The sequence below is a fragment of the Rhizobium sp. Root483D2 genome (assembly GCF_001426685.1).
GTDB classification, from domain to species: Bacteria; Pseudomonadota; Alphaproteobacteria; order Rhizobiales; family Rhizobiaceae; genus Pararhizobium; species Pararhizobium qamdonense.
On the sequence record NZ_LMFB01000010.1, the window covers coordinates 244 to 47,877 of the forward strand.

At 61.2% G+C, this 47,634-nt stretch carries 48 protein-coding genes and 1 tRNA gene; 24 read left to right on the forward strand and 25 right to left on the reverse strand.

The window, feature by feature from the left end; translation table 11 throughout:
- The first annotated feature begins 218 nt into the window (after positions 1-218).
- The gene (gene greA, locus ASD32_RS08800; protein WP_060637664.1) at positions 219-701 is read left to right on the forward strand and encodes a transcription elongation factor GreA; all 483 of its coding nucleotides are present in this window, start codon (positions 219-221) and stop codon (positions 699-701) included.
- A gap of 125 nt (positions 702-826) precedes the next feature.
- Positions 827-1,300: a VOC family protein gene (locus ASD32_RS08805; RefSeq protein ID WP_060637665.1), complete on the forward strand. Its 474-nt coding sequence runs from the start codon at positions 827-829 to the stop codon at positions 1,298-1,300.
- Between the two features lie 65 nt (positions 1,301-1,365).
- On the opposite strand, the gene ASD32_RS08810 is transcribed toward ASD32_RS08805, so the two are convergent.
- Positions 1,366-2,106 carry an SDR family NAD(P)-dependent oxidoreductase gene (locus tag ASD32_RS08810; protein ID WP_060637666.1) on the reverse strand — a complete coding sequence of 247 codons (741 nt, stop codon included), beginning with the start codon at positions 2,104-2,106 and terminating at the stop codon, positions 1,366-1,368.
- Positions 2,107-2,294: 188 nt separating this feature from the next.
- Here ASD32_RS08810 and ASD32_RS08815 point away from each other — a divergent pair, with 188 nt between their 5' ends.
- The 3 genes from ASD32_RS08815 (at position 2,295) to ASD32_RS08825 (ending at position 5,662) form a co-directional block, all read left to right on the forward strand.
- Entirely contained in the window at positions 2,295-3,203 is a 909-nt protein-coding gene (locus ASD32_RS08815) for an AraC family transcriptional regulator (RefSeq protein ID WP_060637667.1), read from the forward strand.
- A 144-nt stretch (positions 3,204-3,347) separates the two neighbouring features.
- A complete protein-coding gene (locus ASD32_RS08820) occupies positions 3,348-4,394 on the forward strand; it encodes an aldo/keto reductase (protein WP_060637701.1) in 1,047 nt (348 codons plus the stop codon).
- A gap of 116 nt (positions 4,395-4,510) precedes the next feature.
- Positions 4,511-5,662: a GAF domain-containing sensor histidine kinase gene (locus ASD32_RS08825; protein ID WP_060637668.1), complete on the forward strand. Its 1,152-nt coding sequence runs from the start codon at positions 4,511-4,513 to the stop codon at positions 5,660-5,662.
- Between the two features lie 32 nt (positions 5,663-5,694).
- On the opposite strand, the gene ASD32_RS08830 is transcribed toward ASD32_RS08825, so the two are convergent.
- Together ASD32_RS08830 and dapD are read right to left on the reverse strand one after the other, a co-directional pair.
- Positions 5,695-6,054 carry a DUF805 domain-containing protein gene (locus ASD32_RS08830; RefSeq protein WP_060637669.1) on the reverse strand — a complete coding sequence of 120 codons (360 nt, stop codon included), beginning with the start codon at positions 6,052-6,054 and terminating at the stop codon, positions 5,695-5,697.
- A 5-nt stretch (positions 6,055-6,059) separates the two neighbouring features.
- Positions 6,060-6,917: a 2,3,4,5-tetrahydropyridine-2,6-dicarboxylate N-succinyltransferase gene (dapD, locus tag ASD32_RS08835; RefSeq protein ID WP_060637670.1), complete on the reverse strand. Its 858-nt coding sequence runs from the start codon at positions 6,915-6,917 to the stop codon at positions 6,060-6,062.
- 206 nt (positions 6,918-7,123) lie between these two features.
- Here dapD and ASD32_RS08840 point away from each other — a divergent pair, with 206 nt between their 5' ends.
- The 4 genes from ASD32_RS08840 (at position 7,124) to ASD32_RS08855 (ending at position 10,466) form a co-directional block, all read left to right on the forward strand.
- Positions 7,124-8,023 carry an LOG family protein gene (locus tag ASD32_RS08840; protein WP_060637671.1) on the forward strand — a complete coding sequence of 300 codons (900 nt, stop codon included), beginning with the start codon at positions 7,124-7,126 and terminating at the stop codon, positions 8,021-8,023.
- Between the two features lie 88 nt (positions 8,024-8,111).
- Positions 8,112-8,549: a pyridoxamine 5'-phosphate oxidase family protein gene (locus ASD32_RS08845; RefSeq protein ID WP_060637672.1), complete on the forward strand. Its 438-nt coding sequence runs from the start codon at positions 8,112-8,114 to the stop codon at positions 8,547-8,549.
- An 81-nt stretch (positions 8,550-8,630) separates the two neighbouring features.
- Positions 8,631-9,032 (forward strand): DUF2946 family protein, encoded by a 402-nt coding sequence (locus ASD32_RS08850; RefSeq protein WP_156383110.1) that lies wholly within the window; start codon positions 8,631-8,633, stop codon positions 9,030-9,032.
- A 63-nt stretch (positions 9,033-9,095) separates the two neighbouring features.
- Positions 9,096-10,466 carry a PepSY domain-containing protein gene (locus ASD32_RS08855; protein WP_060637674.1) on the forward strand — a complete coding sequence of 457 codons (1,371 nt, stop codon included), beginning with the start codon at positions 9,096-9,098 and terminating at the stop codon, positions 10,464-10,466.
- Positions 10,467-10,762: 296 nt separating this feature from the next.
- Here the strand turns inward: ASD32_RS08855 and ASD32_RS08860 are convergent, their stop codons facing one another.
- Together ASD32_RS08860 and ASD32_RS08865 are read right to left on the reverse strand one after the other, a co-directional pair.
- The gene (locus tag ASD32_RS08860) at positions 10,763-11,281 is read right to left on the reverse strand and encodes an EF-hand domain-containing protein (RefSeq protein ID WP_060637675.1); all 519 of its coding nucleotides are present in this window, start codon (positions 11,279-11,281) and stop codon (positions 10,763-10,765) included.
- A gap of 148 nt (positions 11,282-11,429) precedes the next feature.
- A complete protein-coding gene (locus ASD32_RS08865; RefSeq protein WP_082546709.1) occupies positions 11,430-12,143 on the reverse strand; it encodes a pyrimidine 5'-nucleotidase in 714 nt (237 codons plus the stop codon).
- A 129-nt stretch (positions 12,144-12,272) separates the two neighbouring features.
- Here ASD32_RS08865 and ASD32_RS08870 point away from each other — a divergent pair, with 129 nt between their 5' ends.
- Entirely contained in the window at positions 12,273-13,064 is a 792-nt protein-coding gene (locus ASD32_RS08870; protein WP_060637677.1) for a sterol desaturase family protein, read from the forward strand.
- A 10-nt stretch (positions 13,065-13,074) separates the two neighbouring features.
- On the opposite strand, the gene ASD32_RS08875 is transcribed toward ASD32_RS08870, so the two are convergent.
- Complete coding sequence (locus tag ASD32_RS08875; protein WP_060637678.1) at positions 13,075-13,800, reverse strand: class I SAM-dependent methyltransferase; 726 nt, start codon at positions 13,798-13,800, stop codon at positions 13,075-13,077.
- Positions 13,801-13,986: 186 nt separating this feature from the next.
- Here ASD32_RS08875 and ASD32_RS08880 point away from each other — a divergent pair, with 186 nt between their 5' ends.
- The gene (locus tag ASD32_RS08880) at positions 13,987-14,892 is read left to right on the forward strand and encodes a DMT family transporter (RefSeq protein WP_060637679.1); all 906 of its coding nucleotides are present in this window, start codon (positions 13,987-13,989) and stop codon (positions 14,890-14,892) included.
- Positions 14,893-14,966: 74 nt separating this feature from the next.
- Entirely contained in the window at positions 14,967-15,734 is a 768-nt protein-coding gene (locus ASD32_RS08885) for an isocitrate lyase/phosphoenolpyruvate mutase family protein (RefSeq protein WP_060637680.1), read from the forward strand.
- Between the two features lie 235 nt (positions 15,735-15,969).
- On the opposite strand, the gene argB is transcribed toward ASD32_RS08885, so the two are convergent.
- Positions 15,970-16,857: an acetylglutamate kinase gene (gene argB / locus ASD32_RS08890; protein ID WP_060637681.1), complete on the reverse strand. Its 888-nt coding sequence runs from the start codon at positions 16,855-16,857 to the stop codon at positions 15,970-15,972.
- Positions 16,858-17,041: 184 nt separating this feature from the next.
- Between argB and ASD32_RS08895 the strand changes: the two genes are divergently transcribed.
- From ASD32_RS08895 to msrB, 4 genes are all read left to right on the forward strand, one after another.
- Complete coding sequence (locus ASD32_RS08895; RefSeq protein ID WP_060637682.1) at positions 17,042-17,581, forward strand: sigma-70 family RNA polymerase sigma factor; 540 nt, start codon at positions 17,042-17,044, stop codon at positions 17,579-17,581.
- Complete coding sequence (locus tag ASD32_RS08900) at positions 17,578-18,300, forward strand: anti-sigma factor (protein WP_060637683.1); 723 nt, start codon at positions 17,578-17,580, stop codon at positions 18,298-18,300. The genes ASD32_RS08895 and ASD32_RS08900 overlap by 4 nt, the downstream gene beginning before the upstream one ends.
- A 253-nt stretch (positions 18,301-18,553) precedes the next feature.
- Positions 18,554-19,111: a fasciclin domain-containing protein gene (locus tag ASD32_RS08905; RefSeq protein ID WP_060637684.1), complete on the forward strand. Its 558-nt coding sequence runs from the start codon at positions 18,554-18,556 to the stop codon at positions 19,109-19,111.
- Between the two features lie 236 nt (positions 19,112-19,347).
- Positions 19,348-19,839, forward strand: coding sequence for a peptide-methionine (R)-S-oxide reductase MsrB (msrB, locus tag ASD32_RS08910; protein WP_060637685.1), 492 nt, complete (start codon positions 19,348-19,350; stop codon positions 19,837-19,839).
- A gap of 7 nt (positions 19,840-19,846) precedes the next feature.
- On the opposite strand, the gene ASD32_RS08915 is transcribed toward msrB, so the two are convergent.
- The 4 genes from ASD32_RS08915 to ASD32_RS08930 all read right to left on the reverse strand — a co-directional run bounded on the left by ASD32_RS08915 (position 19,847) and on the right by ASD32_RS08930 (position 23,176).
- Complete coding sequence (locus tag ASD32_RS08915) at positions 19,847-20,386, reverse strand: DUF1269 domain-containing protein (protein WP_060637686.1); 540 nt, start codon at positions 20,384-20,386, stop codon at positions 19,847-19,849.
- A 156-nt stretch (positions 20,387-20,542) separates the two neighbouring features.
- Positions 20,543-21,196 carry a ribosome biogenesis GTP-binding protein YihA/YsxC gene (gene yihA / locus ASD32_RS08920; protein ID WP_060637687.1) on the reverse strand — a complete coding sequence of 218 codons (654 nt, stop codon included), beginning with the start codon at positions 21,194-21,196 and terminating at the stop codon, positions 20,543-20,545.
- Between the two features lie 70 nt (positions 21,197-21,266).
- Positions 21,267-22,190 carry a DMT family transporter gene (locus ASD32_RS08925; protein WP_060637702.1) on the reverse strand — a complete coding sequence of 308 codons (924 nt, stop codon included), beginning with the start codon at positions 22,188-22,190 and terminating at the stop codon, positions 21,267-21,269.
- 116 nt (positions 22,191-22,306) lie between these two features.
- On the reverse strand, positions 22,307-23,176 hold the full coding sequence (locus ASD32_RS08930; protein WP_060637688.1) for a LysR substrate-binding domain-containing protein: 870 nt from the start codon (positions 23,174-23,176) through the stop codon (positions 22,307-22,309).
- Between the two features lie 101 nt (positions 23,177-23,277).
- Here ASD32_RS08930 and ASD32_RS08935 point away from each other — a divergent pair, with 101 nt between their 5' ends.
- Positions 23,278-23,700 carry a tautomerase family protein gene (locus ASD32_RS08935; protein WP_060637689.1) on the forward strand — a complete coding sequence of 141 codons (423 nt, stop codon included), beginning with the start codon at positions 23,278-23,280 and terminating at the stop codon, positions 23,698-23,700.
- A gap of 43 nt (positions 23,701-23,743) precedes the next feature.
- Here ASD32_RS08935 and ASD32_RS08940 read toward each other — a convergent pair whose 3' ends face one another.
- Positions 23,744-24,649 (reverse strand): DMT family transporter, encoded by a 906-nt coding sequence (locus tag ASD32_RS08940; protein ID WP_060637690.1) that lies wholly within the window; start codon positions 24,647-24,649, stop codon positions 23,744-23,746.
- Between the two features lie 108 nt (positions 24,650-24,757).
- Between ASD32_RS08940 and ASD32_RS08945 the strand changes: the two genes are divergently transcribed.
- Positions 24,758-25,636 (forward strand): LysR substrate-binding domain-containing protein, encoded by an 879-nt coding sequence (locus ASD32_RS08945; protein WP_060637691.1) that lies wholly within the window; start codon positions 24,758-24,760, stop codon positions 25,634-25,636.
- Positions 25,637-25,716: 80 nt separating this feature from the next.
- Here the strand turns inward: ASD32_RS08945 and yidC are convergent, their stop codons facing one another.
- The 3 genes from yidC to rpmH all read right to left on the reverse strand — a co-directional run bounded on the left by yidC (position 25,717) and on the right by rpmH (position 28,160).
- Positions 25,717-27,501: a membrane protein insertase YidC gene (yidC, locus tag ASD32_RS08950; protein ID WP_060637692.1), complete on the reverse strand. Its 1,785-nt coding sequence runs from the start codon at positions 27,499-27,501 to the stop codon at positions 25,717-25,719.
- On the reverse strand, positions 27,501-27,887 hold the full coding sequence (gene rnpA, locus ASD32_RS08955; RefSeq protein WP_060637703.1) for a ribonuclease P protein component: 387 nt from the start codon (positions 27,885-27,887) through the stop codon (positions 27,501-27,503). Before rnpA ends, yidC begins: the two co-directional genes overlap by 1 nt.
- Positions 27,888-28,022: 135 nt before the next feature.
- Entirely contained in the window at positions 28,023-28,160 is a 138-nt protein-coding gene (rpmH, locus tag ASD32_RS08960) for a 50S ribosomal protein L34 (RefSeq protein ID WP_037104763.1), read from the reverse strand.
- A 427-nt stretch (positions 28,161-28,587) separates the two neighbouring features.
- On the opposite strand from rpmH, the gene ASD32_RS08965 reads away from it, so the two are divergent.
- From ASD32_RS08965 to ASD32_RS08985, 5 genes are all read left to right on the forward strand, one after another.
- Positions 28,588-30,597: a methyl-accepting chemotaxis protein gene (locus ASD32_RS08965; RefSeq protein WP_060637693.1), complete on the forward strand. Its 2,010-nt coding sequence runs from the start codon at positions 28,588-28,590 to the stop codon at positions 30,595-30,597.
- Positions 30,598-30,771: 174 nt separating this feature from the next.
- Entirely contained in the window at positions 30,772-31,554 is a 783-nt protein-coding gene (locus ASD32_RS08970; protein ID WP_244490142.1) for a TVP38/TMEM64 family protein, read from the forward strand.
- Between the two features lie 4 nt (positions 31,555-31,558).
- On the forward strand, positions 31,559-32,983 hold the full coding sequence (locus tag ASD32_RS08975) for an FAD-dependent oxidoreductase (protein ID WP_060637705.1): 1,425 nt from the start codon (positions 31,559-31,561) through the stop codon (positions 32,981-32,983).
- A 19-nt stretch (positions 32,984-33,002) separates the two neighbouring features.
- The gene (locus ASD32_RS08980; protein ID WP_060637706.1) at positions 33,003-34,484 is read left to right on the forward strand and encodes a HAMP domain-containing sensor histidine kinase; all 1,482 of its coding nucleotides are present in this window, start codon (positions 33,003-33,005) and stop codon (positions 34,482-34,484) included.
- 200 nt (positions 34,485-34,684) lie between these two features.
- Positions 34,685-34,761 (forward strand) — tRNA-Arg (locus ASD32_RS08985).
- A 169-nt stretch (positions 34,762-34,930) separates the two neighbouring features.
- Here ASD32_RS08985 and ASD32_RS08990 read toward each other — a convergent pair.
- The 8 genes from ASD32_RS08990 to dapF all read right to left on the reverse strand — a co-directional run bounded on the left by ASD32_RS08990 (position 34,931) and on the right by dapF (position 42,458).
- Positions 34,931-35,173: a hypothetical protein gene (locus ASD32_RS08990; protein WP_060637694.1), complete on the reverse strand. Its 243-nt coding sequence runs from the start codon at positions 35,171-35,173 to the stop codon at positions 34,931-34,933.
- Between the two features lie 193 nt (positions 35,174-35,366).
- Positions 35,367-36,353, reverse strand: a complete 987-nt coding sequence (locus tag ASD32_RS08995) for an aldo/keto reductase (RefSeq protein WP_060637707.1) — start codon at positions 36,351-36,353, stop codon at positions 35,367-35,369.
- A gap of 191 nt (positions 36,354-36,544) precedes the next feature.
- Positions 36,545-37,129 (reverse strand): YigZ family protein, encoded by a 585-nt coding sequence (locus tag ASD32_RS09000; protein WP_060637695.1) that lies wholly within the window; start codon positions 37,127-37,129, stop codon positions 36,545-36,547.
- Between the two features lie 61 nt (positions 37,130-37,190).
- Positions 37,191-37,775 carry a DUF2585 domain-containing protein gene (locus tag ASD32_RS09005; RefSeq protein ID WP_060637708.1) on the reverse strand — a complete coding sequence of 195 codons (585 nt, stop codon included), beginning with the start codon at positions 37,773-37,775 and terminating at the stop codon, positions 37,191-37,193.
- 5 nt (positions 37,776-37,780) lie between these two features.
- On the reverse strand, positions 37,781-38,413 hold the full coding sequence (locus tag ASD32_RS09010; protein ID WP_060637709.1) for a septation protein A: 633 nt from the start codon (positions 38,411-38,413) through the stop codon (positions 37,781-37,783).
- A 135-nt stretch (positions 38,414-38,548) separates the two neighbouring features.
- The gene (gene ftsY / locus ASD32_RS09015) at positions 38,549-40,180 is read right to left on the reverse strand and encodes a signal recognition particle-docking protein FtsY (RefSeq protein WP_060637696.1); all 1,632 of its coding nucleotides are present in this window, start codon (positions 40,178-40,180) and stop codon (positions 38,549-38,551) included.
- A gap of 77 nt (positions 40,181-40,257) precedes the next feature.
- Positions 40,258-41,550 (reverse strand): tRNA (N(6)-L-threonylcarbamoyladenosine(37)-C(2))-methylthiotransferase MtaB, encoded by a 1,293-nt coding sequence (mtaB, locus tag ASD32_RS09020; protein WP_060637697.1) that lies wholly within the window; start codon positions 41,548-41,550, stop codon positions 40,258-40,260.
- Positions 41,547-42,458, reverse strand: coding sequence for a diaminopimelate epimerase (dapF, locus tag ASD32_RS09025; RefSeq protein WP_060637698.1), 912 nt, complete (start codon positions 42,456-42,458; stop codon positions 41,547-41,549). Before dapF ends, mtaB begins: the two co-directional genes overlap by 4 nt.
- Positions 42,459-42,817: 359 nt before the next feature.
- On the opposite strand from dapF, the gene ASD32_RS09030 reads away from it, so the two are divergent.
- The gene (locus ASD32_RS09030; protein ID WP_156383112.1) at positions 42,818-43,234 is read left to right on the forward strand and encodes a GFA family protein; all 417 of its coding nucleotides are present in this window, start codon (positions 42,818-42,820) and stop codon (positions 43,232-43,234) included.
- Between the two features lie 79 nt (positions 43,235-43,313).
- Here the strand turns inward: ASD32_RS09030 and putA are convergent, their stop codons facing one another.
- Both putA and ASD32_RS09040 read right to left on the reverse strand, forming a co-directional pair.
- A complete protein-coding gene (gene putA, locus ASD32_RS09035; RefSeq protein ID WP_156383113.1) occupies positions 43,314-47,006 on the reverse strand; it encodes a trifunctional transcriptional regulator/proline dehydrogenase/L-glutamate gamma-semialdehyde dehydrogenase in 3,693 nt (1,230 codons plus the stop codon).
- Positions 47,007-47,194: 188 nt separating this feature from the next.
- Positions 47,195-47,509 carry a YkgJ family cysteine cluster protein gene (locus ASD32_RS09040; RefSeq protein WP_060637700.1) on the reverse strand — a complete coding sequence of 105 codons (315 nt, stop codon included), beginning with the start codon at positions 47,507-47,509 and terminating at the stop codon, positions 47,195-47,197.
- Positions 47,510-47,634 lie beyond the last annotated feature (125 nt).

Sequence of the window (47,634 nt, forward strand, 5' to 3'; positions counted from 1 at the left end):
TGCGGCCGCTCAGCGGTCTATGGCCACGTCCGGGAAAGTTCGCCTTTCTCAATGATGACTTGGTGGGGGTGTTATAAAGTTCCAGGTGGATGATGGAGCAATGTGATAGGCTTCTATTCACGCATTTGACTGCTCGAGGTGAAACGCGCGCGTGGTCATCCCTCAGATAGTCCCGCAAACCTGCAGGACCACATGATGCCAAAACGGAGTTCTATAAATTGAGTGTTGCCTTTGCCAAGGACGACAGTGCTGAGACGGCTGCGGAAACCCATCTGCCGGAGCGGCCGGTTTCGCAGCATCCGAACCGGGTGACGGAGGCCGGATTGAGGGCGCTGGAGGTGCAGCTTCAACAGGCGCGCGCGGCCTGCGATGCTGCAAGCGCGATCGAAGATATCAACGAGCGGCGGCGGCAGATGGCAAATCCGTTGCGCGATGCGCGCTATTTTGCAGCAAGGGTTCACACGGCCGAAGTAGTGCCTGCACCTGTGTCGAATGCCAGTGTCTCCTTTGGCAGTACGGTGACCTTCAGCCGCATTGACGGACGCGTCCAGACGTACCGCATCGTCGGCGAGGACGAGGCGGATCCGAAGGCGGGATCGATTTCCTATGTTTCGCCGGTCGCCCGGCTCTTGACCGGCAAGGCCGTCGGCGATGTCGCCGGCAGCGGCGATCAGGAGCTTGAGATCATCGCCATCGCATAAAGAAAATGCCTCTTCGCCGCCCTTGGGTGCCGCGTTTGAAATGGGTTCCGACAGGCTGGAAAAGTCTGATTCGAGTGCTAATTCTCGCCGCAATGGAGAGAGTGAAAGAGCGAAAGGATAATGCAATGGCAAAGAATACCATCTGCCTATGGTACGAGAAGGATGCTGAAGCCGCTGCCCATTTTTATGCCGAAACATTTCCCGACAGCAGCGTTGGAGCGGTCATCCGTGCACCGGGAGACTATCCGTCGGGTCAGCAGGGAGACGTGCTGGTCGTCGAATTCACCGTTCTCGGCGTTGCCTGTATCGGCCTCAACGGCGGCTCCGCGTTCAAGCACAACGAAGCCTTCTCGTTTCAGGTCGCAACGGAGGATCAGGAGGAGACGGATCGTTATTGGAACGCGATTGTCGGCAATGGTGGCCGCGAGAGCGAATGCGGCTGGTGCAAGGACAAGTGGGATATTTCCTGGCAGATCACGCCGCGCGTGCTGACCGACGCGATGGCGGCGGGCGGCGATGAGGCAAAGCGTGCCTTTAATGCGATGATGACGATGAAGAAGATCGATGTCGCCGCGATCGAGGCGGCCCGCCGCGGCTGAGGCGCCGCAGGCGCCGTGCCTGTTTTGCCCAGCCGCAGGCGGACAGACGCAGGTCCGGCTGGCTTTTACCAGCCGCGCCAGCCTGCGGATGCGACGAGGTCGTTGCGGATGAAGGCGATATCGTCGGTGGCGCCGGATGTGCCGGCGCCCGGCAGGCGGGCACGGCGCAGCGATCTGAGGGCCGGAACGCGGCGCGGGGTCTTTGCGGCCAGATCGGGCTCGTACAGGTTTTGCGCATCAAAATCCGCCGGATCGATCGAGATCACGCGGATGCCGCGCTCGGCAAAGTCGCGGGCAAGGCCGAGTGTCAGCATGTCGATGGCGCTCCGGACGGTGGACTGCATCTCCGCGTCCGGGGTTCTCACGTCCGGCGCGGTGACAGCCTGAGCGCTCATGTTGAGGATCAGGCCGCCCTTGCCGGCAAACTGGCGTGCTGCTTCCTGGCACATGAGAAAAGTACCGAATACATTGACGGCAAAGGTGCCGTTGGCGGCGGGTTCGCCTTGGCTGGGCGCGACCCGCACCAGGCTTGCAGTGTTGACGATGATATCCGGCCTGCCAAAGATTTCTTTGGTCACCCGGAAGATGCGCTTCACATCCTGCGATTTGGAGACATCGCCTTCGACGGCAACAGCCCGGCCGCCGAGCCCGACAATATCGGCGGCAAGGCGGGAGGCGGCATGCGTGTCCGTGGTATCGTTGACGATGACGGCTGCACCTTCAATTGCAAGGCGGACGGCGATCCGGGCCGCCGGTCCATAGGCAGCACCGGTGACGACGGCGGTTTTTCCGGTCAATCTGGTCATGGCAATTTCCTTGATTCTTCGGATCTGTTCATCCGATGAACAAGCATGCCGCACAGCAAGGCATAAGCGTTACAACGATACTCCGAGATTTCTATGCGATCCTGCAAATGTGACTGGAGTGCCATTCCCCGGCCCCGAATTCCGCTGTAGCGTTGGATCAGTTGAAAATCGGAAAGCCGCCCCGGTCCATGGACAATCAAACAGAACGTTTCGGTGAAATCGCTGCAATCATTTCGCGCCATACCTCGGGCTCGGGCATGTTTCCGACCGCGATCGAGAACCTGCGGCTCGGGCGCCAGACTGCGCCGACCAATCCCGTGCATCTCGCGCATCGCCCGGCCTTCGCTCTGATTGCCCAAGGCCAGAAAACCGTCACGCTTGGCCAGGATGTCTATCATTACGGGGCTGGCGATTGTGTTGTCGTGTCGTTCGATCTGCCGGTTGTCTCCAGGGTCAGCGTCGCCAGTCCGCAGGCGCCGCATCTGGGGCTGGGCATGGTGATCAATCCCGACCGCTTGCGCGAGGTGCTGCAGCGCATTGCCGTTCCCCCGGTCGCGGCAACGGCCGATGGCATGCGCGGCCTTGCCGTGCACCGGGCCTCGCCCGCCCTGGTGGATGCGACACTGAGATACCTCAGGCTCCTTGATACTCCAAGCGACATTGCAGGGGTGGCGCCTCTCGTCGAGCAGGAAATTCTCTATCGTCTCCTGACAGGGCCTTACGGACCACGGTTGATCCAGATCGCAACGGTAGACAGCCCCGGAAACCGCGTCGCCAAGGCGATTGCCTGGCTGCGCGAACACTATGTCCGGCCGTTGCGGATCGAGGATCTGGCCGAGCATTGCGGCATGAGCGTTTCCTCGCTGCACCATCATTTCAAGTCGGTCGCGGCGATGACACCGATGCAGTATCAAAAGCAGCTGCGGCTCTATGAGGCGCGCCGGCTGATGCTGGTGGAAAACATGGATGCCGGAATGGCCGGGCATACGGTCGGCTACCAGAGCCCGTCGCAATTCGGGCTGGAATATACCCGTTTTTACGGTCAGCCGCCGCTGCGCGATGTCGCGACGCTGCGAACCCAGGTTGCCGCCGAATAAGAAACCGTTTTGGACGCGGATAGCCGTCCGGAAGACAAGGGTGCAACGCCGGTTGCGCCCTTTCATCAGACCCGCGCTTGAAGCCGGGCATTTTCACTCTATCGCATCGCAGAAACCCTCAATCCAAGAATTATGGAGCTCACCATGCGTTACAATCAGCTTGGCAATACCGGCCTGTTCGTATCCGAAATATGCCTGGGGACGATGACCTTCGGCGCGGCCGGAGGCGGCATGTGGGGCGCGATCGCCGATGTCGACCAGGATGCGGCCGATCGCATCGTCGAGCGGTCCCTGGCGGCCGGCGTCAATTTCATCGATACGGCCGATGTCTATTCGGCCGGCGATTCGGAGCGTCTATTGGGGCAGTCGCTGATCAATCTCGGCGTCGCCCGCAAGGATGTGGTCATCGCCACCAAGGTTTTCGGCCAGATGGGCGAGGGGCCGAACGATCGCGGCGCCTCGCGCGGCCATATCATGGACTCGGTCGAGGAAAGCTTAGACCGGTTGCAGATGGACCATATCGATCTCTATCAGATCCATGGCACCGATACGGTGACGCCGATCGACGAGACGTTGCGGGCATTGGACGATCTGGTTTCGGGCGGGCTCGTTCGTTACGTCGGCATGTCCAACTGGCAGGCCTGGCGCATTGCCAAGGCGCTGGGTGTTTCCGAGCGCAAGGGTTTCGCAAGGTTCGAGACGCTGCAGGCCTACTACTCGATCGCCGGCCGCGATCTGGAGCGCGACATCGTGCCGCTGCTGACGGAAGAGAAGATGGGGCTGATGGTCTGGTCGCCGCTTGCGGGCGGGCTCCTGTCGGGCAAGTACGGACCGGGCGCGCCCGGAAACGGCGAGGGCCGCCGGGCAAGTTTCGATTTTCCGCCGGTTGACAAGGACCGGGCCTGGGCCTGCGTTGCCGCGATGCGCGAGGTTGCGGCGAAACACGGCGCCAGTGTTGCCGAAGTGGCGCTCGCCTTCATTCTGGCCAAACCCTTTGTCACCAGCGTTATCATCGGCGCCAAGAGGGTGGAGCAATTGGAGGAAAACCTGAAGGCGGTTGAGCTTCAACTCGATGCTGAAGATTTGGCCAAGCTTGACGATGTCAGCGCGCTGCCGCCGGAATATCCGGGCTGGATGCTGGAGCGGCAGGGAGCGGCCCGCCGCCCGAAACCGTTCGAACCCAAGGCTTGATATTGACGGGGCGGCAGCGAATGCCGCCCCTACCAATCTACGGGCTTGCATCTGGGGCGTATTCCGTCGAGAAAGAGGGTAAGTGCTTTACAACGCCTCTGATTGAAAGTTTCGCAGTGAACGACAATCCCGCCGCGGCGGTTGAAATTATCGCGCAGATCAGCGCCGTGCCGACCATTCTCGATGTGGTCTGCAAGACGACGGGCATGCGTTTTGCCGCAGTGGCGCGGGTGACTGCCGACCGCTGGATCGCCTGCGGCGTCAAGGACAATCTGGCTTTCGGGCTGGAGCCGGGCGGCGAGCTGAAGATCGAAACGACGATCTGCAACGAAATCCGCGATCACCGGGAGCCGGTGATCATCGACAATGTCGCCGAGGACGCGGCCTATTCCGGTCATCATACGCCAGCGATCTATGGCCTGCAGAGCTATATCTCTGTGCCGATCACGCTGGGCGACGGTTCGTTCTTCGGAACGCTCTGCGCCATCGATACGGTGCCGCGCAAGCTGAATACGCCTGAAATCGCCGGCATGTTCAAGCTGTTTGCCAATCTGATAGCCTTCCATCTTGATGCCCATGACCGGATCGACCAGGAGCGGCAGGGCAGCGAGCTGCGCGAGCAGTTCATCGCCGTACTCGGCCACGACCTGCGCAATCCGCTCGCCTCTCTCGATGCGGGCACCCGCATGCTGCAGCGCACGGTGACGGACGATAAAGGAAAGGCCGTGCTTACGCTGATGCAAAGCAGCATTTCGCGCATGTCTGGCCTGATCGACAATGTGCTGGATTTTGACCGTGGCCGGCTCGGTGGCGGCATTTCCATCGAGCAGGCCGACCGCGTGCCGCTTCGCCCCGTTCTGGAGCAGGTGGTGGCAGAGCTCGCGCTTGCCAATCCGCGCCGCCGGATCGAGGCGGACCTGTCGGAAGCGATGGTTCGGTGCGACGAAGGCCGGATTGGCCAGTTGCTGTCGAACCTTCTGGCCAATGCCTTGACCCATGGCGACCCGGAGGCACCGATAAGGGTGCACTCTGCCGCATCCGGCGGATATTTCGAATTGACTGTGATCAATGCCGGCGAGCCTATCCCCGAGGCTGTCGTCAAGGACCTGTTCAAGCCGTTCGTACGCGCCTCGGCCAGGGCCAATCTGCAGGGGCTGGGCCTTGGGCTCTATATCGCCTCGGAAATCGCCAAGGCGCACAAGGGTAAGCTTCTGGTCACATCGACACCGGAAGAGACCCGTTTCACCTTCCAGATGCCGCAGCAATAATCACGATCACGTCGCTTGTTCCCTTGCGCCGATCAGCGTCCGTATTCGTTTTCGCCCTCAGTACCAGGCCATAGGCAGAGTGCCAGGAACAGGACGGGGCTCAAAACCGGGATGAACAGGCAGATGGCGAGGTGGCCGGGATAGCCGGTATCGTGCAGGCGCTTGATCGTCATCAACGCGATCGATGCGGTAGAAACAAGCGCGGTGACCACCAGGATCAACGTCCAGAGCGCCAGCGCAATGTCATCGCCCTGATGCGCCAGCACCCGCGACAGGACAAAGCCGCTTGCTGCGGCACAAAACAGCCAGCCGAGACAATAGGGCAGGCGGCTGACGCGGCCGGAGGGACTGAAGAACAGCCAGGACATGCTCTTCCGCCCCTCCCTTTGCATAGTGTTTAGTCCCGCAGCAGTTCGTTGATGCCGGTCTTCGAGCGGGTCTTTTCATCGACGCGCTTGACGATCACGGCGCAATAGAGGTTCGGCGCGGCCACACCGTTCGGCATGATGGCGCCGGAGCCCATCGAGCCGGCCACGACAACGGAATAGGGCGGCACTTCGCCATAGGTGACTTCGCCGGTGGCGCGATCGACGATCTTGGTCGATTTGCCGATGAACACGCCCATGCCAAGAACCGAGCCCTCGCGCACGATGCAGCCTTCGACGACTTCCGAGCGGGCGCCGATGAAGCAATTGTCCTCGATGATCGTCGGCCCCGCCTGCATCGGCTCCAGCACGCCGCCGATGCCCACGCCGCCGGACAGGTGCACATGCTTGCCGATCTGGGCGCAGGAACCGACCGTCGCCCAGGTATCCACCATGGTGCCTTCGCCGACGTAGGCGCCGAGATTGACGAAGGACGGCATCAGGATGGCATTGGGAGCGATATAGGCGGAGCGGCGCACGACCGCGTTGGGCACGGCGCGGAAGCCGGCATCGCGGAACTGGTTTTCACCCCAGCCTTCAAACTTGGAGGGAACCTTGTCCCACCAGGTAGCTTGACCGGATCCGCCCTTGACGACTTCCATGTCGTTCAGCCGGAACGACAGGAGGACGGCCTTTTTCAGCCATTGATTGACGGTCCAGTTGCCGTCGGCTCCGCGCTCAGCAACGCGCACCTTGCCGCCGTCAAGCAGGTCGAGGGCGGTGTTGACCGCATCGCGGATCTCGCCATTGGTGTTGATGGTGACGCTGTCGCGGTTGTCGAAAGCGGTGTCGATGGTCTGCGACAGGGAGGCGAGATCATGGGTCGTCATCGGAATTCCTTAAACTTCGGCGGCTATCGTAACCTGCTCTAGAGCATGATCCCGAAAAATTGAAGTGGTTTTCGGTTGCAGTCCGCGCTGGATGAAGGTGTATGTGCCGGAATGGGCGCGGGTGATTTGATCCGTAGCGACCGGGACGTTGGAAGGAGCATCCGGCAGCGATGATTTGCTGTCGGTTTGCGGCAGGAAAGTTTGACATGGCAAGAATGAAGAAGCGGAATTTGCGGCGCAAGGATGGGGCCTGGGACCCATTGGTCGATAGCCAGCAGACCCGCGAACGCGCGGCGGGTGTTCCCCAGACCCCGCAATCGATGTCCCCGTCCTACAGGCTCGCCTATACCGACGATGATTTTCTCGCCCGCGAGGAGCTGCGCCCCGTGCGGCTGCAGCTTGAGCTGTTGAAGCCTGAAATGATCATGGCCGAGCGCGGTATCAACTCGACGGTGGTGATGTTTGGCGGCGCCCGTATTCCCGAGCCCGGCGGCGACGCCTGGGCGGCAAAGAACGAGACGCAGCGCCAGAACCTGACGGCTGCCTCAATCTATTACGAGGAAGCGCGCAAGTTTGCCCGTCTCTGCTCGCTGCATTCGGCCCAGTCCGGCTACAAGGAATATGTCGTGACCACCGGCGGCGGGCCGGGGGTGATGGAAGCCGGCAATCGCGGCGCCGACGATATCGGCGCGCCATCGATCGGATTGAACATCGTGCTTCCGCACGAGCAGGCCCCCAATCGCTTCGTGACGCCGGACCTGTCGTTCAACTTCCACTATTTCGCCATCCGCAAGATGCATTTTCTCGTGCGCGCCAAGGCCGTCACGGTTTTTCCGGGCGGCTTCGGCACGTTCGATGAATTGTTCGAGACCATCACCCTGATGCAGACCGGCCGCATGGCGCTGGTGCCTCTGATCCTGTTTGGTGAAAAATTCTGGCGCAGCGTCATCAATTTCGAGGCGTTGGCCGATTTCGGCACCATCTCGCCCGCTGATCTCGATCTTATCCAGTTCGTCGAAACCGCTGACGAAGCCTGGGAGATCATCTCGAAATTCTACGAGACGGTCGATCCGGCCACGGTTCCGGTGGCATCCGGGGCCCGGTAGGGACCGTCATCCTGTCTTCTGCGGTCCGCGCGTGAACCAAACGGCGCGGACTGCGTTCTCCCGTCAGTCATCGACACGGGAGACGATCATGAGTGACAGAAGCCTTTCCGACATAGCCACCAAAATGCGCGATATCGATATCGCAATGCTCTCCACCCATACAGACGGCGGCGCCATTGCCGGCCGGCCGATGAGCAACAATGGCGAAGTCGATTACGACGGCGATTCCTATTATTTCACCTGGGAAGAATCGCGCATGGTGGAGGATATCAAGCGCAATTCCAAAGTGGGTCTATCCTTCCAGGGCGAGAAAGCCTTTCTGGTTGCTGTCGAAGGCGAGGCCGACCTCATCAAGGACAAGGCGGCGTTCAAGGAACATTGGACAAAGGATCTGGACGACTGGTTCAAGGACGGCGTCGATACCGAGGGTCTCGTCCTGATCAAGGTCAGCGCCACCAGGGTGCATTATTGGGACGGCGAGGACGAAGGCGAAGTCAAGCTCGATGGCGCCAAGCAGCGTCACTAAGGTTTTCAGTCTTTCAAAAAATCCCGGCCACCGGCTTTGTGTCGCAGTGACAGCGCGTCGCGGCTGTGGCAATGAGCCGTGATGAAAACCCTGCGGCTTGTCTTGAAAGATAGAGTGTCGGCCGGCGCTATCGCCGTGCTGATTGCGTCTATGTTTCTGCTGCAGGGACTTGTGGCCGGCGTTGCGCATGGGACGATGGCAAGCGCTGCCGTCGATCCCTTCAATATTATCTGTATTGCCCATGAAGATGGCCCCCAACAGACCTCTCCCGGCGTGCCGCAAAAGGCCGCGCACGATATGTGCGCCACGCTCTGCCAGTTGGCAGCGGGGCATACGCCGGCCTTGCCTGGCCGGGCGATCGAAATCGCCGCTCCCGCCCTTGGTCATCCGGTCGAACTCTATTTTGCCGTAAAGCCAGCGCCCAGGGTTTTCCTCCGCAGCACCTTTGCCGAAGCCAGGGCACCCCCATCACTCTCCGCATGACGTCATAAAGATCAGGCTGGCCGCAGTGCGCCGGCCGTCATTTTCGCTCATCTGGAGAGACCCATGTCCGATTTCACCATCGGCCGCGCGGATGCCGCTGTTGCGGCACGTTCGCCGTCCGACCTTTACCGCGCCGTCTGGCGCTGGCATTTCTATGCAGGCCTTCTTGTCCTGCCTTTTCTGATCACGCTTGCCGTCACCGGCGCGCTCTATCTGTTTCGCGACGAGATCGACGGTCTTGTCTATGCCGATCTGAAACATGTCGAGATCCAGGAAAACACTGCGGTTGCGGCACCATCGGCGATGGTCACGGCTGCCCTTGCCGCCTATCCCGGAACGGCGGTGAAATATACCGACCCTCCATCGCCGGAGGATTCCGTCGAGATCACCGTCAACTCACAGACAGCCGGCAGACTGGCGGTTTACGTCAACCCCTATGATGGCAAGGTGCTGGGCGCGCTTCCCGATCGCGGCACCATCATGTGGACCATCCGCACCCTGCACAGCCTGAAATATTTCGGCTCGTTTGCCCGCTCGCTCATCGAAATCGCCGCCGGCTGGTCCGTGCTTCTGGTAGCCACCGGCATCTATCTCTGGTGGCCACGCGCACAGACTGGCGGCGTCTTGAGCGTAAGAGGCACACCGAAACGGCGGGTGTTCTGGCGCGATACCCATGCGGTCAGCGGCATATTCGTGGGTTTCTTCATCGTCTTCCTCGCAGTCACCGGCATGCCGTGGTCCGGCGTCTGGGGCGAGAAGGTCAATGAATGGGCAAATGGCAGCAATTTCGGCTATCCGGCCGGCGTGCGCACTTCCGTGCCAATGTCCGGTGAACATCTCGACCACGTCGCCAAAACCACCTGGTCGCTGGAACAGGCGCAGGTACCGCAGTCGACAGGCGAAGGCACCACGGCAATCAGCCTCGATCAGGCTGTCACCATCTTCGACCGGCTGGGACTGCATGATGGCTATGCGGTGAATATTCCGATGCAGCCGAAAGGGGTCTATACCGGTTCGGTCTATCCCGACGACGTTTCTCAGCAGCGGGTGGTGCATCTCGATCAATATAGCGGTGAGCCTTTGATCGACATGAGCTATGCCGATTACGGCCCGCTCGGTAAGGCGCTGGAATGGGGGATCAATGTTCACATGGGGCAGGAGTTCGGCCTGGTGAACCAACTGGTGCTGCTGGTGGCATGCATGGCGATCGTGCTTTTGGCGGTGTCGGCTGCAATCATGTGGTGGAAGCGCCGTCCAAAAGGCTCGCTCGGCGTGCCGCCGATGCCGTCGGACAAGCGGGTGTTTCGCGGCCTGATCGCGATGCTGGCGATCGGCGGCATCCTCTTTCCGCTGGTCGGTCTCTCGCTGGTGGTGATGCTGGTGCTCGACTGGAGCTATCCGCATTTCCGCCGGGCGATCCGGTTTGCACCATAAGCGCCAGAACCGTCACATAACGAAGAACCCTCCCCAGAAAGGGGAGGGTCCTGATTTCCGTATTGATCGTACGAGGCTCTAATTTCCTCCGTCATGCTCGCCCTTGTGGCGGGCATCCAGTCAGCTCAAGTCCTTGAGCTGATAAGGTCTTTTGGCCCGACGGACGTCGGGTCGCTGGATCCCCACCACAAGGGTGAGGATGACGGAGTGTGGGGGTGCCGCTGTCGTCAAACATCGGCTTCAGCGTTTATTAGCAGTCTGAACGCCCCGGCCATCTCCTGGCCGGGGCAATGACGTCAGATCTTCCGGGTCTTGTTGAAGTCTGCGGCGTCGATGACGCCGTCGCCATTGGTGTCGCGGCGCTTGAACATGGCGTCGGCGCGGGCTGTCACTTCCGTGAGGCTCAGCGAACCGTTCTTGTCGGTATCGGCGCGCTTGAAGCCCTTCTGGCGCACGCCGGGGAGCATGGCCGGGCGCGCTTCCTTGAGCTTGTCCATCGCCGCAGTCTTGTCTGCGCCGGTCTTTTCCTTGGCAGCCCGCCATGCCTGGCCATGGGCCTTGCGCTGTGCCTTGATTTCTTCGCGGGTGACCTGGCCATTGCCATCGGCATCGAATGTCTTGAAGGCTTCTGCCGTTCGGACGTGGACCTCGTCGAGCGAGACCTTGCCGTCGCCATTGGTGTCGAAGCGCTTGATCGCCCATTCGGCGCGCTGCTCCGGCGTCGGCTTCTGCCGGGCGGCGAAGGTGGGGGCGGCAAAGCCGGTGAGCGTCAAGCTGGCTGCGACGGCACCGAGAATCAAACTGTTCTTGCGCATGTCAAAATCCTTTCAGTGATCATTGTCCCTGAAGCGAGGATAGACAGCCCGGCCGGAATGGCCAGTTAAACTTTGGTAATTTAAGTCTTTGACAAGAAAGGGGTTTTTTCTTGTCGAAACTGTGTTTCGGCGAAGGTGGAGAAGCCCGTCAGGTCTCGGCGAGAAGCCGGTTGAGGAAGCCCGTCAGGTCTTCGGTCACGTAATCCACCTCGGCGGAACCTTCTTCGGTTCTTTCCCAGGCTTCGGCAAACTCGTATTCGAAATTGCGCGGCACCAGGAGAACGGTCTTCATGCCAAGCGCCTTCGGCACCACGAGATTGCGCGGCAGGTCCTCGAACATGGCGGCGTGCTTGGTATCGACCCGGTGCAGGCTCATGAACTTGTTATAGGTGTCGCCCGCGGGCTTCGGCACATATTCGGCCGCGACAATATCGAAAATGTCGTCGAAATGATCGAGGATGCCGAGTGCGCGCGCCGTCATCTCGGCATGCTTGACGCTGCCATTGGTGAAGATGAACTTGCGGCCGGGCAGCGCCTTGATGGCCTCGCCAAGCGCCGGATCGGCGGGAACGACGGAATAGTCGATCGCATGCGCCTTTTGCAGGAACTCGTTGGGATCGATGCCGTGATGGATCATCAGGCCCTGCAGCGTGGTGCCGTGATCACGGTAATATTCCTTCTGCAGCGCCTTGGCGGCCACCGGATCCAGCGTCAACAGCGCCGCGACATAGGCCGTCATGTTGCGGTCGATCTGCGAAAACAGATTAACGTGATGCGGATAGAGCGTGTTGTCGAGATCGAACACCCAGTCGGTGACATGGGCGAAATCGGCTTGTGTCGGCAGGCGGTCGAGCTGTGTCATGGCCGCGTTATGCCATGGCAAATCTGACGAGGAAATGGGCTTTTTCAACTCCGGCCGCATTTCCCCTTTGCGTTGCCATACTGCTGTGGCAGGTTCCAGGCTTCGGGTTTGGGCGCAGGGCGTGTATTGATGTCGGACGAAGTTTTCTACGGTCTGTTTCTGCTGGGCTTTTATGCCGCCTCGGTCATCACCTATTTCGCCTTCGGTTTTGCCGTCACGTTCGTCAACGATCGCAACCCGGAGCGCAGAATTCAAAAGGGCCGCGGCTCCGGCAAACGCCGCAATGCGGAAATCCGCCAGAGCCTCGCTTCCATGTTCAGCGCCTGCCTGCCGCTGACGATCGGTCTTTATGTCCAGGCAAAGGGCTGGGCGATAACGCCGTGGGAATTCAGCTGGTGGACGGCGCTGCCGCTGTTCCTGCTGATCATGTTTCTCTACGACACCTGGTTCTATTTCATGCACCGGCTGCTGCACACCAAGTGGATGTATCCGCTGCATGCGCTGCATCACAAGAGCGTCGCGCCCACGGTCTGGAGCACCTATTCCGAGGATGTGCTCGATAATTTCCTGCTGCAGGGTTTTACCGCCGTCATCGTCTTCGTCGTGCCGTTCCCCCCCGCGATCCTGATCGGGCAAAGGGTGTTCGAGCATTTCAACGGCATGTTCGGCCATTGCGGGTTCGAGTATTTCGCCTCCTCGACGGCGCGCTATCCCTCGCCGATGCTGTGCACGACGTTCCACGACCAGCACCATTCGGGCTTCCGCTACAATTACGGCAATTACTTCTCCTTCTGGGACCGGGTGCTCGGCACGGTTTCGCCCGATTACGACCAGCGCGTGAAGAAGACCGAGGAGGAAGTGCCACCGCTAACCTTCCGCCAGCCCGTGGTTCGGGCTAAGACTCAGGAAAAGTCGGTCTGAACCTGTCCGGTCAGACGGCCCGGACGATGAAGATCATTTCATCCGAAACGGCCGCGTCGAACGGCTGTGCGTGCCAGTCGCCGTAGACCTGTTCCGCCCGCAGCCCAGAAGCTTTCAACCGGTCCTCGATATCCGTTCGCGAGAGGAACAACAGCTCGCTGGATGACACGAGCGTGCGCTCGGTCAGCGCATAACGGGTCTCGAACGCGATGCGCTTGCCGGCAATTTTCGTGACCTGACGGGACTGGCGGACGGTCTGCCCGCCAGTGGTGAGATCGCTCTCCCCGTTCCAGCGCGCCGGCCAGTCTATCGCAGGGTTGCGGCTTTCGAACGCGATTAAGCCGCCCGGCGCAAGATGTTGCCGCATGGTTGCGAAGGCGGCGAGGATATCGCTGTCGTCGAGAAACACCTGAAAGGCGTGGCCTGTCATGATGATCAGGTCGAACCGTTTGGGCGAACGGAAATCCTGGGCTGAGGATAAGACCCACTCGATCTTCTCCCCGTTGTGCTTTTGCCGCGCCACATCCAGCATGGCTTTCGCCGGATCGGCACCGGTCACCGAATGGCCAAGAGCGGCATAGGCGTCGCATAGCAGTCCAGTGCCGCATCCAAGGTCAAGTATGCGTTGGGGGGCAGCACCTGCAAGCGCCAGATAGAAATCCCGGTCGATCGACCAGCCGCTGTCGAGATCATAGAGTTCAGCCAGCGATGGCTCTTCATAATGCAGGTCCGGCATGGAATTTCCTTGGTCGAAATGATGAAAGGCAAGCTAGCGTGCACGCTGGATGGCGCAAGGCGCGCCGTGACGGAACGATCCACGTGGCAATGAAAGCCGGGCCGCGCTGTGTCCGAAAGGCGACAACTCCTGCCGATGCGCCGCGTGGATATGGATTCTGCGCTGGCGCCATGCTAGCGGGCAGGGATGGAAGCCTGGATCGTCATCACAATCGCCGCCGCGTTTTTGCAGAACCTGCGCTCAGCGCTGCAAAAGCATCTGCAGGGGTCGCTCGGAACGACGGGCGCCAGCTTCGTGCGGTTCGGCTTCGGCTTCCCGCTGGCCATCGCCTATGTCTTCGGTCTGCACTATGCCGCTGGCTATGCCTTTCCGCAGCTGAATGGCAGCTTCGTGTTCTGGGCGGTCCTCGGCGGACTGGCGCAGATCTTTGCGACCATTCTTTTGGTCTATCTCTTCTCGCTGCGCAATTTTGCGGTTGGTACCGCCTATTCAAAGACGGAGCCGGTGCAGGCGGCGATCTTCGGTCTGATCATCCTGGGCGAACGGCTGACGCCCGGCGCAATCGCGGCGATCGTTGTTGGTGTCGCCGGCGTGATGATGATTTCCGTGGCGCGCATGCCGCTATCCTGGCGCAATCTCCTGGTGGCGCTGACCGGGCGCACGGCATTGATCGGCATTGCCTCCGGCGCGGTGTTCGGCATTTCTGCCGTCGCCTACCGCTCGGCATCCTTGTCGCTGGACGGGCCGAACGCGGTGATGCAGGCGGCCGTGACCCTTGCCTGCGTCACGACGTTCCAGACGGTGTTCATGCTGGTCTGGATGGTGATCAAGGATAAGAGCGAGATCGGACGCGTGGCGCGCGCCTGGCGGTCCTCGGCACTTGTCGGGCTGGCGGGTGTCACGGGATCGGCCTGCTGGTTTACGGCGATGACCCTGCAACAGGTAGCCTATGTACGGGCGCTTGGGCAGATCGAGCTGGTCTTCACTTTCATGGCCTCGATCTTCCTGTTCCGCGAACGCATCAACCGCATGGAAACCGCCGGCTGCCTGCTGATCGTGGCGGGTATCCTGCTGCTTTTGATGTGGACGTGATCCGTCCCTAGGCTCTGGCGCAGGTCATCGCTGTTGTGGCATGACAGGCGTGAATTGTTTTCGGAGGAAAGACGATGAACCAGACGGACAAGGCTAAGGCGTTCGCCAACCTGCATCGCAAGGGCGATCCGGTGGTGCTCTATAATATCTGGGATGCAGGCACCGCCAAGGCCGTGACCGCATCCGGCGCAAAGGCGCTGGCAACGGGAAGCTGGTCGGTGGCCGATGCCAACGGTTATGGCGACGGCCAGCAGATCCCGATGCCGCAGCTCGTCGATATCGCCCGCAGCATTGTTGCAGCGACTGACCTGCCGGTCTCGATCGATTTCGAGGGCGGTTATTCGGAAGACCCGGCCGCGACTGCCGAGAACGTCGGCCATGTCATCGATACCGGCGCTGTCGGCATCAATTTCGAGGATCAGGTAGTCGGCGGCAGCGGCTTGCATACGCTCGAGGCACAGGCCGCTCGGATCAAGGCGATCCGGGCCAAGGCAGACGAAAAGGGCATCCCCTTCTTCATCAATGCCCGCACAGACCTGTTCCTCAAACTCTCCGATCCCGTGCGGCATGCACCGCTGGTGGACGAGGCGATCGAGCGGGCGGCCGCCTATGCCGAAGCTGGCGCCAGCGGCTTCTTCGTGCCGGGATTGTCGAACCCGGACCTTATCGGACGGGTCTGCGAGGCGGTATCGCTGCCGGTCAATATCATGATGCGGCCGGGCATGGATGTGACGGCGCTGGCAGGGCTGGGCGTCGCCCGCATCAGCTATGGGCCGGGACCGTACCGGGCGATGATCGAGTGGCTGAAGGCTGAGGCCGGCGCGGTTTATCAGCAAGGCTAAGGAGCTTGCGTTTGCTGATCATGCCGCAAACGTTTTTGGAAGCCGTAAATCTGAAACTCTCCGTCATCCTCGCCCTCGTGGCGAGGGTCCAAAAGCGGCGCGTTGGTCTGCGTCGCCGAAAGACGTCTTCACGCGATAGACCTCTTGTGGCTGGATTCCAGTGACAGGCACAGGACTGACGGAAGGAGCAGGTCGCCATCAGGCATTCGACGGCGCCTGCGTTACCGAACGCCCCTTACGGAACGATCAGCGTTCCCGCACCATGCTCCGTGAAGATTTCGAGCAGCACCGAGTGGGCCGTCTTGCCGTTCAGGATGACGACGCCTTCGACGCCGCGGGCGAGCGCTTCGATGCAGGTTTCGACTTTCGGGATCATGCCGCCGGAAATCGTGCCGTCCTTGATCAGCGCGTGCGCCTCTGCGACCGAGAGTTCCTTGATCAGTTCGCCCTTCTTGTCGAGGACGCCGGGAACGTCGGTGAGGAACAGGAGGCGGGTGGCATTGAGCGCACCGGCAATCGCGCCGGCAAATGTATCGGCGTTGATATTGTAGGTCGCGCCGTCGCGGCCGGGGGCAACCGGGGCGATGACAGGGATCATTTCCGACTTGGCCAGAAGATCGAGCAGGGTGCGATCGACCTCCGTCACCTCGCCGACAAAGCCGAGATCGAGCACGCGTTCGATATTGCTGTCGGGATCGACTATGGTCTTGCGGGCCTTCTGGGCAAAGACCATGTTACCGTCCTTGCCGCACAGCCCGATCGCCCATTCGCCGGTCTGGTTGATCAGGGCGACGATTTCCTTGTTGATCGAACCCGCCAGAACCATCTCGACGATCTCGACGGTCTTCTGATCGGTGACGCGCAGGCCGCCTTCGAACTTCGATTCGATGCCCATCTTGGTCAGCATCGCGCCGATCTGCGGGCCGCCGCCATGCACGACGATCGGATTGACGCCCGACTGCTTCAAAAGCGCGATATCTGCGGCAAAAGCCTTGCCGAGCTCGGCATTGCCCATGGCGTGGCCGCCATACTTGACCACGATCGTCTTGTTCTCGTAGCGCTGCATATAGGGCAGCGCCTTGGCGAGAAGATTTGCCTGGATTTCGCTTTCGGATGCGGACATGGGAATACCTCGAAATTAGCCGGGTGCTGTTTAGCGCAAGTTTCCGGTGGAGGGAATGATCCCCAGCAAAGATAAAGCCGGTGTGACATCGCCTGCTGCAACCTTGTTTATCTGCCGCAACTGGTCTTTTTATCCCCAGGCTTGTGCTCTATGTTCGCCCTGACGGACGAGGACCGGAGTATCAATGACAACAAACGACATCTCCACGCTGATCGGCCGGGTCTCGCTCAGGGATCGCGCAGCCTTCTCCGCTCTTTACGGGCAGACCAGCCCGAAACTTTTTGCCATCTGCCTGCGTATCTTGAGAGACCGGACGGAAGCGGAAGAAGCTTTGCAGGAAATCTACATCAAGATATGGCAGCGGGCCGACCGTTATGCCAGCGGCGACACCAACCCGATGTCCTGGCTATCGGCGATTGCGCGCAATCATGCAATCGATCATTTGCGGGCGCGAAAGCCGGTGGCAAACACGATTGACGAGGCATATGATCTGGCGGATTCTGCGCCGGATCCGGAAAAGACCGCGATCAATACGGCGGAGGGCCGCCGGATCGACAATTGCATGAACGAACTCGAGGCAGACCGCGCCGATGCCGTGCGCAAGGCCTATGTCGAGGGGTTGAGCTACCAGGAACTGGCCGAGCTTTTCGGCACGCCGCTAAACACGATGCGAACATGGCTGCGCCGCAGCCTGTTGAAACTGAGAGAGTGCATGGAGCGATGACCACACAGAACCCCGAAAGCGGAGATTCCCGTCGCGACCAGGTGATTGCGGGCGAGTATGTGCTGGGTGTTCTGTCTGCCGACGATCGCCGCAAGGTCGAGGCGCGCATGGTCCTTGATGGCGCGTTCGCCGCCATGGTCAATCATTGGCAGAGCAATCTGTCCTCCTTCGATGACGCCTATGAACCGATTGCGCCGCCGCCGCAGGTGCTGGTTGCTGTCGAGCGCCGGCTGTTTGCCGCCCAGGCAAAGCCCGTGGTTGCCGCAGGCGGCTTCTGGAATTCGCTGGCGCTGTGGCGCATGCTGACGCTGGCATCGGTTGCCGGGCTCGTCACCGTTGCGACCTTGACCAACGGTATCCTGACGCCCGTCAGCCGGCAGGAACCGCTCGTGGCGGAGCTGGCCGGCGATGCCAGCACGACGATCAATCTGCTTGCGCACTATGACGCCGGCAGCGGCGCGCTGAAAATTACGCCGGTTGCAGCAAGACAGACAGAGGCCAAATCGCTGGAACTCTGGCTGATCGAAGGCGAAAATCCCGCCAAGTCTCTCGGCATCCTGCCGCAGACCGGCGAAGGCGAGATCATCATTCCGCCGGAGATGCGCTCGAAACTCGGCGCCGGCGTCACTCTTGCGGTCAGCGTCGAGCCGTTCGGCGGTTCGCCAACGGGAACGGCGACCGGCCCTGTCGTCGCCGTCGGCAAGACACGGCTGCCTTAAGTCTCGACCTCTATCTGTAAGTTTATCATTACCGAATGCTGCGCTTGAAAAAGTGCAGCATTTTTTGTCTCTTGAACGGGATTGTCATAAAAACATAAAAAATCAAATATTTGGCGAATTGCAAACTTTCCTGAAACTCTTTCGAACGCCTTTCCGTTTCTTGTTTTGTCCTCTGCGCAGAGAACATGAATTCCAGAAAAATTGGGAGAGGCCCGCATTTGCGGGTCCGCGAAGTCAACAGGAAGGAATAGAAATGTTCAAGTCCATGCTGCGCACGGTCACCGTCGCTTCAATACTGGCCGCTGGCACATTTGCCGCTCATGCCGAAAATCCGATGGTCGGCGGCGCGCCGATGTATGAAAACAAGAACATCGTCGAAAATGCCGTCAACTCCAAGGATCATACGACACTGGTCGCCGCCGTCAAGGCTGCCGGTCTCGTTGAAACCCTTCAGGGCAAGGGCCCGTTCACGGTGTTTGCACCAACCAACGAAGCATTCGCTGCCCTGCCAGCCGGCACGGTCGATACGCTTTTGAAGCCTGAAAACAAGGCCATGCTGACCAAGGTTCTGACCTGCCACGTCGTTGCAGCAGATGCGATGGCTGCAACGATTGCCAAGATGGTCAAGGATGATGGCGGCACGCATGACGTCAAGACTGTCGGCGGCTGCATTCTCAAGGCCAAGGACGATGGCGGCAAGATTACGCTCACCGATGAAACCGGTGGTGTTGCCAATGTCACCATCGCCGACGTCAAGCAGTCGAACGGTGTCATCCATGTGATCGACAAGGTGCTTCTGCCGAAGTCCTAATCTGGAAGCCCTCGTGGTTTGGGGGCCGGATGCAACCTCAACGCATTTTCGGCTCCAGGCCGGGGCTCAAGTCATCTCCGGCCTCAAGGCCACCGGTATTCACTCACCGGTGGCCTTTTTATGCCGTATACAAGTTGTTGCTCACGCGGGATTGATCGGCATTTGTTTTGCCGCCGCGCAAACGCCGTACTAGCTTCACGCATATGCCGGCACCATCCGGCAGACGGGAGAGTATCATGACAAGCCGACGCCTTTTTCTTATCTCCGGAGTTGCCCTTGCCGCGACTGCGGCCTTTCGCGGTTTTAAACATGAAGCGGTTGCCGCCGAAACCTTCGCGGTGACGAAAACCGATGCGGAATGGAAGGCAAGCCTGACGGCCGAGCAATACCAAATCCTGCGTCATGAAGACACGGAGCGGCCTTTCACCAGTGCGCTGAACACCGAAAAGCGCAAGGGCACGTTCCATTGCGCGGGCTGCGATCTGCCGGTCTATTCGTCGGAAACGAAATATGACAGCGGCACCGGCTGGCCAAGCTTCTGGGAATCGCTGCCGAAGGCGGTCGGCACGCGCACGGATACGTCACTGCTGATGACCCGCACCGAATGTCACTGCAGCCGGTGCGGCGGCCATCTCGGCCATATTTTCGACGACGGGCCGCAGCCGACCGGCATGCGCCATTGCATCAACGGGATGGCAATGACGTTTACGCCCGCATCGGCCGCCTGATCGTTGTTTAAAAACTGCCCGCTGCCGGCGATGCCGGCTGCGTACCGGACAGTGCTGCCTGCAGCTTGGCTTCCTGGTCGGGCGAAAGCGATGTCTTCAAAACCTTGCCGCGCAGGCCGGAAAACTCCGCCAGGACCTTTTCCGGCTGCACCTTGCGCACCAGCACGAACAGCGCCGAGGAATTGTTGGGAATGGTTTCACCGAGCGACTTGATGAAGTCGTCGTCGATGCCGTAATCGGCAAGCGACCCCGAAAGCGCGCCGGTGCCCGCACCGATCGCACCGCCAATGGCAAAGCCTGCGAGCGGGTTGAGGAACAAAAGGCCGACCAGGCCGCCCCACAGCGAACCGCTCAAAAGCCCGGAGGTCGCACCGATGGCGGTGAGGTTCATGCTCTGCTTCAGATGGACCTTGCCGGTCTCGTCGCGCACGACCACCACGGCATCCTCAAGATCGATCAGATATTCTTTTTTCAGCGTATTCAGCTTCAGAAGCACCTTGTCGGCTTCTTCGGTGCTGTCAAACCCCACCACAATCAGATCGGACATGTCATATCTCCTTGAACGCCTGACACATTGGAGGCAGCCGGAAGGCCACCCCGCGCAAGCAGATAGAGCATGTTTCATGTTGGGGTAGTGTGACAGTTGCAATTACAGCATGCCGCGCAAAATTGCGCTTCATGCTGTAATGGACTGCGATATATGTCAGGTCGAGATCGCGACGCGGATGGCGGCGCGCAGTTCTTCCATTCCCAGACCCTTTTCCGAGGAGGTCGCCAGAACTTCCGGGAAGGCGGCGGGCCGCTTCTTAATCTTTTCCAGCGTTTCGGCAATCAGCCGCGGAACGGCGGGGTCCTTGATCTTGTCGGTTTTGGTGAGCACGACCTGATAGGAGACCGCTGCCTTGTCGAGCAGGTTCAGCACATCGTCATCGTTCTTCTTGATGCCATGGCGGCTGTCGATCAGCACATAGACGCGTTTCAGCGTCGAGCGGCCGCGCAGGTAGTCGAAGACCAGTTTGGTCCAGGCATCGACATGTTCCTTCGGTGCCTGCGCATAGCCATAGCCGGGCATATCCACCAGCGCCATTGGCGGCAGATCGCCCGGTTCGCCGGAATAGCCGTCGGGAACGAAATAGTTGAGCTCCTGGGTCCGGCCGGGCGTGTTCGACGTGCGCGCAAGACCCTTCTGGCCCACCAGTCCGTTGATCAGCGACGACTTGCCGACATTGGAGCGGCCGGCAAAGGCGATCTCCAGCGGACCTTCCGGCGGCAGGAATTTCATCGACGGCACGCCGCGGATAAAAACCCATGGCCGCCCGAAAAGGGGCTTGTCGTCCTGCTGCGTCGCGTCTGTCATGGTGTCTGTCCTTGGCTTTTGTTCAGGACTTCACGGTTTTGTGCCGTCATGTCAAGAAAACTCGCCATTTTCACCAATTTGCTGAGAGCGCGGCGCGCCGCTGGCGCCACATCTCGACGCTGAGATAGGAAAGCAGCGCAATCAGGACCACCGTTCCACCGGCGATGGTGTTGAGGCTCGGGATTTCGCCGTGAATGAGCGCGACCCAAAGAGGTGCGAGGATCGTCTCGGCGGTACCGAGAAGGGCTGCAAGCGCTGACGGGATAAGCCGGGCGCCGGTGACGAAGAATGCGAGACCCAGCCCGAAATTCAGCGCCCCGAACGTGACGAGGATGCCGAGTTCCGGCAGGGTGACGCTGAAGCCGGACGCCATGACGGCCGCCACCGCACCGGCAACGATCGTGCCGAAACAGGCAGCCGGCGTCATCCGCACATGTGCATAACGCCGGGTGATGACGGTCGCGAGCGCAAAGACGAAGGCGATCAGGACGGCAAGCGCATCGCCGGCGGGCGAGACCGTCCCGCCGATGGAATCCGACACCATGATGGCAACGCCGCAGATCACGGCGGCAATGGCAAGCCAGGTGATGAGCGAGACGCGCTCGCGAAAGACGATCCAGCTGATCAGCGCGGCAATCAGCGGCACGCCGGCCTGGATGAGAACGATATTGGCAACGGTGGTATAGGCGAGCGCCAGGATGAACGAGGTCGAGGCGATGGCAAAACAGAGCCCGACCGCGATGCCCGGCAGCCCCATGTTGCGAAACAGCCAGACGGTGCCGCGCGGCCCGTCGCGCAACAGCATGAAGCCGATCAAAAAGGTGGCGGCGAAGAACGAGCGCCAGAAAACGATGGTCCAGCCATCCTCGATCGACAGGAAGCGCGCCAGCGTTCCGCCGAAACTCCAGACGATGGCAGAGCCGAGTACCAGTGCCGCGCCCTGCGCAGCGCTTTGCCGGCCAATGGTTGCAGGTTGCGGCAGGGGCTGCGACATGACGGACATCCGGTTGCGATGATGCAATGTAGGACCGATTTCAACAGCGTGCGCCGGTATCCGCGACAGGCATTTGTCGCAATTCTTTCTGGCGGCGCCGATACCGTATCAGGGGCTTAACTTGGGGTGATCGCCTCTATCAACAGCGCCTGCAATCGGGCGATCGCAGAGCTCTGGTCACTGCCGGACCGGTGCAAGGCGAGTTCGATATCCCCAAGCGCCGGAAGGCCGGACGCAGCGGGGTCCAGCACGCGTAAATGCGGCGGCACGCCCTCGGCGGTGCGCAGTGTCACGCCAAGTCCCGCCGTCACCGCCGCCCAGAGGCCGCCAAGGCTGGGGCTGGCAAAAACGTGCCGCCATTCGATCCGCTGACGATCAAGGGCTTCTAGTCCGGCGCTGCGAAACGCACACGGCGAATCGAAGGCGATCAGCGGCAGGGTTTCGCCTTCGTTGCGCCTGAACCCGTCCGGACCGATCCAGACGACCGGCCGGGTAGCGATGATCTCTGCATGCGCGTCCGCCATGCTGCCCCATGTCAAGGCAAGATCAAGCTCGCCGCGTTGAACGGCCTCGGCAAGTGCCGATCCGCGATCGACACGGGCTTCGACGCGCACCATGGGGTAGGCGCGGCTAAAACGGCCGAGCAGGCCTGGAAACCACGTCTCGGCAAAATCCTGCGGCAGCCCGATCCTCACCCAGCCCTGCATGGCCGACAGTCCGGTCATGGCGCTGCGGGCCTCATCGTTGAGGTCGAGAATGCGCCGGGCATAGCCGAGGATAATGTTGCCAGCCTCTGTAAGCGCAAGACCGCGTCCCTGTTTTTGAAACAGGGTCTGGCCCGCCTGTTCCTCCAGTTTGCGCAGCTGCAGGCTGATGGCGGAAGGGGATCGGCCAAGACGATTTGCGGCCTTGGCAAAACTGCCCAGGTTGACGCCGGTAACGAAGGTTCGCAGGACGTCCATATCAAGGTTGACAGGCAAAACCATTCTGTTTTTCCAAACTGATAGTTATAAACTTCCAATTTTTCAAAACGAATGTGCGGCAGTAATCTGATCCCGTCAAACTATTCCAACAGAGGAAAACGCACATGCCCTTCGTTCATATTCAAGTTGCCGGTGCGCAAATCGGTGCACGCGAAAAGCAGACGCTGCAAAAGCACGCTACCGGCTTCATGGTGGATATCATGCGCAAGCGGCCGGAAGTTACTGCCGTCCTGGTCGATGTCGCCGAACCTGGAAGCTGGACGGTCGGTGGCGAGCCAGTGCCGGTCGCCGCCCATCTCGACGTCAAGGTGACCCGTGGCACCAATACGCACGAGGAAAAGGCGCGCTTCGTCGCTGCTGTGGCGGCGATGTTCAGGCAGGTGCTTGGGCCGGACCTGCCCTTAGCCGCCTACGTGGTGATCGACGAGATTGAGGCCGATGCCTGGGGCTATGACGGCGTCACGCAGGAAGAGCGCCGCCTGTTGCGCGCACAAGCCGCCGCTGCTGAGGCCGCTCGTGCGGCGTAGCACCAACTGAACGGCGCGGGTTCCGGGTGCGTCCCGGATCCGTTCAGGAGGATTGCACGTCCTCGGCGCGGGCGGCGTCCGGCTCCGGCTTGATGACGGCGAGCACCACGCCGCCAAGCGCGATGACAACAGCACCGGCGATCACCCCCGCCGTCGGGATTTCGTTGAAGAACAGGAAGCCGATGAGGGCGGCAAAGACCAGCCAGGCATAATCGACTGGTCCGACGATCGCCAGCGATGCAAGACGGTAGCCGCGCACGACACAATATTGCGCCGCCACGGCCAGCGGACCGAGAAGCAGAAACGGAACCATGGCCGGCAGCGGCACGGTCTTCCAGGTCAGGATCGCCGGCACGGAGAGGAAGAGGATGCCGAAGGCGTTGACATAGAGCAGGACCGTCAGCGGCCGGTCTGCATGGGACAGGACCCGGATCATCAGGCCCTCGATGGCCAGGAGGGCTGCCCCCAGAACGGCAATGGCGGCGGGCACCAGATAGGCGGGCTCGAACTGGGTGAAGGCGCCGCGCGATATCATGATGAAGCCGGCACCGGCGAAACTGAGGGTGATCCCAATCATATGCTGCTTCGTGACGGTCTCTTTCAGGACCAGCACGGCGAGCGGAATGATGAACACCACGTAGAGAAGGCCAAGGGCGGTCGCATCGACGATCGGCATCGCCGCCGAGGAATAGATCAGCGCAAAACCGCCGGATACGCCGAACGCCGCGCGCATCGCATGCGAAAACGGCCGGGCGCTGCGATAGACCCGCAAGCCCTCGTGCTTGACGGCAACGACAGCCAGAAGCGTAGTGAAACCGCTGATATAGCGCAGAAACTGGATCTGCAGCACGGACATGCTGTCGCCACCGAATTTCCCCGACGCAAAGATCAAGGAAAATAACGCCGTGCCAAGCACAACCCAGATCATCGCTTCCGCATTCGAGTTCAACAGACTTTTCCGCAAGGCCTTAACTTTCAATGGTTTCAGCGTAAACTCTTGCCAAATCGATCCCCCATATTGCAAATTCGATTTTTGAGCCCTGAATGAGTATTTTCGATGCAGAACAGACGCAGTGTTTCGCTGAATGCGGTGCGGGTTTTCGTTCTGACGGCCCGTCATCTCAGTATCGTGCAGGCCGCCGGCGAAATCGGCGTCACCCCGAGCGCGGTCAGCCACCAGATCAAAAAGCTGGAGGGCGAACTGGGGCTGGCGCTGTTCAAGCGCAGCCATAATTTCCTGGCGCTCACGGATGCCGGGCGCCGTTTCCATGATGATGCGGCCGCAGCGATCGCCGCGATCGACCGGTCCGCCGAGGCGCTCAGCCGCGACCAGAACGAGATCGTCGTGCGCGTGTCGATCTCGCTTGCCGTCCGCTGGCTGATCCCGGCGCTGGAACGGTTCAAGGCGATGCACCCGGCCGCCCGTGTCCGGATCGAGACGAAAACCGGCTCCAACATTTCTCTCGGGTCCGGCGATCTTGCCATTTCCTACCATCGTGCCGGGACGAGCCCTGCGGAGGGCGAGTGGCTGGCCGCCGATATGAGCCGCCCTGTCGCGTCGCCGGCATTGCTGGCCGCAGTCGGCTATGAGGGGACCGGAGATCTCGGCAAGGTTCCGGGCCTTCAATGCGCGGTGGACAACTGGGATTGGGCGCTGTGGACCCGCACGCTTCACATCGAGCGCGACGCCATCCAGATCCAGCATGTGTTCGATACCGACGACGCCGCCCTGCATGCGGCGACCGCCGGATTGGGCATGGTTCTGGCACCGGCGTTTCTGACCGAGCGTGAAATCCGCTCCGGCGGACTGGTCGCGCTACCGGGATTCGGGCCGGTCGATCTCGGCCACTACCGTGTCGTCTTCCAGCGCCACGAAAACCGCATGACCCGAAAATTCCGCAAATGGCTGGGGGAGGAAATGCAGCGCATGGTCTAACGGATTCTGCGCATGCTTTCGCCCAAGAAAAAACCCCGGATCATCGCTGATCCGGGGTTCATGATTTCGGGCAATCCGGCCTATTTGGCCGGTTTCGGTTTCTTCGAGAACAATCCCTTGAGATTGTCGAACAGCTCGACCTTTGCGCCATGGCGTTTCATGATGAATGCCTGCTGGGTGATCGACAGCGTGTTGTTCCAGGCCCAGTAGATGACCAGACCGGCCGGGAAGCTGGCCAGCATGAAGGTGAAGACCAGCGGCATCCAGGTGAACAGCATCGCCTGCGTCGGATCCGGCGGCGTCGGGTTCATGCGCATCTGCAGGAACATGGTGATGCCCATGATCAGCGGCCAGACGCCGATAACCAGCGCATGCGGGACGTCGTAGGGCAAGAGGCCGAACAGGTTGAACAGCGAGGTCGGGTCCGGTGCGGACAAGTCCTGGATCCAGCCGAAGAACGGGGCATGGCGCATTTCGATGGTGACGTAGATCACCTTGTAGAGCGCGAAGAACACCGGAATCTGCAGAAGGATCGGCCAGCAACCGGCGATCGGGTTGATCTTTTCTTCCTTGTAGAGGGCCATCATGCCCTGCTGCAAAGCCATGCGGTCGTCGCCGTGCTTCTTCTTCAATTCCTCCATCTTCGGCTGAACCTTCTTCATGTTCGCCATGGAGGCATATTGCTTGCTGGCGAGCGGGAAGAATAGCAGCTTGACGACGATGGTGGTCAGAAGGATGGCAACGCCGAAATTGCCGAAATAACGGAAGAAGAAGTCCATCAGTTTGAACATCGGCTTGGTGATGAAGTAGAACCAGCCCCAGTCGATCAGAAGGTCGAACTGCGGGATCGAGTAGGACTTCTCGTAGCCATCGACCAGCGGCACCTGCTTGGCACCGGCAAAGACCAGGGTCTTCAGCTCGGTGGACTGGCCGGGCGCGATCGTCACGGCATCCTGCTTGTAGTCAGCCTGGAAGCGCGGGCGGCCATCGGTAAAGTGTTCGTATTTGGATTCGTAGGCCAGGTTCTGCGGCGGCACGATAGTGGCAGCCCAGTACTTGTCGGTGATGCCGAGCCAGCCGGTGGTGGCCTTCTCATGCTTGGCCGGAACGTCGTTTTCCACCTTGCTATAGGCGACTTCGTTGAGGCCATGCTCGCCGATGACGCCGATGAAGCCTTCATGCAGTACGTAGACGCTCGGGGTCGTCGGCTTGTTGAAGCGGGTGACGCGGCCATAGTTGGACATCGACACCGGAGCGCCGCTGCCATTGTTGATCGAATCGACCACCTGGAACATGAAATGGTCGTCGATCGAGATCGTGCGGGTGAAAACCAGACCCTTTTCATTGGTAAAGGTCAAAACGACCGGGGTCGTTGTCGTCAGCTTGTCGCCGCTTGCAAGCGTCCAGGCCGTTGCCGGGCCGGGCACGGTGCCGGATGCCTCGTTGCCGATATAGCCGAGTTCGGTAAAGTAACCGTCCGGCGTGTCGGAAGGGCTGAACAGCGTGATCAGCGGGCTCTTGTCATCGACGGTCTCGTGATATTCCTTGAGCTTCAGGTCATCGAAGCGTGCGCCGGTCAGGTTGATCGAGCCGCTCAGCGCTGCCGTGTCGATGGAAACACGGGCCGATTTGGCAATCGCCTGGTCGCGGGTTTCAACGGCGCCGGGGACAGCGCCCTGGGCCGTCTGAGCCTGGCCCGGAACGGCCGGGGTAGCAGCCGGCTGGCTCTGCTGGGTGAGCTTCTGATGGGCTTCCGCCGCAATCCGTTCTTTCTCTATCTTCGGGTTCACATAGAGAAATTGCCAGGCAATCAGGATCAGCACCGACAGCCCGATCGCCACGAAGTAGTTGCGGTTTTTTTCCATCATTCTTTCCTGGAGCCGGCCGGTGGCCGTGAATATTTTTGCTTGCTTTCGATCCGCTCGCAGAGGGTCTTGCCGATCCGCTCGAAGGGCGCGTTCAAAAGGTCGCGTCTGGCGACAATCACATAGTCATGTCCGGGCTTCATTGCAAATCCGGCAGAAAGCCGCACGGCCTCCCTCAGGCGCCGGCGCATCCGGTTGCGTTCGACGGCATTGCCATGTTTCTTGGTGACGGTAAAACCGACGCGCGGCCCGCTATCGGGCTCGTTGCGATCAAGAACTTCCAGAAGAAACAACGGACCCTTCCGCTGCTCTCCCTTGCGCACGGCAAGAAACTGCGGCCGGCTTTTCAGCCGCCCGGCAGTTGATTCAGGCTTGGGTAATGTCATTTTCCCGCGCTCCTTCCGGGAGCAGGAGCATCCATCGTCCAGACGGACGTTTGCAGGATGCCCCGGCGCCATGAAGCCGCGCATGCAGGTTTCGCGAAGATCAGTGCGCGAAGACGCGGCACGCGCCAGACGGCCTTAAGCCGACAGACGCTTACGGCCACGTGCCCGGCGGGCAACGATAACCTTGCGGCCACCCTTGGTGGCAATACGTGCACGGAAGCCGTGACGGCGCTTGCGAACAAGCTTGGACGGTTGATAGGTACGCTTCGTCATTTATTTTAATACCGCGGTGTGCGGCCCTTCTTGGGTTTGCTTCTTAGCAAGGGAGCGTTACGTTCCGGGCACGGGCTTGCACAGGGCAAGGGGACTTGTCCGGACGTGGGCGGCTTATAAGAGCAAAGAGCCGCGAAAGTCAATTGCCGGAGCGCGCAAAGGCCGCAAAAGCTGGGGTTGATGCGGGTCGGGCGAACTTCAGGCCCTGGAAGAGCCGTGATGTGGCGCGTGCCGGTCTCAACTGACGATTGAAATTTAGCATCTAATAATATATTTAGCTAAACATAGCCCTAAGACGCAGATACTAGAATTGCGCTCTGTCCCATGAGGCTTCGTTAACCATGGTCATTTTAGTGTCTATCTGAATGCAATTACCGGCATGCGGCGCATTTTAACGTCTGCTGCCGGTCTCAGGGGGACATGGACTATGAAAATTCGCGGCAAGATCTATCTCATCGTCGGGGTGATGAGCCTGATCGCACTGGCTGTCACGGGCATGGCCCTGACGGTCATCACACAATATAATGCAAGGCTCGTCCAGTTCGACAATGCCTCGGATCGCGCCTTCAACGGCGAGCATCTCAACCGTCTGGTCACAGGCGTCGTCATGGAAGCGCGCGGCATCTACGCAGCCCCGACGGTGGAAAAGTCCAAGCCGTTTGCCGAAGGGCTGGTGAAGAACCTCGACAAGATCGACGCGCTTTTGACCGGTTGGCGCCCGCTGGTGCCTGCCGGGGAACTGGCCGCCTTCGACGCCGTCGTCAAGCGCGCTGCCGAGTTCCGCACGTTCCGCACCGAGACCGCCCGCCTCAGCCAGGAGGTTTCGCCGCAGGCCGCCAACGAGCAGGGCAACAATGATCTCAACCGCGCCAACCGGAAGGCCTTCCAGGCCGAGATCGACGCTATCGTCGATACCGACCGCGCGGCTCTTGATATCATCCAGAACGAGGTCAACGCGATCGAAAGCCGGATGATCCTCATGGTGCTTTTGACGGCCGGCTTCGGTCTCATCATCGGCGCGGGAACAGCCTTCTATATCGGCACCAAGCAACTTAGCCAGCCGATCCTGCAGCTGACCGGCACGATGAAGCAGCTTGCCGATGGCGACCTCAGCGCCAACGTGCCCTTTTCCGGCCGCAAGGACGAAATCGGCGAGATGGCCGGTGCCGTCGAAGTGTTCAAGCGCAATGGCCTGGCCGTGCGCGAACTGAATGCCCAGGAAAGCGCGCTGCGTGAAAAGAGCGCCGATCTGCAGTCGAGCATCGCTGTCGTCGTGACGGCCGCCGCTGCCGGTGATTTCACAAAGCGGATCAACAAGGACTACGGCAATGCCGACCTGAACCGGTTTGCCGCCAGCCTCAACGAGCTTGTCGATGGCGTCAACAGCGGCGTCAACGAGACCCGCCGCGTCATCGCCAGCCTTTCTGCCGGCGATCTCACGCAGAACATGCACGGCAATTTCCAGGGCGCATTTGCCGAATTGCAGCAGAACGTCAACGACACGCTCTCGACCCTGCAGAACACCCTGCGCGAAGTGCGCACCACGACCGATTCGATCAACGGCAATTCCTCCGAACTACGCTCGGCTGCCGACGACCTGTCGAAGCGCACCGAGCAGCAGGCTGCAGCGCTGGAAGAAACCTCGGCCGCGCTGGAACAGATCACCGCTGCCGTGCGCAATTCGACCGACCGTGCCCAGGAAGCCACCGTCATGGTCACCGAGGCCAAGCAGAGTGCAGCCCAGTCCGGCGAAGTCGTGCGCAAGGCCGTCGATGCCATGGGCCGCATCGAGCAGGCCTCCAGCGAGATCGGCCAGATCACCAACGTCATCGACGAGATCGCCTTCCAGACCAACCTTCTGGCGCTGAACGCCGGTGTGGAAGCAGCGCGGGCCGGAGATGCCGGCAAGGGCTTTGCCGTCGTTGCCCAGGAAGTCCGCGAGCTTGCCCAGCGTGCGGCCAGCGCCGCCAAGGACATCAAGGGCCTGATCGCCAAGTCAGGCTCCGAAGTCGCAACCGGCGTCAAGCTGGTTCAGGAAACGGGAGAGGTTCTCGGCAAGATCGAAACGCGGGTGCTGAGCATCAACGACCACATCCATTCGATCGCCACGGCCGCGCGCGAGCAATCGACCGGTCTCGGCGAAGTCAGCACCGCCGTCAACCAGATGGACCAGGTGACGCAGCAGAATGCGGCGATGGTGGAAGAAGCCAATGCCGCCACACACAAACTTTCGGCGGAAGCCGACAGCCTGGCGCGGCTGATCTCGCATTTCAAGCTGGACGACAGCGTGCCGTTGCGCGTCGTTGCTTCCCCGGTCCGCGAGAATACCCGCCCGGTCGCGTCGCCGGCCCGCAAGATGATGGGCACGGTTGCCCGCGCCTTTGGCGGCGGCTCGGCCAGCGCCGCAGTCTCCAAGGACAATTGGGAGGAGTTCTGATCCTTCCCGGACAGTCACCTTTGAATATCGATCCCGCAGCGATCCCGCATCGCTGCGGGATTTCCGATCACGGCGACGTTTTTTACCGCGATCATTCGTTATTGGTTCAAGCGCCGCTTTCCTTCTAATGCTGGGCCGATGGAACCAAGCAAGCACAAGAGGCAGGATTTGACCGTGCAGGGCCGCCGGGAAACGACGGAAGGGGAGGCGGAGCCCGCAGGGCCACCGCTGATGTTGCGTGCCGCTCCGCTTCTCGTCTTGGCCGCAGGCCTTGTCCTTGCCTATGGGCTGGGCTGGCATCGCTATGTGACGCTCGGCTGGCTGGCCGATCAGCGTGAGATGCTGTTGGACATGGTGGCGCATTATCCGTTGCGCTCGGGGTCGTTGTTTTTCCTCGTCTATGCCGCCGTCGTGGCGTTGTCGGTTCCGGCTGCCTCGGTGCTGACGATCTTTGCCGGTTTCCTGTTTGGCTGGCTTGCCGGTGGCGTCATCGTCGTCATCGCGGCCACGGCCGGCTCCTGTCTGCTGTTTGCCGGCGCGCGCACCGTGTTCGGCGATGTGCTGCGCCGCCGCGCCGGACCGTTTCTCAACCGGTTTTCCGCAGGCTTCAGCCGCAATGCGTTCAGCTATCTGCTGGTTCTTCGCCTGGCGCCGGTCTTTCCCTTCTTCGTCGTCAATATCGCCCCTGCCTTCTTCGCGGTCAGCCTGCGAACGTTCGCGCTTGCCACCGTGGTCGGCATCATTCCCGGTACGTTCGTTTTTACATGGCTTGGCTGCGGCTTCGAGGAGGCGATCGGCGATGCGGCCGGACATGGACGAACCCTGCACTTGTCGGATTTTCTGACGCCGAAGCTGACCTTGGCGTTCATGGCGCTGGCGCTCATTGCCGCGCTGCCGCTTCTCGTGCAGTTTGCTCGTGAAAAACGGCAGGCGGTGGGTGATCGTGACAAGGACTGACGGTGTGACAACGGTTCTGTCTCCCGATATCTGTGTGATCGGCGCCGGTTCTGCGGGGCTTTCGGTTGCCGCAGGGGCCGCAGCCTTCGGCGTGCGGGTTGTGCTCATTGAACGCGGGCAGATGGGCGGCGAATGCCTCAACACCGGCTGCGTACCATCCAAGGCGCTGATCGCAGCCGCCAAGCACGCCCATGCGGTGCGCAAGGCCGCCGAATTCGGTGTGATAGCCGGCGAACCGGTCATCAATTTCGAAAAGGTTCAGGCGCATGTGCGCGCTGTCATCGGCGCGATCGCGCCGCATGATTCGGCCGAGCGGTTCACCGCCATGGGCGTCAAGGTCATCAAGGCCGATGCGCGCTTTACCGGTCGTGACACTGTGGCGGCCGGCGAATACGTGATCCGCGCCCGCCGTTTCGTCATCGCCACCGGCTCTTCGACAGTCATTCCGCCGATCCCCGGCCTTGCCGATGTCGATTACCTCACCAACGAAACCCTGTTCGACCTCAAGAGCCTTCCAAGTCATCTTCTCATCATCGGCGCCGGGCCGGTCGGTCTCGAGATGGCGCAGGCGCACCGGCGGCTGGGGGCTGAGGTGACGGTCGTTGATTCGGGGAAGGCGCTTTCGAAGGAGGATCCTGAACTGGCGGAGATCGTGCTCGGCCAGCTGCGGGACGAAGGCATCTCCATTTTCGAACACTGCCGGGTTCTGTCTGTCGAAAAGACGGCGGCGGGGACGCGACTGAATTGCGAAACACAAGCCGGTCCGCTGAACCTCGAGGGCAGCGCCCTGCTCGTCGCGACCGGGAAAAAGGGCAACACATCCGGGCTCGGCCTTGAGGCGGCAGGCATTGCGGTGACGGCGACGGGGATTGCGGTTGATAGACACTTGCGCACGCAAAACCGCCGGGTCTACGCCATCGGCGATGCAGCCGGCGGGCTGCAATTCACCCACGCCGCCAGCTATCATGCCTCGCTGGTGCTGCGTGAAATCCTTTTCCGGCTACCGGCGCGCGAAAACCGCGATACCGTGCCGCGTGCCACCTTCACCGATCCGGAAATCGCCTTTGTAGGCCTCGACGAGCAGCAAGCCCGCAGGCGTTATGGGCCTGTCGAGGTCCTGCGCTGGCCCTATGCCGAAAACGACCGGGCACAGGCGGAACGCAACACGGCAGGCCTGATCAAGGTGATCACCACACGGCGCGGTAAGGTTGTCGGCGCTGGGATCGTGGGTACAGGTGCGGCCGAGATGATCGGCCTGTGGTCGCTCGTCATGTCCAGCCGGCTGCGCCTCTCGGATATGCGCGAGGCCATCCTGCCCTATCCAACCATGACGGAGATTGGAAAACGCGCCGTCATCGCCTATTATACGCCCTTGACACGCAAGCCGTTCGTCCGGGCCATCATCCGCCTGCTCAGACGTTTCGGCTGAGACGATGGAATTCAATGGCATGACGGCAGAGACGACAGCAACCACGGCCCTTCAAAGGCAGCCGGCCCGCGTGGGGTTTTTCCGCGGCCTTTCCGGCCGGCTTTTGTTCCTAACGGTTGTTTTCGTCATGCTCGCCGAAGTGCTGATTTTCGTTCCGTCCGTTGCCAATATGCGCATCCGCTGGATGGAAGACAGGCTGAACACGGCCGCTGCCGCAGGCGTCGTGGTCGATGGCCTGCAGGACGTGCAGCTGTCGCGCCCGCTGCAGGAAGAAACCCTGATGGCGACCGGCACCAAGGCCATCGTTCTCAGGCGCAAGGACGAATCGCGGTTGATCGCGGCCGTCGACATGCCGCCGGAAATTGACGCCCAGTACGACGTTGCCGCGATGACGCCGATCGCCGCCATCCGCGATGCCTTCGATACGCTGCTGTTTGGCGGCGGCAAGGTGGTGCGGATCTATGGGCCGATCGGCGAAAGCGATGCGATCATTGAAGTGGTGATGTCGGACAAGAGCCTGCGCAAGGCGATGCTGGTCTATTCGCGCAACGTCTTCTTCCTGTCGCTCGCCATTTCGCTGTTTACCGCCGCGCTGATCTTTCTGGCCATCAACCGGCTGATGATCGTGCCGATCCGGCGCATGACGACGAATATGCAGGAATTCGCAACCGAGCCATCCAATCCGGCCCGCGTTCTCGATCCGGCTTCAGGGCGCGACGAACTCTCGATCGCCGGGCAGCATCTGTCTGCCATGCAGCAGCAGCTGCAAAAGACGCTGAAGCAGCAGAAGAACCTCGCCGATCTCGGCCTTGCCGTGTCGAAGATCAATCATGATATGCGCAATATCCTGGCTTCGGCGCAGCTGATCTCCGACCGCCTTGCCGATGTCGATGATCCGATCGTCAAGCGGTTTGCACCCACGCTGTTGCGCACCATCGACCGGGCCGTCGGGTATACCACCGAGGTTCTGTCCTATGGCCGCACCACCGAGCCGGAGCCGCATCGCCGGTTCGTCAAGCTGCGGCCGCTGGTGAGCGATGTCGGCGAAATGCTGGCGATCGATCCGGGCTCCGGCATCGAGTTCGGCATGCAGATCCCCGAGGATCTGCAGGTCGATGCCGACAGCGAGCAGCTGTTCCGCGTCGTCCACAATATCTGCCGCAATGCGGTCGAGGCGCTGACGAACGGCCAGGCCGATAGCAACGCGCCGCGCACAATCAACGTCTCGGCAATGCGCACCGGCAGCGTCGTCAGCATCTCTGTTGATGATACCGGGCCGGGCATGCCCGCCAAGGCGCGCGAACACCTGTTTACCGCCTTCAGAGGCTCCGCCCGCTCCGGCGGCACAGGTCTCGGCCTTGCCATTGCCCGCGAACTGGTGCTCGCCCATGGCGGCACCATCGCGCTGGTGGAAAAGCCGACGCCGGGAACCCTGTTCAGGATCGAACTGCCCGACCGCCCGGTACCGCTCGATGCGTTCCGCTCGAAAGCCCGTCACTGACATCGGATTTTTCCAAATGCCGCTGTGAGGCCTTTGGAATGGCGCTGTGCAAAGGCTTTGCGGCTGAAATCCATCCACAGTTTCAAAGATATAAGCAGGCCGTTTCATCAAAAAACAAATTTTCTGCCGAAATTCGCTTGCATTCCCCGGTGGGACGTTTTAGAGGATCGCCACGCAAGCGGTTGACGCCGCAGCGCGAAGCACCCGTAGCTCAGCTGGATAGAGCATCAGACTACGAATCTGAGGGTCGGACGTTCGAATCGTTCCGGGTGCGCCATTTCTTTCAATGACTTATCGGTAGAATAAACGGTTTCCGCTGGATGGCGGGACGCCGCATCGGCGCAATAGCATTCAATGGCTTTGCGGTGATGTCAGCTTCAATCAACGTCGCAAAGCGCTCGAAAATCGTGGCACGCTTTCTGCCGCGCGCGCCTCACAAATCCCAATTATCGTTTCTTGCGCAGTGCCTCGATCAGGGTGCGGGTCTTTCCCGTGGCGTAGACGATGTCTTCGCGGTCGAGATGCACGGTGATTTCGACATCCTTCCAGCCAGCGCCGTTTTCGCGGGCAAAGAGCACCGCGTCTTCCAGCGATGGAAAAACCGAGGCCGGGGTGCCGGCGATCAGGAACTGCACCGAGCATTCGGCGTCCGAATAGTTACTGAGTGCCTTGATGGGATCAAACGCCATGATGTCCTCCTGTGCCGCTGCGAACCGGGCAACGATACGCTCCGGCAGCGCCGCTATAGCCGGAAAATGTCTGTCCGTCTCTCTATGATCATCAAAACATCAGCGGAACGGCGTTGGGCGTGCTTGGCGGACGAAAGGTGGCCGCAACGTGTGGCTCAGGCCGCGCCGGGAAACCGGTGCGGCCTGGTGTTCTTTACCACTTCTGGTGAACGTGAACCTTGATCAGGCGCTCGTAGACATCGGCAAGGGCAGTCAGTGTTTCAGAGGGGATGGCGGCGAGGTCGCTGGCGGAGGCATTGGCCTTGGCCTGTTCCTCGTTACGGGCGCCTGGGATGACCACCGACACGGCCTTGCTCTGAAGGATCCATGCAAGCGCAAACTGCGCCATGGACGCGCCCTGTGGCACGAGAGGCCGCACCTGCTCGACAGCCTCGAGCGCGACATCCAGCGGCACGCCGGCAAAGGTTTCTCCGACATCGAAGAATTCGCCGTTGCGGTTGAACTTGCGATGATCGTCATCGGCAAATTTTGTGTCAGCGGTAATTTTGCCGGAGAGCAGGCCGGACGCCAGCGGCACGCGCACGATGATGCCGACATTCTTTTTCAGCGCCTGCTCGAAGAACAGGTCATGCGGCCGCTGGCGGAAGATATTGTAGATGATCTGGATGGTCGCGACGCCGGGATATTCGATCGCCTTCAGCGCCTCCTCGACATTGGAGACCGAGACGCCGTAATGGCGGATCTTGCCCTTGACGGTCAGATCATCCAGCGCGCCGAACAGATCCGGCCGGTAAAACACTTCGCTCGGCGGGCAATGAAGCTGCACGAGGTCGAGCGTCTCGACGCCGAGATTGGCAAGGCTGCGGTCGATGAAGGCTTCGATATTGGCGGCTGTGTAGCCCTCGGCCACATGCGGGTTCAGCCGGCGGCCGGCCTTGGTGGCAACGAACGGCTTGTCGCCGCCGCGATCCTTGAGAACCGATGCGATGATCTTTTCCGAGCGGCCATCGCCATAGACATCGGCCGTGTCGATGAAGGTGACGCCGGCATCAAGCGCCGCATTCAGCGCGCGCTTGCCGTCTTCCTCGGACACGTCGCCCCAGGCGCCGCCAATCTGCCAGGCGCCGAAGCCGATTTCCGAAATGGTGGCGCCGGTGCGCCCCAAGGTTCTGTTTTTCATGATATGATCCTCGCCGATGGAGCGCTCCGCTCCGTCAATCCCGCTGCATCCGAGCGGAAAATTCTGTTTACCCGCTGTTTCTATTCGGAATATGACGGGGGGGCCAGCAGCCGTTCTTTCAAGACCTTGCGAAGCGGGAAAAACCATTCCTGTTTTCAAAGCCTTATTGAAAGGCGTTGCGACAGGATCGATCAATCGTCCGGCGTGATGACCGCCCGGCCACGGCTGAGATCGAGGATCATTCCGGTCGCGGCCTGAAGCGCATCCTTCGGGATCTGCAGCGAAAGGCTGGCGCCGGTACTGGTAAATGCTTCCGCGCTGATGACGGCGCCAAAGCCGCCAAGGCGGGCCTTGATCAAGGCCAGGTCGGCAAACTCGCAGTCCAAAGTCGCCGCGATCGTCTCGATGACCTCGACCTTTTCGGCTGCGCGCAGGCAGATCGCCGCCGTGCCGCCATAGGCGCGGATCAGACCGCCGCTGCCCAACAGCGTGCCGCCAAACCAGCGGGTGACGACAACGGCAATATGATCGAGCCCCTGACCGTCTATGGCCTGCAGGATCGGCTTGCCCGCAGTGCCGCTTGGTTCGCCGTCATCATTGAAGCGGTAGGTCTGGCCGATGCGGAAGGCCCAGCAATTGTGGCTGGCCGTCAGGTCGGATTGTTCGTTGATAAAGTCCCTGGCCGCCGGCTCGCTGGACACGGGGCCGCAGACAGCGAGAAACCGGCTCTTCTTGATGTCTTGCGCGTGGGTTTCGATGCGTTGAAGCGTCAACATTGGCTGGCCCGTTTGCGCGGTGATAGTGCATCGGGCAGCCCAATGTGAAGGGAGCGTTCCCTCAAAGCGCGCTCTGCCACGCCTTCACCGCATCCAGCGGATAGACCAGCATCAGCACGTTCAGCGTCAGATTATCGCGGATCAGCCAGCCGGTGAAAATCTCGAAGAAGACGGCGATGGCGACGGTCAAGGCGATTGGCGCCTGCCTGGCGAAGAAGAAGCCGAGCGCCATGAACACCGTGTCCATCGCCGAATTGAGAATGCTGTCGCCGTAATAGTCGAGCGAGACGGTGGCTGTGCGGTAGCGGTCGATGATGAGGGGGGAGTTTTCGAGAAGTTCCCAGCCAGATTCGATCACCAGTGCCAAAAGCAGCTTTGCCGCCAGCGGCTTGCCGCGCAGGGTCAGATGGGCAAGCCCGTAAAACAGGAAGCCGTGGATGATATGGGAGGGCGTATACCAGTCGGCCAGATGCTGCGAATTGCCCGGACCATTGGCATTGGGCTCGAACAGCTTGATATAGCCGCATTCGCAGATCGGCGTGCGGCCCATCCAGTATTCGATGACGATCTGCAGGATGAGAACGCCAGCGCACGCGGCAAGCCAGAGCGTGGCGGCGCGCGGCGAACGGTTTTCTGCCGGAACCAGCGTGGTCACTTCTTGGCATCCTGATCGAGCGAATGCTTCATGATCACAGGCATCTGCGACAGGGTGAACAGCACCGTGATCGGCATCGTGCCCCAGACCTTGAAGGCGACCCAGAAATCGGTCGAGAAATTGCGCCAGACGACCTCGTTGAGCACAGCCAGGAACAGGAAGAAGATGCCCCAGCGGATGGTCAGCTTGCGCCAGCCGGCCTCGTCGAGCTTGAAGGCGGCATGAAAGACATAACCGAGCAGCGATTTTCCAAACAGCAGGCCGCCGAGCAGGATGACGCCGAACAGCGTGTTGACGATGGTGGGCTTCATCTTGATGAACGTATCGTTTTGCAGATAGAGCGTCAGCGCGCCGAAGATGAAGACGACGACGCCGGAGATGAGCGGCATCATCGGCAGGGTGCGGGTCAATATCCAGGAGACGGTGAGCGCGATCGCAGTTGCGGCCATGAACAGGCCGGTGGCGATGAAGATCGGCCCGCCGAGTTCGGTCAAAGCCGGGAATTTCTGCGCCAGCCACTCGCCGCGCGAATTGGCGAAGAAGAAGACCACGAGCGGCCCGAGCTCCAGCACCATTTTCAGAAGCGGGCTGATTTCCTTGCGCGGCTTGACCGCCTCGATCGATGACATGGTAACGTCCTTAAAGCGGTTATCGTGCATGCCCGGTTTGCGGGCTATTCGTCTCTCTTGTCGTCAACCTCGGACTTGCCCCGAGGATGACGGAGTGCCGGGACCCTATAACATCAGCAAAAAGGCAAAACCGGGTCAATGGGGAATTCCGGCGATGGCCTCGGCAAAGTCCTTGGCCTCGAACGGTTCCAGATCGTCCACGCCCTCGCCGACGCCGATGAAATAGACCGGCAGCTTGTGCTTGGCGGAAATGGCGACGAGGATGCCGCCGCGCGCGGTGCCGTCGAGCTTGGTCATGATCAGGCCGTTGACCCCCGCCACATTGCGGAAGATTTCCACCTGGTTGAGGGCGTTCTGGCCGGTCGTGGCGTCCAGGGTCTGCAACACGGTATGCGGTGCATCGGGATCGAGCTTGCCGAGCACGCGGACGATCTTTTCCAGCTCCGCCATCAGTTCCGTGCGGTTCTGCAGGCGGCCGGCGGTATCGATGATCAGCACGTCGCTCTTTTTCAGCCGTGCCTGCTCGAAAGCCTCGTAAGCAAGGCCCGCTGCATCGGCGCCGAGTTTTGAGGAGACGATATCGGATTTGGTGCGCTCGGCCCAGATTTTCAGCTGCTCGATGGCGGCTGCCCGGAACGTGTCGCCGGCGGCTAGCATCACTTTCAGGCCGGCACCCGACAGTTTTGCCGCCAGCTTGCCGATGGTGGTGGTCTTGCCGGTGCCGTTGACGCCGACGACGAGAATGACATGCGGCTTGTGGCTGAGGTCGAGCTGCAGCGGCTTGGCGACGGGGGCCAGAACCTTGGTGATTTCGGCAGCCATGATGCGCGAGACGTCTTCGCCGGACACATCCTTGCCATAGCGCTCGGAAGCCAGCGTATCGGTGATGCGCAGCGCCGTCTCGACGCCGAGATCGGCCTGGATCAGCAGGTCTTCCAGATCCTGTAGCGTTTCGTCATCGAGCTTGCGCTTGGTGAACAGCGCGGTGATCTGGCCGGTCAGCTGCGAGGAAGTGCGCGAAAGCCCCTGGCGCAGGCGCTGGAACCAGGTGAGTTTCTGTTTCGGCGCTTCCGGTGCCGGCTCGACGGCGCGGCCGGTGGCGAAACCTTTTGGGAGGATGGGGGTTGAGGGCGCTTCTTCAATGTCCGTGTTTGCGGAGAGTTCGTCACCCCCCTCTGCCCCGGAGCCTGTCCTCGGGCTTGCCGAAGGCAAGACCCGGGGGGGCATCTCCCCCTCAAGGGGGGAGATCAGGCTGGCTTCAGCCTCAGTCGTCTCATTAACTGAAGGAGGTTGCGTTGAAAGAGCCTCAGACTCCGTCTGATCTCCCCCCTTGAGGGGGAGATGTCCCGAAGGGACAGAGGGGGGTGCTGCAATTTCCTCGATCTCGGCCGCTTCGGCCTCCGCCTCCAGTAGCGACAGCGGGATCAGACCGATATCGCCGATCTCTTCGACGGCAGGAAGAATGGCCGGGGTCTCCAACTCTTCTTCAGAAGCTTCATCCACGAATTCAGGCGCTTCAACCGCATCGGCAGAGGGTCCGCCCGCCGTGTCCATTTCCTCCGGCAGGACGGGGTCTGCTGCGACCGGCAGGTCTTCGATGCGCGAATGCGGCTCGAGCTCGGCTTCGATCGCCCGGGTTTCCTCCGGGCTGAACGTCGATTCCGCCTGGTCCATGACCGCATCGGCCGCCGGCGTGGCAGTTGGCTCGCCTTCGGCCGGCTTGTCCTTGCCGAATGTGAAGACCTTTTTCAGAAAGCTGAGCGCCATTTGAATTCCGTAAACTCAGGCCGCGTCGGCGGCCATCAATTGCATGACTGAGGCGCGCAGCGCTTCAGATCCCGTATCTATGCCTGCCGCCGCTCCAAAACCGCTTCACTATTCAGAGCTGCCAGCATGAGATGCTTGCCGTTGTGGCCGGTGATCCGGGCCTGCACGATAGCGCGCGGCTTCAGGCCGGGGACGGCGGCAAGCGTGAAATTTTCCGTATGTGCCAAGCCGTTGTTCTCGACAAGCAGGCTTTGCTGCGTTCCGATCATGCTGTCAAGATGGGCCTGGTGCAGCTGAAGTCCAGTGGCGCGCAGCCGGGCGGCCCGTTCTTTCACCAAAGCGCGGTCGAGCTGCGGCATGCGGGCGGCGGGCGTTCCTGCGCGCGGTGAATAGGGAAAAACATGCAGATGGGCGATATTGGACTCCTTGGCCAGCCCAATCGCATTTTCAAACATTTCTTCGGTCTCGGTCGGAAAGCCTGCGATCATGTCGGCGCCAAAGCTTATGTCCGGCCGCAGCCGCCGCACGTCGCGAATGAACGCCAGGGCATCCTCTCTGGAGTGGCGGCGCTTCATCCGCTTCAGGATCATGTCGTCGCCATGCTGCAGCGACAGGTGCAGATGCGGCATGAAACGCGGCTCATCGGCGATCAGGTCCATCAAATGGCTGTCAGCCTCGATGCTGTCGATCGAGGAGAGGCGCAGGCGCAGGATATCCGGCACCTGTTTCAACAACGTCTTTGCCAGAAGCCCAAGCGATGGCGTTCCCGGCAGGTCGCCGCCATAGCTCGTCGCATCGACGCCGGTCAGCACGATCTCGCGATAGCCGCTATCCGTCAGTTTGCGCGCCTGATCGACGACGGCGCCCATCGGCACGGAACGGGAATTGCCACGGCCATAGGGGATGATGCAGAAGGTGCAGCGGTGGTCGCAACCATTCTGCACTTGGATGAAGGCGCGCACATGGCCCTCGATCAGCTTGACCATCTGCGGCGCCGTTTCGCGCACGCTCATGATGTCATTGACGCGCAGTTTTTCCTCAGCCGATACGCCGAAATCAGGCAACGACCGGTAGGAAGCGCTCGTCAGCTTTTCCTCGTTGCCGAGCACGGCATCGACCTCGGGCATTTCGGCAAAGGTCTGCTTTTCGGTCTGGGCGGCACAGCCGGTGACGATGATGCGCGCATGCGGATTGTCGCGGCGCGCCCGGCGGATCGCCTGGCGGGCCTGGCGCACGGCCTCGCCGGTCACGGCGCAGGTATTGACGAGGATGGCATTGTTCAGCCCCGCCTTTTCGGCCTGCGCCCGCATCACTTCGGATTCATAGGTGTTGAGACGGCAGCCGAAGGTTATGACATCGACGCCGCTCAAAGCGCGGCACTTTCCGCCCGTGGTTCTCCGTCGCGGAACCAGAGACCGGTCGTGGGATCGACCGTGCCCGACCATTCCCATTCGGCCGGGCCGGTCATGATGACATGGTCGTCGCGCTCGCGCCATTCGATGGTGAGGATACCCGGCGGCGTGGCGCTGGCGACCGTGATTGCGACATTGCGGCCGGTGCGGCCGGTGCGGGCAGCCGAAACTGCGGCCGAACAGGCGGCCGAGCCGCAGGCGAGCGTCAGGCCGGCGCCGCGTTCCCAGGTGCGGGTGGTCACCGACATGGGCGAGGTGACCTGCGCAAGGGTGATATTGGCGCGCTCGGGAAACATCGGGTGGTTTTCGAGCAGCGGGCCGAAGCGTTCGAGATCGAACGACATGACATCGCGATCGACCCAGAAGATTGCATGCGGATTGCCCATCGACATGACGGAGGGCGAATGCAGGACCGGATCGTCGATCGGGCCGATCTGCAGCTCGATGCGGCTGGTATCGTAGAATTCTTCCGAAAGCGGAATCTTGTCCCAGGCAAAAACGGGCGTGCCCATATCGACGGAAATGGTCCCATCGGCATGTTCCTGCGCATTCAGGATGCCGGCGACGGTCTGGAAGGTGAACGCCTTCTTGCCGGTCTCGGCTGCAAGCGCCTGCACGACGCAACGCGTACCGTTGCCGCAGGCCTGCGCCTTTGAACCGTCGGAATTGAGGATGTCGATAAACGCGTCGGTGCCCTCGGCCTTCGGATCATGGATCGCCATGATCTGGTCGAACCGGGTATCGGCATGCGCATTGAGCGCAATGGCCGCCTCAGGCGTCACCTTGTCCCGGCGCCCACGCATATCAACGACCAGGATCTTGTTGCCAAGCCCGTTCATGACAGCGAATTCGACCGGAGTGCTCATGACATTCATTTCCATCGTTTCTTGGGGTCTATATGGCGGAAACGGGGACAAATTACCAGTGGGCCTTCCCCTTGGTTGAGCGGGCAGGCGGCCGTTCCCCTTCTCCCCTGGGGGAGAAGGCGCCCGAAGGGCGGTTGAGGGGGTTGTTCGGCAGATTCTGGGTCGATGGCAGGGTGTGTGGAGTTGGCTTCGCCCTCCTCATCCGGCGCTTTGCGCCACCTCTCCCCGCTGGGGAGAAGAGGGGGTGCGCGGCGGTTTCGATGTCCATAACCAGCTATTGTCCGGTTTTTTTGCGGGCACATGGTTGTGGTCTTTCCCGGCGCGGGCCAATCTGTCGCTCGCCGATGCGGAGACATGCCATGCCCGAAAGACCCCAGCTGCTCACCGGAAAGTGCCTCTGCGGCTCTGTCGAATACGAGGTCGAGGACGCTTTTGAATATGCGATGAACTGCCATTGCTCCAACTGCCGCCGCACCACCGGATCGGCGTTCAAGCCGATCGCTGGGATCGCGCGGGAGCGGATGCGGGTCTTGAAGGGCGATGAGGCGGTTTTGGTTTACGGCAATCCCGATGAGGCGCACGACGTGCATTGCGCCACCTGCGGTTCGCTGGTCTATTCGGTGGTGCGTGAAGGCGCCTATGTCCATGTGCCGATGGGCACGCTGGCCGATACCCCCACGATCCGTCCCACGGCGCATATTTTCGTCGGCTCGAAAGCGCCGTGGTACGATATCACCGACGGTCTACCGCAGTACCGGGAGTTCCCGGACGGTTGAGGCCGCCACGGGACGGCACCCAACCGAACCACACGGATGAAAGCATGCGATGCGCCTCCATCCGGAGCAGAAAACCTCCTTACCCGATCGACATCAGGCTGGCATTTCCGCCGGCGGCTGCCGTATTGATGCTGGTCGAAACTTCTTCCAGCAGCCAGTTGAGGCAATAGGCATCCGGGTTCTTGGCAAGCTCGGCCGTCGATGCGGCCTGGACCAGAACCAGCGGGCCGGGGAGGGTGGCGATCTGCCTGTTGACGGTGCGCACACGCTCCGCCTCGCCCTCGATCAGCGCGCCGGCAAACGGCACGTCCATGCGCCAGTCGGCCGTGAAGGACACGCGGGCGGCGACGGTGCCCGGCAGGGAAGCCAGAGCTTCCTTGAGGCCGGATGTGGTATCGACCACGGCCGTATTGCCGGTTGCGAATACGGCGGCAAGCTGGCGGTAAAGGCCATCGGCCGTCTGCGGCACCAGCAGGATCTTTCCGCGCGGATGCAGGGCGTAGAGGTTGATTTCGCCAACCGGCCCGGCAAGCTCGGTCGTGAGGCCGAGCGCCGACTGGCTGCCGGTCTCGCGGGCGTCCTGCGCCTGGGTTCTCAGGCCCTTGCTATCCAGCCACTTGGCGAAATCGAGCAGAACTGGATCGGTATGAACCGAGCTGTGCTGCGGCGGCACCGGCGGCGTGGTGACGAGACGGCCGAGATAGAGCGGGCCGCCGGCTTTCGGACCGGTGCCCGACAGGCCGCGCCCGCCGAAGGGCTGGACGCCGACGACGGCGCCGATGATGTTGCGGTTGACGTAGAGATTTCCGGCCTTCACCCGCGAGGTGACATGGGCAATGGTCTCGTCGAGGCGCGTGTGCAGCCCGAATGTCAGGCCGTAGCCGGTGGCATTGATGTCGTCGATCAGCCGGTCGAGATCGTCGCGCTCGTAACGCAGCACATGCAGGACCGGGCCGAAGACTTCGCGCTTGAGGTCGGAAAGCTGCTTCAGCTCGATGATCGTCGGCGGCACGAACGTGCCGTCGGCCGTGGCTGGAGATAGCGCGATCTGCTCGACCTTGGCGCCGATGCCGCGCATGGCGTCGATATGCTTGTCGATGATCTCCTTGGCTTCCGCCGTGATGACCGGGCCGACATCGACAGCCAGGCGGTCGGTGCGGCCGATATCGAGCTCGTGCAGCGCGCCCTTCAGCATGGTGAGTACGCGGTCGGCAACATCGTCCTGCAGGCAGAGCACGCGCAGCGCCGAGCAGCGCTGGCCGGCGCTGTCGAAGGCGGACGCAATGACATCGCCAACGACCTGTTCGGCAAGGGCCGAACTGTCAACGATCATGGCGTTTTGGCCGCCGGTTTCGGCAATGAGCGGCACCGGCTTGCCCGATGCGGACAGCCGCTCAGTCAGCTGCGCCTGGATCAGCCGGGCGACCTCGGTCGAGCCGGTGAACATCACGCCGGCAATATTCGGCGCGCCGACCAGGGCTGCGCCGACACGGCCGTCGCCCGGAAGCAGTTGCAGCGCTTCCGGCGGGATGCCGGCCTCATGCAGGATGCGCACGCCTTCGGCCGCGATCAGCGGGGTTTCTTCGGCGGGCTTGGCCAGAACCGGATTTCCGGCGACCAGCGCTGCGGCGATCTGGCCGCAGAAGATGGCCAGCGGAAAATTCCACGGGCTGATGCAGACGATGGGGCCGAGCGCCTGATGGGATGGACCAAGCGTGCGGGTTGCCTGTTCGGCATAGTAGCGCAGGAAGTCGATGGCTTCGCGCACTTCGGCAATCGCGTTGGGCAGCGACTTGCCGGCTTCGCGCACGATCAGGCCAAGCAGCTTGGGCATGCTGGCCTGCATCAGGTCGGCGGCGCGCACCAGGCATTGGGCGCGCTCGGTGGGCGGAACGGCACTCCATCCGGCCCCCTCGGCGAGCGCGATCTCGATGGCCCGGCGGGCATCGTCGGCAGCGGTCTCGACAACGGAGCCGACGACATCGCGGTGATCGCCGGGATTGAGGACAAGACGGCTCTCGCCGCGCAGCTTTTCAGAGCAAAGATGCGGTGCGGCCGTCCAGTCGATCGCAGCGCTCGCTTTCAGTGCTTCCGAAAGCATGGCCAGAGACGTTTCGTTGGAAAGATCGAGGCCTGCGGAATTGCTGCGGCCGGCATAAAGGTCGACAGGCAGTTTGATCTGTTCATGCTGGGCGCCCATGACGGGCATGGCGCGCACGGTATCGACAGGGTCGGCGATCAGCTCGTCGATCGAGACGGCCGGATCGGCAATGCGGTTGACGAAGGAGGAATTGGCGCCGTTTTCCAGCAGGCGGCGCACGAGATAGGCAAGCAGCGTCTCATGCGTGCCAACCGGCGCATAGATGCGGCAGGGGCGGTCAAGATTGGCCTTGCCGACAACCTCGTCATAAAGTGGTTCACCCATGCCATGCAGGCATTGGAACTCGTATTTTCCCACCTTGAAGTCGGGCCCGGCCATTTCGTAGATCGCCGCCAGCGACTGGGCATTGTGCGTGGCGAACTGCGGGAAGATCACATCGGCCGCATCCAGCAATTTGCGCGCGCAGGCGATGTAGGAAATGTCGGTGTAGATCTTGCGGGTATAGACCGGGAAACCATCGAGGCCATCGATCTGGGCACGCTTGATCTCGGCATCCCAATAGGCGCCCTTGACGAGGCGCACCATCATCCGGTGACCGGAGCGGCGGGCGAGATCGATGATGAAATCGAGAACGAACGGGCAGCGCTTGCCATAGGCCTGGACGACGAAGCCCATGCCGTTCCAGCCCGACAAGGCAGGATCGAGGCGCAGCGCTTCGAGCAGGTCCAGCGACATTTCCAGCCGGTCTGCCTCTTCCGCGTCTATATTGAGGCCGATGTCGTAGCTCTTGGCAATCAGCGCCAATGCCCTCACCTTGGGCAGCAGCTCAGCCATGACGCGGGCGCTCTGGGCGCGGACATAGCGCGGATGCAGCGCCGAGAGCTTGATCGAAATGCCGGGGCCTTCATAGATACCGCGGCCGTTCGAGGCCTTGCCGATCGCATGAATGGCATTTTCGTAATCGGCATAGTAGCGCTTGGCATCAGCGGCGGTGGTCGCGGCCTCGCCCAGCATGTCGTAGGAATAGCGGAAACCCTTGGCCTCCAGCGGGCGCGAACGCTTCAGCGCCTCGTCGATGGTTTCGCCGGTGACGAACTGCTCGCCCATCATCCGCATCGCCATGTCGACGCCACGGCGGATTACCGGTTCGCCGGCGCGCGCGATCAGCCGCGTCAGCGCTGCCGAGAGGCTGCGGTCATTGACGGTGGAGGTCAGCTTGCCGGTGACGACGAGGCCCCAGGTGGCGGCATTGACGAACAGGGACCGGCCGCCGCCAATATGCGAGCGCCAGTCGCCATCGGCAATCTTGTCGCGGATCAGCGCATCGCGCGTGGCCGTGTCGGGAATCCGCAAAAGCGCTTCGGCCAGGCACATCAGCGCCACGCCTTCCTGGCTCGACAGCGAATATTCATGCACCAGCCCTTCGACGCCGGAGCCCTTGTGCTTGGCGCGCAAGGCAGTAATCAGCTTGCGCGCGGTGGTTTTGGCCCGGGCGCGGATATCCTCGCGCAGGGTGGCGGCGGCGACCAGCGGCGGCAGGCACTCGGTTTCCGGCAGGCGGTAAGCGGCGGTGATTGCCTGGCGCAGCTTTGTCTGCGCGGCGATCGGCGGCGCAAAATCGGCAAAGGGAGCTGATGGTGCAGAGGTATCTTGCGGCTGCGGCAGGCTCATCGAAATCGTCCCTTTTCGAAGCTGTCGGGCGCACGCGGCGTGGCCCGGAATGGATGGGCGCAAAATAGGGCAGAGGTCTCCGGATAGCTATCCGGGAAAATAAGCCAAATGCCGGATGTTTCACCGAAACAGATTGTTTAAACCGTACACCATGCGGGCATATCGAAATCGAGCCGGATGATCCGGTGTCAGAGAAGAACTTTCTGCGAAAGTTTGTGACGCGCCATCAGACATTCATCATCACCGGGCATGCAGGTGCGGCAAACGATCGGGCGCACCGCATAGATCTTGCAGCCGACATGGACGCCAAGCTTGCCGTCGAGCGCCAGACAGCGATTGTCCTCGCAACGCATGCCGCCGAGATCGGCCGAAACATATTCCGGCGGTATAAGGTCGAGATCCGCATCCGTCTCCAGCGAAAAACGCGGCCAATCCTGCGAATAACTGCAGCAGGCGCCACAACTCTGGCAGTCGAAATCATCAGTGGGAACGGCAAGGGTCATGCGGCGAACGTAGCATGGAATTGGGGAAAGGTGGAAGGCCGCGCACTCCCCTTCTCCCCTGCGGGGACCGTTGCATAATCGTCGAATTGACTGATGTGGCCACAGGATAAGCGAGTTCTTGTGCC

Excerpts from the sequence above, each read along its gene's own strand:
- ASD32_RS08870 (WP_060637677.1), top strand. The coding sequence starts at position 12,273 with ATGTCGGACGAAGTTTTCTACGGTCTGTTTCTGCTGGGCTTTTATGCC.
- ASD32_RS08865 (WP_082546709.1), bottom strand. The coding sequence starts at position 12,143 with ATGACACAGCTCGACCGCCTGCCGACACAAGCCGATTTCGCCCATGTC.
- ASD32_RS08845 (WP_060637672.1), top strand. The coding sequence starts at position 8,112 with ATGAGTGACAGAAGCCTTTCCGACATAGCCACCAAAATGCGCGATATC.
- ASD32_RS08880 (WP_060637679.1), top strand. The coding sequence starts at position 13,987 with ATGGAAGCCTGGATCGTCATCACAATCGCCGCCGCGTTTTTGCAGAAC.
- ASD32_RS08915 (WP_060637686.1), bottom strand. The coding sequence starts at position 20,386 with ATGTCCGATCTGATTGTGGTGGGGTTTGACAGCACCGAAGAAGCCGAC.
- dapF (WP_060637698.1), bottom strand. The coding sequence starts at position 42,458 with ATGAGCACTCCGGTCGAATTCGCTGTCATGAACGGGCTTGGCAACAAG.
- msrB (WP_060637685.1), top strand. The coding sequence starts at position 19,348 with ATGACAAGCCGACGCCTTTTTCTTATCTCCGGAGTTGCCCTTGCCGCG.
- ASD32_RS08900 (WP_060637683.1), top strand. The coding sequence starts at position 17,578 with ATGACCACACAGAACCCCGAAAGCGGAGATTCCCGTCGCGACCAGGTG.
- ASD32_RS09030 (WP_156383112.1), top strand. The coding sequence starts at position 42,818 with ATGCCCGAAAGACCCCAGCTGCTCACCGGAAAGTGCCTCTGCGGCTCT.
- dapD (WP_060637670.1), bottom strand. The coding sequence starts at position 6,917 with ATGACGACCCATGATCTCGCCTCCCTGTCGCAGACCATCGACACCGCT.
- ASD32_RS09010 (WP_060637709.1), bottom strand. The coding sequence starts at position 38,413 with ATGTCATCGATCGAGGCGGTCAAGCCGCGCAAGGAAATCAGCCCGCTT.
- ASD32_RS08905 (WP_060637684.1), top strand. The coding sequence starts at position 18,554 with ATGTTCAAGTCCATGCTGCGCACGGTCACCGTCGCTTCAATACTGGCC.
- ASD32_RS08925 (WP_060637702.1), bottom strand. The coding sequence starts at position 22,190 with ATGTCGCAGCCCCTGCCGCAACCTGCAACCATTGGCCGGCAAAGCGCT.
- ASD32_RS08895 (WP_060637682.1), top strand. The coding sequence starts at position 17,042 with ATGACAACAAACGACATCTCCACGCTGATCGGCCGGGTCTCGCTCAGG.
- ftsY (WP_060637696.1), bottom strand. The coding sequence starts at position 40,180 with ATGGCGCTCAGCTTTCTGAAAAAGGTCTTCACATTCGGCAAGGACAAG.
- ASD32_RS08810 (WP_060637666.1), bottom strand. The coding sequence starts at position 2,106 with ATGACCAGATTGACCGGAAAAACCGCCGTCGTCACCGGTGCTGCCTAT.
- yidC (WP_060637692.1), bottom strand. The coding sequence starts at position 27,501 with ATGGAAAAAAACCGCAACTACTTCGTGGCGATCGGGCTGTCGGTGCTG.
- ASD32_RS08990 (WP_060637694.1), bottom strand. The coding sequence starts at position 35,173 with ATGGCGTTTGATCCCATCAAGGCACTCAGTAACTATTCGGACGCCGAA.
- rnpA (WP_060637703.1), bottom strand. The coding sequence starts at position 27,887 with ATGACATTACCCAAGCCTGAATCAACTGCCGGGCGGCTGAAAAGCCGG.
- ASD32_RS08855 (WP_060637674.1), top strand. The coding sequence starts at position 9,096 with ATGTCCGATTTCACCATCGGCCGCGCGGATGCCGCTGTTGCGGCACGT.
- ASD32_RS08860 (WP_060637675.1), bottom strand. The coding sequence starts at position 11,281 with ATGCGCAAGAACAGTTTGATTCTCGGTGCCGTCGCAGCCAGCTTGACG.
- ASD32_RS08935 (WP_060637689.1), top strand. The coding sequence starts at position 23,278 with ATGCCCTTCGTTCATATTCAAGTTGCCGGTGCGCAAATCGGTGCACGC.
- ASD32_RS08830 (WP_060637669.1), bottom strand. The coding sequence starts at position 6,054 with ATGCAAAGGGAGGGGCGGAAGAGCATGTCCTGGCTGTTCTTCAGTCCC.
- ASD32_RS08945 (WP_060637691.1), top strand. The coding sequence starts at position 24,758 with ATGCAGAACAGACGCAGTGTTTCGCTGAATGCGGTGCGGGTTTTCGTT.
- ASD32_RS08805 (WP_060637665.1), top strand. The coding sequence starts at position 827 with ATGGCAAAGAATACCATCTGCCTATGGTACGAGAAGGATGCTGAAGCC.
- yihA (WP_060637687.1), bottom strand. The coding sequence starts at position 21,196 with ATGACAGACGCGACGCAGCAGGACGACAAGCCCCTTTTCGGGCGGCCA.
- ASD32_RS08875 (WP_060637678.1), bottom strand. The coding sequence starts at position 13,800 with ATGCCGGACCTGCATTATGAAGAGCCATCGCTGGCTGAACTCTATGAT.
- ASD32_RS09000 (WP_060637695.1), bottom strand. The coding sequence starts at position 37,129 with ATGTTGACGCTTCAACGCATCGAAACCCACGCGCAAGACATCAAGAAG.
- ASD32_RS08930 (WP_060637688.1), bottom strand. The coding sequence starts at position 23,176 with ATGGTTTTGCCTGTCAACCTTGATATGGACGTCCTGCGAACCTTCGTT.
- ASD32_RS08850 (WP_156383110.1), top strand. The coding sequence starts at position 8,631 with ATGAAAACCCTGCGGCTTGTCTTGAAAGATAGAGTGTCGGCCGGCGCT.
- ASD32_RS08980 (WP_060637706.1), top strand. The coding sequence starts at position 33,003 with ATGACGGCAGAGACGACAGCAACCACGGCCCTTCAAAGGCAGCCGGCC.
- argB (WP_060637681.1), bottom strand. The coding sequence starts at position 16,857 with ATGTCCGCATCCGAAAGCGAAATCCAGGCAAATCTTCTCGCCAAGGCG.
- ASD32_RS08815 (WP_060637667.1), top strand. The coding sequence starts at position 2,295 with ATGGACAATCAAACAGAACGTTTCGGTGAAATCGCTGCAATCATTTCG.
- ASD32_RS08965 (WP_060637693.1), top strand. The coding sequence starts at position 28,588 with ATGAAAATTCGCGGCAAGATCTATCTCATCGTCGGGGTGATGAGCCTG.
- ASD32_RS08995 (WP_060637707.1), bottom strand. The coding sequence starts at position 36,353 with ATGAAAAACAGAACCTTGGGGCGCACCGGCGCCACCATTTCGGAAATC.
- ASD32_RS08820 (WP_060637701.1), top strand. The coding sequence starts at position 3,348 with ATGCGTTACAATCAGCTTGGCAATACCGGCCTGTTCGTATCCGAAATA.
- ASD32_RS08885 (WP_060637680.1), top strand. The coding sequence starts at position 14,967 with ATGAACCAGACGGACAAGGCTAAGGCGTTCGCCAACCTGCATCGCAAG.
- rpmH (WP_037104763.1), bottom strand. The coding sequence starts at position 28,160 with ATGACGAAGCGTACCTATCAACCGTCCAAGCTTGTTCGCAAGCGCCGT.
- putA (WP_156383113.1), bottom strand. The coding sequence starts at position 47,006 with ATGAGCCTGCCGCAGCCGCAAGATACCTCTGCACCATCAGCTCCCTTT.
- ASD32_RS08840 (WP_060637671.1), top strand. The coding sequence starts at position 7,124 with ATGGCAAGAATGAAGAAGCGGAATTTGCGGCGCAAGGATGGGGCCTGG.
- ASD32_RS09040 (WP_060637700.1), bottom strand. The coding sequence starts at position 47,509 with ATGACCCTTGCCGTTCCCACTGATGATTTCGACTGCCAGAGTTGTGGC.